Here is a 56,878-nt window from a genome sequence, read left to right on the forward strand (position 1 = left end):
CCGCTGTCATATTCGAAATGGTTGAAGACATAGATCGCCCGGTGGCCGGGATCCTCGACCAGCGCCGGGCCGACCTCATCCGAGTTCAGGAGAAGCCGCAGACCCGCCGCCTCGATCTCGTCCCGCCGCATCTCGGTCCAGCGGCTGACAGGCATCACGAAATCGTCGGAGAAGCCGCGCAGATAGCCGCTTTGCGGGGCAAGGTTGGTGTGGCGGTAGCAGCCGAAAAGCTTGTGGTCGAGAAGGTATTTCTTCACGCCATGGAAATGGTTGATCATCGCCATCCCGCCCCAGCAGACGCCGAAGGTCGAATGCACGTTGGTCTGGGTCCAGTCCATCACCTCGCAAAGTTCGTCCCAATAGGTCACCTCTTCGAACGGCAGGTGTTCGATGGGCGCGCCGGTGATGATGAGGCCGTCGAACTTTTCCTCCTTCACCTCCTGAAAGGGGCGGTAGAAGGCCTCCATATGTTCGGCGGCGGTGTTGCGGGCCTGATGCTCGCTCATGCGGATCAGTTGAAAGTCGATCTGAAGGGGCGTCGCGCCGATCAGCCGGGCGAACTGGTTTTCGGTCTGGATCTTCTTCGGCATCAGGTTCAGAAGGCCGATCCGCAGGGGCCGGATGTCCTGATGGCTGGCGCGGGCGGGCGACATCACCATGACGCCTTCCTTCGACAGCACGTCAAAGGCGGGAAGCGTCTCGGGCAGGGTGATGGGCATCTGATTTCTCCTGTGATGTCCCGGAGATAGAGCGGTCAGCCGCGCGCCTCAAGGGCCTTGGCGATCAGCGCGTCGAACTCCGCCGCACTCTGGATGCGCGCGACCTCGGCCGCCGGAACCGCGACGCCCCAGTTCCGCGCCATCGCCGCATAGGCGGGCTGGCGATGGGCGAGGACCTGGGAATAGCCCCAGCGCAGGAAGGCGTCGGGATCGACCTTGTCTTCGGTCAGGTTGTTTTCGTCCAGGTAGCGCGCCCAGATCGTGTTCAGGAATTCCGGCTGGTAATAGATCGGCTTCGGCGCGCGGTCGAAGCGGCGGATCAGGTCGGCGGTGTTGGCCTCTGTCCCCTCGATCCAGACCAGAAGCAGGTTGTCCGACAGCGCCGTCAGCACCGGGTCGGCCGGATCGTCGGGGTTGACCACCTCACAGATCGAGCCGCCGGAATCGCAGACGAAATTGTCATAGCCGTAAAGCTCCCGCGCGCGGTCGATGAAGCGCGGCGTATCAAGCAGGGCAGAGATTTCGGCCCCGCGATGCTGATCCTGACGGCGCAGGTATTCTGCGAAAGGCACGCCACCCTTCGCCGGATCGCCCGGCTTGCCGAGATAGGTCGAGAGCGGCGCGAGGTTGTTGAAGGTGATGTTGGAAGAGATATGGACGGAATCCGTCAGCAAAAGCTCCCGCAGGAGCGGGACCTTCATCGCCTCGCGCTTGAAGTTGTCCGAGATATATTCGCCCATGTAGCGGGTGCCGATCCGGTAGTCGATCGAGTAGTGGAACCAGTCCCCCGCCGCCCGCAAAAGGTTGGAGACATGGGTCTTGCCCAGCCCCGACATGCCAAAGAGAAGCACCTTCTTGCGCGGCGCGGCGCGCCAGTCGGAAGCGTTTTGATAGATCATCGGTCCCATCCCGGTTGGTCGGCGCCTGACTATAGCATTTCGGGTTTGCAGTGAATCAGAAATCGAACTTATTTTGTTCGAATTCTGATACTTACTTTCTCAATGCAAACCCGAAACGCTTTAGCCGGAACCGGAACGGATTTCACGCGCTTTCTTGTGTCCGGGCGCGGCGTTTCGGCCCGATGCGGCCATCAAGGATCAGCAGGCCCAGCGCCAGGATGCCGAAACCCAGATAGGCCGTCAGCGGCAGCGCCTCGCCATAGACCAGTGCGCCCAGCGCGATGGCAAAGGGCGGGATCAGCAGCGTGACAAGGCTGAGATTGCCCGCGCCCGCGACCTGAAGGACGGCGTAGTACAGCAGATAGGCGAGCGCCGAGGCCATCAGCGCAAGGTAGGCCAGCGCCGCCCATGTCGCGGGGGCGTAGCCGAACGTCGGGACCCCCTCGCGCCAAAGCGCCAGCGGGATCATCACCAGCGCCGCGCCCGTCACCATCCCCGCCGCCGACACCTCGGGCCGCAGGCCCTTCAGCGCCACGCGCCCATAGGCCGCCGCACAGGCGTAAGAGAGGCAGGCCCCGAGGATCGCGATCTGCCCCAGCGACCGGGGATCGAACGCGAAAAGATGGCCCACCCCCATCGCCATCGCCACGCCGGTGAAGCCCAGCGCGACGCCAAGCCCCTTGCGCAGGGTCAGCCTCTCATCCGCGAAGACCAGCGCCGACAGCAGGACCGCGAAGATCGCCGTCGCCGCGTTGAGGATCGCGGCAAGGCCCGATTCCACCTGCGTCTGGCCCCAGACGATCAGCGTGAAGGGGATCACGTTGTTCAAAAGCCCCATGATCAGGAACCGCCCGGCATGGCGCCCGCCCGGAAGCGCCAGCCCGCGCCAGAAGATCCAGCCCCAGAGGACAATCGCCGCGCCCCCGACCCGGAAGGCAACGGTGGTCAGCACGCCGACCTCTTCCAGCGCCGCGCGGTTGGACAGGAACGATCCGCCCCAGATCAGCGCAAGCAGAAGGAGAAGCGCCCAGGCGCGGGGGGAGAGGTTCTGTTGGGGAATATTCCGTGTCATGGCGCGTTGCTACCCGCGCCCGCAGCCCCCCGCCACCCGGAACTTGCGCATAGGCGAAACGGAAACGGCCCCGCGCGATGGCGGGGCCGTCCGTCGGTCGGTGACCGAAAGCTCAGAACGTATAGCCGACGCGGATGCCGACGCCGATGCCGTCATTGCCCTTGAACTGCGAGCCGATGCTGGTCGTCGTCGCATCGCCGATGTCGTAATAGCTGACGGCGCCGGTGATCTCGACATTGTCGACCTTGTAGGTCGCGGCCAGCGCGATGCTCTTGTAGCCATCGGTCGGGGCAAGGTTGCCGACCGGCACGCCTGCCTTCGGTTCATAGCCAAGCACGACCGCGCCGGACCAGTTTTCGTTGAACTTGCGGCCAAGGCCCAGCGTATAGGTCAGCACGTTGCTCTTGCCGTCGGCCAGCGGGTTCGCGGGATATTCCGGCGGCGCGATGTTGAAGCGCGTCCATTCACGCCATTTGACCGAGCCGAACAGAAGCGTGTCCTTGGCGATGCCGGTCTGGAACTCCAGATGCACCGATTGCGGGATCTCCACATCGAAGGGGTTGGCCGAATTGTCGGTGAAGGTATGCGTGATCGCCGAATTGTAGGTCAGCGAGACCCGCAGCGCGATGTCCGGCTTTTCATACGCCACGCCCAGGACATAGCCCAGATCGTTCTGCCGATCGACGCTCAGCGCGTAGGGGCCACCGCCCGAGGGCAGGTTCAGCGAGGCATCGGTCGACTGAAGACGCAGGCCGCCATAGGCGCTGAAATTGCTGGGGAAGCGATAGCGCAGAAGGCCGGTGACGGCCGTGGACTTCACCTCGGCCGTCGCGCCGGTGAACGGATAGCCGGTCCCCGTCGGATAGCTGACATCCGCCCCGATCGGCTGGTCCACGATCACCGCCATGTCAAGCTGATCGCTCAGCGCGCGCTTGTAGGCGAAGGAATAGGTCACATAGTCCCCGGCCATGTCGCCGCTGGAGACCGCGCCCATGAAGACGCCGCTGACCGAGGGCTGAAAGCTCCCGAGGCTGAACTCCATGTAATTCCCGCTTTTGAACAGCGGCGCGACAGACTGGTTTGAACGCTCGATCCCCCCCGCAAGGGCGGAGCCGGCACCAAGCGCGAGGATACTCGCAGTCGTAAGAACACGTCCCATCACACTCATCCCTAACGTGTTGGTTCTTGATTGCGTCAGAGTGACGCGGGCAGAGGCCTGCGTCAATTCGTGACGCTGCGTAGCGGGCTAAACCGTGCGGTCTGTGGCCGGTTTGCCCCGGCTTTCGGCCCGCAGGTTCAGCCAGTTGGCGCCGAAGATCACCGCGCCGCCGACGATGACCCAGCGGTCGAAGGGTTCGGCGTAAAACAGCATCCCGATGATCGCGATCAGCGGCAGGCGCAGGAAGTCGATGGGGGTCACGATGGTGGCGGGCGCCAGTGACAGCGCCTTGGTCAGGCCCAGATGCGCGACGATGCCGGACACGCCCATCACGAGGACCCAGGGTACGACAGGGGCCGAGGGCAGGGCGATGTCACCGTCCCACCCGGCCGAGATCAGCGCGAAAACACTCTGCGTCAGCGTCAGCCAGAAGAGGATGCAGAAGACCGAGACGATCCGCGTCAGCCGTTTCGTCAGGATCGCCGCGCCCGCAAAGCTGACCGCGCAGCCCAAGGCCACCAGAAGTCCGAAGGACAGGCCATCGGCGCCGAAGGGCCGCGCGACGATCAGGATGCCGGAAAACCCGATCAGCGCCGCCACCAGCCGCCGCCGCGTGAGTTGTTCGGACAGGAAAAGCGGCGCCAGCAGCGCCACGATGATGGGCGAGGAAAACTCCACCGCGAAAAGCTGCGCCATCGGGATCAGCATCAGCGCGATCAGCCACAGGACCTGCCCGGCGAAATGGATGCCATGGCGGATGATTTGCAGGTCAAGCCTGCGGGTGGTGATCTCTGCCATCCGCCCCGAGACGACAACGACCGCCAGCACCAGAACGAAGCCGATCAACGAGCGGTAGAGCATCATCTCGAACGGATCGAGGTCCCGCGCGATCTGACGGCCCGAAACCGCCAGCGCGCAGAAGCCGAAGATCGAACAGCTCATCCACAGCGCGGCGGCAAGCGGCCGGTTGTCGGTCTGGTAAGAGGGCGCACCACGAAACATGCGCCCCTGATCGCCGCTTGCCGCGCCATTGTCCAGCGCCCCCGATGCGCGGCCCCTCTGCGTCAGCGCGCAAGTTTTCGGGCCACCGGACAATTTGCCGCTCGTCCGACTCAGCCGTTCCATGCAAGATGAAGAAAAATCGACAAGGGGCAGGCAGATATGGCATTTCACCCACCGGCACCCACGCCGCCCGGTCTGTGGCGGCGCACGCCTCCGGCCATCTTTCCGTCAATCATGGGGCTTTTCGGCCTTGGCATCGCCTGGCGGCGGGGTATCGCGGTTTTTGGCCTGCCCGACGGGCTGAGCGAGGCGATCCTTGGCGCCACGACGCTGCTTTTCCTTTTTGCGGCGATGGCTTACGCCGTGAAGCTGATGCGCCGCCCGACCGTCCTGGCCGAGGATCTGAGGATTCTTCCGGGGCGCGCGGGGGTCGGCACGGCGGTGCTGTGCATCTACCTTCTGGCGATGACCGTCACGCCCTATGACGCGGCCTCGGCGCGCGCGATTCTCATGGCCGGGCTGGCGGTCCACAGCATCTTCGTGCTGGTTCTGATCTATGTCCTTGCCACCGGCCCGGCGCCGCAGCGGCGTGTGACGCCGGTCTGGCATCTGAACTTTGTCGGCTACATCATCGCCGCGCTGGCCGCCGTAGGGCTGGGATACGAGGCGATGGCGCTGATCCTCTTCGGCCTTTCCGCGCTGATGGCGGCCTTCATCTGGGCGGTCAGCATCGAGCAGTTCGTGCGTGAGGATGTGCCTGCGCCGCTGCGCCCGCTTCTGGCCATTCACCTCGCGCCTGTGGCGCTGCTGGGCCTTGTCGCGAAGGGGCTGGGGATGGAGGCCGTCACCATGGGCTGCGCGGGCATCGCCGGGCTGATCGTGCTGTGGATGCTGGCACGGCTGCGCTGGCTGACGGAGTCGGGGTTTTCCGCGCTTTGGGGTGCCTTCACCTTTCCCATCGCCGCGACCGCCTCGCTCTGGCTGGTGCTGGGCGGGGCGTGGCGCTGGCCGGGGCTGGCGCTGCTGACCGTCGCGACCATCGTGATCCCGGCCATCGCCTTCAAGGTGGTGCAGGCCTGGGCCAAGGGGCAGCTTGCCGTCAAGACCAACGCCGCGATTGCCTGAGGGCAGGGGTCAGAGCCGCCTGACCCAGGCCCGCGCGATGGCCAGCCCCGCCGCATCGGCCGCCGCGCCATGGGCGGCCTCTTCGTCCGGGTAGCGGTCGGTCCAGTCGGGCCGCATCCGCGCCACCGCCCCGGCGAACCCCTCGGTCCAGGCGCGCACGACGCTGCGGTTGGCCTCGAAGTGGAACTGCATCCCATAGGCGGCGCGGCCCCAGCGATAGGCCTGCATCGGCACGACCTGACCCGTTGCTAGCCGCTCCGCACCGGGCGGCAGGGTGAAGGTGTCGGAATGCCATTCGAAGCTGCGGAAGGACGGCCCGGCCGCGGACAGTACCGGATCGGCGCGCCCGGCCTCGGTCAGCCCGATTTCCGTCCAGCCGAATTCCGGCGCGGTGCCAAGGCTGTTTTCCCCGCCCAGCCCGCGCGCAAGGACCTGACTGCCAAGGCAGATACCCAGCACCGCGCGCGCCCCTGCGGCCGCCTCGGCCATCAGTGCGGCCAGCGCGGGCAGGTAGGGGTGGCGGTCGTCGTCCAGCGCCGACTGTTCGCCGCCAAGGACCGCCAGCCCGTCGAAACCTTCGGCCAGCGTCGGCAAAACACCGTCGCGATGGGGGTGATATTCGACCACCTCCACGCCCGCCTCCGTCAGCGCGACCCCGACCTGTCCCATATCGGACGGGTCAATGTTGTGAACCACCGCAACGCGCATCCTGTCCCCCCGTTCGCCGCCCCCCACGATCATCATCCTGCGGTCGGGCGCAAGGGCAACCGCAGGATTTTCGGTTTTGCCCTTGCGCTTCGCCCCATCCCGTGAAACAGGGAAGCGCCAAACGAAAACTCCCCCAATGAGGTGCGCCATGGAGATTCGCGAGGCTCTCACATTCGACGATGTTCTTCTGGTTCCCGCGGCATCGAACGTGCTGCCGTCCGATGCCGATACGTCGACCTTCGTCACCCGCTCGATCCGCATGAACATCCCGCTTCTGTCCTCGGCGATGGACACGGTGACCGAGGCGCGCATGGCCATCGCCATGGCCCAGGCGGGCGGGATCGGCGTCATCCACCGCAACCTGGGGGTTGAGGAACAGGCCGCGCAGGTCAGCCGCGTGAAGCGCTTTGAAAGCGGGATCGTCTACAACCCGATCACGCTCACCGCCGACCAGACCGTCGGCGACGCGCGCCAATTGCAGGAACGCTACAACGTCACGGGTTTCCCTGTCGTGGACAAAGTCGGTCGTGTGGTGGGGATTGTCACCAATCGCGACATGCGCTTCGCCTCTGACGACAAGACCCCGGTCAGCGTTGTGATGACTGGTGAGGATCTGGCGCTGCTGCGCGAGCCGGTGGATCTGGATGAGGCGAAAAGCCTGATGAAGGCGCGCCGGATCGAGAAACTGCTGGTCACCGATGGCGCGGGCAAGCTGACCGGCCTTCTGACGCTGAAGGACACCGAAAAGGCGGTGCTGAACCCCCATGCCTGCAAGGACGATCTGGGGCGGCTGCGGGTTGCCGCCGCCTCCACCGTCGGCGATGCGGGCTTTGAACGCAGCCAGGCCCTGATCGAGGCGGGCGTGGACCTTGTCGTCATCGACACCGCGCATGGCCATTCCGAGGGCGTCGCGCGCGCGGTGGAGCGTGTCAAGGCGCTGTCGAACAGCGTGCAGGTGATCGCGGGCAACGTCGCCACGGGTGAGGCGACGCGCGCGCTTCTGGGCGCCGGGGCCGACGCGGTCAAGGTCGGCATCGGGCCGGGGTCGATCTGCACCACGCGGATCGTCGCGGGCGTCGGCGTGCCGCAACTGACCGCGATCATGGAAAGCGCCGCGGCCGCCGGGGACATGCCCGTGATCGCCGATGGCGGCATCAAGTTTTCCGGCGATTTCGCCAAGGCCATCGCGGCGGGGGCATCCTGCGCAATGGTCGGATCGGCGATCGCCGGAACCGATGAAAGCCCCGGAGAAGTCATTCTTTATCAGGGGCGTAGCTTCAAAAGCTATCGTGGCATGGGAAGTCTGGGCGCCATGGCGCGCGGCTCTGCCGACCGCTATTTCCAGAAGGATGCGGCCAGCGACAAACTGGTGCCGGAAGGGATCGAGGGGCAGGTGCCTTACAAAGGCATGGCGGCGGCGGTGCTGCACCAGCTGGTGGGCGGCCTGCGCGCCGCAATGGGCTATACCGGCAACCGCACCGTGGAAGAGATGCGCAAGAACTGCAATTTCGTCCGCATCACCGGGGCGGGTTTGAAGGAAAGCCACGTCCATGACGTGCAGATCACGCGGGAAAGCCCGAACTACCGGATCGGCTGATGCGCGGGCCGTCTGAATGACCCCCGAAGCGCGCATCGCGGCGGCGATCCCCATTCTTGATGCCGTTCTGGGCGGCCAGGCGGCGGAGCAGGCGCTGACCCGCTGGGCGCGCGGCAGCCGTTTCGCGGGATCGCGCGACCGGGCGGCGGTGCGGGACCATGTCTATGACGCGCTGCGCTGCCGCCGGTCTTTCGCGGCCCTTGGCGGGGCGGAGACGGGTCGGGGCCTGATGATCGGCCTGCTGCGCGCGGGCGGCGTGGCGCCGGAAAGCCTGTTCACCGGCGCGGGCTACGGCCCGGAGCCGCTGACGGCGGAGGAGGGGGCGCTGCCCCCGGACCTGACCACGCTGCCGCGCGGGGTGCGCCTTGACTGCCCCGACTGGCTGCTGCCCGACTTCGACGCGGCTTTGGGCGATAGCGCCGATGAGGTCCTTGCCCGGATGCGCCAGCGCGCGCCGGTCTGTCTGCGCGCCAATGCGCGTCAGGGGCGTGAGGCGGCGGCACGGGCGCTGGCGGCGGAGGGGATTGAAACGATCCTCGCAGATGGGGCGAGCTTCGCGCTGGAAGTGGTTGCCAACGCACAGAAAATCAAGACATCAACGGCCTATTCCGAGGGACTGGTGGAGCTTCAGGACCTTTCCCCCCAATGCGCGGTCGAGGCGCTGCCGCTGCAAGACGGGATGCGGGTGCTGGACTATTGCGCGGGCGGCGGCGGCAAGACGCTTGCCATGGCCGCGCGGGCCGATCTGGCCCTGACCGCGCATGACGCGATCCCCGCGCGGATGAAGGACCTGCCCACCCGCGCCGCCCGCGCAGGCATTGCGGTGACGCAGGCCGACACCGGGGCGCTGGCCAAGATGGCGCCCTTCGATCTTGTCCTGACCGACGTTCCTTGTTCCGGCACCGGCACCTGGCGCCGCGGACCCGAGGCGAAGTGGACGCTGACGCCGGATCGTCTGGCTGACCTTCTGACGCTGCAAGCCGACATCCTCGACCGTGCGGCGGCGCATGTCGCCCCTGGCGGCTGGCTGATCTACATGACCTGTTCGCTGCTAAGCCCTGAAAATCGCGGCCAGATCGACCGATTCCTGGCCCGAAACCACGGCTTCGCCCTGCGACATGAGCGCCTTTTCACCCCCCTTGAGGGCGGTGACGGTTTCTATGCCGCACATCTCTCACGCGTCTGACTTAAAATTTGCACAATTTTAGATTGTGAAATGACGACGGTTAAGCCCGGCTTAACCTCTTTCCGCGCGAATGCGAGGGAACCGAAGTCAGAGGAGTTTCGCGGTGTCGCATCCGGCGCTCTATCCCGATCCCGTCTCCCGCGCGGCGCTGAGCGTGGCGCCCCGTGCCGTGATGCTGCTCTTCGCCGCCGCCCTGTGCGCCGGTGCCGCCATCGCCGTCGAGGGGACGCTTGGCGCGGTGGCGCTTTTGTCGGCGGGCGGCGGCCTTGCCGCGCTTGCGCTGTTCACCGGCGTTCTCGGCGCCCGCGCGAAGGTGGAGCGGGGCGGCATCAACACCCATATCGCAAGCTTCATCGAACACGATGCCTCACCCAGTTTCACCACCGACGCGGCGGGCGAGGTGGAGACGCAGAACCGCGCCGCGCTGGACCGGTTCGGCACCCGCAAGGGCCAGACGCTGGCCCGCGCGCTGCGCGAGGTCTTTGCCGATCCGGCGGCGGTGCTTTACCGGCTGCAAAACCGGGCCGAGGCCGCCGGGGCCGCGCGTGAGGATCTGGTGACGCGGCGCGGCCATGTCCGCCTGTCGGTCCACCGGGTCGGAGAGACGGCGTTCCTGTGGCGGCTTGAGGATATGGCCGAACGCGCCATCGGCGGGCGCGGTGCCGAAACGATCAGCATCCCGATGCTGACCGCCTCGCGGACCGGAACGGTGCTGTTCATGAATGAGGCGCTCAGGCGGCTGGTGGGCGAACGGGTCAAGACCGTCGACCGGATCTTTGCCGACCTGCCGGTCCGGCCGGGGGAGGAGCATCAGATCCTTGGCGCCGAAGGCCCGGTACGCGCGCTTGTTTCCGAGGTCGAGGGGCCGGGCGGACGGCGCGAGATCTATCTTTTGCCCGCGACCGGCAGGGACATGCTTCCCGGCGCCGATCCGACCGCGTTCGAGACCTTGCCGGTGGCGCTTTTGCGCCTGACCCCGGACGGCACCATCGCCGAGATCAACCGCGCCGCGCGGGCGCTGATCGGTGACACTGCCGCCGGGCTGCCGCTTGGCACCGTGCTTGAGGGGCTGGGCCGCCCGGTCAGCGAATGGATCGGCGATGCGATGGCCGGGCGCGGCACGGACCGGCCCGAGGTGCTGCACCTGCGCCATGAGGAACGCGAGGTCTTCCTTCAGGTCACGCTGACCCGCACGACCGAGGGCGGGCGCCCCGGCCTGATCGCGACGCTGTCGGACGCGACCCAGTTCAAGACGCTTGAGGCGCAGTTCGTCCAAAGCCAGAAGATGCAGGCGATCGGCCAGCTCGCGGGCGGCGTGGCGCATGACTTCAACAACCTTCTGACCGCTATTTCAGGGCATTGCGACCTTCTCCTCCTGCGCCATGACAAAAGCGACGGGGACTATGCCGACCTGGTGCAGATCAACCAGAACGCCAATCGCGCGGCAAGCCTCGTGGGCCAGCTTCTTGCCTTCTCGCGCAAGCAGACGCTGAAACCGCAGCCCATCGACCTGCGCGACACGCTGGCCGACCTGACCCATCTGCTGAACCGCCTGGTGGGCGAAAAGGTGCGCCTCACCTTTGCCCATGACCCCGACCTTTGCCCGATCCGCGCCGACAAGCGGCAGCTGGAGCAGGTGATCATGAACCTTGTCGTCAATGCCCGCGACGCGATGCGCGAGGGCGGCGAGATCAGGATCGAGACCGAAACCGTGACCCTGCGCGAACCGCTTTGCCGCGACCGCGCGACGGTGGCGCCGGGGCGCTATGTCGTGGTCCGCGTCGTCGATGAGGGGACGGGGATCGCGCCCGACAAGCTGCCGAAGATATTCGAGCCGTTCTTCACCACCAAACGGCAGGGCGAGGGGACCGGGCTTGGCCTCTCGACCGCCTACGGGATCGTCAAGCAGACCGGCGGCTTCATCTTCTGCGACAGCGTCGTGGGGCAGGGGACGACCTTCACGCTCTACTTCCCGGTCCATGAGGTGCAGGACGCGGTCGCGCCCGCCCCGGCCCAGCCGGCGGGCGCGCGGAAATCCGTGCCGGCGGGGGACGGCGTCGTCCTTCTGGTCGAGGATGAGGCCCCCGTCCGCGCCTTCGCCAGCCGCGCGCTGCGGCTGCGCGGCTATACGGTGATCGAGGCCGAAAACGCCGAAGAGGCGCTGCATACGCTGGAAGATGACAGCCTGAATGTCGATGTCTTCGTGACCGATGTCATCATGCCCGGCCTCGACGGCCCGACCTGGGTGAAAGAGGCGTTGAAAACCCGGCCCAACACGCGCGTCGTCTTCGTTTCCGGCTATTCGGAGGAAAGCCTGACCGAGACGCGGGAACGGATCCCGAACTCGGTCTTCCTGCCCAAACCCTTCTCGCTGAGCGAATTGACGGCGACGGTGCAGGGGCAGATCCACTAGGTCGGCCCCGTCGGGTATGCGAGGGGCCAAGCGGTAAATGTCGGCCCCTCGGTGTTCATCGCGGTGACCCCGCCTGGCGCGCGGGGAGACGGGGCGCCGCGAAGCAAGGGGGCGCGACCTGGCGGCCCGGACTGCGCGCGGCCCGCTCAGCCCAGCGAGGCGTGCAGCGCGAAATCCTCGGCCAGCGCGGCACGAAGCCGCGCCTCGGTCGGCGCGCTGAGTTCGGTGGTCCCCTCGGGCGAGACGTTCAGGCGCGGCAGGCTGATCTCGCAGTTCAGCCGGTCCTCGAGGAATTCGACGAAGGTCCCGATCCGCTCATAGGGAAAGATCCGGTCCGCGCCGCGCCCCTCATGCGGTTTGAGGAAGGCGCCCTGACGGCCGACATCGGCGTAGGGCGGACGCTCTTTCGCCAGATAAGCCTGCACGAAATCGTCGAAGCTGATGTCGCGCGTGCTGTTTTGCGGCCGCGCCATCCCGTCGCGCTGGCGATAGCGATACCAGCTTCCCAGCCAGTCCACCGGCTCGCGCATCAGCGCGACCACCATGAACCCCTCACCCGAGGCGCGTTCAAGGAAGGGCGCGAAGCTTTGCCAGTAGCGCCGCACATTGGTGTGCTTGAGGACGGGGGGGCGCTGAATCACCACGCTCGCCAGCGGCTCAAGTGCCGCCTCGATCGCCGTGGACCCGGTCTTGGGCGTCGCCAGATAGACGAGCCTTTCCTTCCAGAACACCAGCATTTCAGGCCTTTCCGCGCGTTTCCGGCACCTTTTCCGCGCGCATTAACTAAAGATTTACCAAAGGAAGAAAAGCTCAATTTTAAGAAAAGACTGTTGAAATGTTCTTCTTTTGATCTCATAAGAGCGGGAACAAGAGGCGAACACAGGCAATGATTGCTGCGCCCTCAGGGGTGTGAAATAAGGAACCGACCCATGGCAGTGACGAACCTTTTTGACATGAACGACAAACGCTCCGCAGAAAAACAAAAGGCCCTCGACAGCGCGCTGGCGCAGATCGAGCGGCAATTCGGCAAGGGCTCCATCATGAAGCTTGGCGCCGACAGCCCGGCGATGGAGATCGAGGCGACCTCCACCGGCTCGCTCGGCCTCGACATCGCGCTCGGGATCGGCGGCCTGCCCAAGGGGCGGATCGTGGAAATTTACGGGCCGGAAAGCTCCGGCAAGACCACGCTGACGCTGCATGTGGTGGCCGAGGAGCAGAAGAAGGGCGGCGTCTGCGCCTTTGTCGATGCCGAACACGCGCTGGACCCGCAATATGCCAAGAAGCTGGGCGTCAACCTGGATGAGCTGCTGATCTCCCAGCCCGACACCGGGGAACAGGCGCTTGAGATTGTCGATACGCTGGTGCGTTCCGGCGCGGTCAGCCTGGTGGTGGTCGACTCGGTCGCCGCGCTGACGCCGAAATCGGAGCTTGAGGGCGACATGGGCGATTCGAGCGTCGGCGTCCACGCAAGGCTGATGAGCCAGGCGATGCGCAAGCTGACCTCTTCCATCGCGCGGTCGAACTGCATGGTGATCTTCATCAACCAGATCCGCATGAAGATCGGCGTCATGTTCGGCTCCCCCGAAACGACGACGGGCGGCAACGCGCTGAAATTCTACGCCTCCGTTCGCCTCGACATCCGCCGCATCGGCGCGATCAAGGACCGCGATGAGGTCGTGGGCAACACCACCCGCGTGAAGGTGGTGAAGAACAAGGTCGCGCCGCCCTTCAAGCAGGTCGAGTTCGACATCATGTATGGCGAGGGGATTTCCAAGACCGGCGAGCTGATCGACCTTGGCGTGAAGGCCGGCGTGGTGGAGAAATCGGGCGCCTGGTATTCCTATGGCGACGAACGCATCGGGCAGGGGCGTGAGAACGCCAAGCAGTTCCTCAAGGACAACCCCGACACCGCCTATGCGATCGAGGACAAGATCCGCGCCAGCCACGGGCTTGAATTCGGCGCCTCGGATGAGGGCGGCAGCGACGATGACGTGATGGAGGCCTGAGCGGCCCCTCATGGTGACCCCGAACGCGGCCCCCGGCGGGCCGCGTTTGCGTTGGGGCGGGCGGCCCCGCGCAGGAATGTGGACATGGGCCAAGACAAGGGCTAACACGCCAAGGCTGATCCACTCCGCCCGAAAAGGCCCGCCCCGATGCCCAGCCTGAACGACATCCGTTCGACCTTTCTGACCTACTTCGAACGCAACGATCACCGCATCGTGCCGTCCTCTCCGCTTGTCCCGCGCAACGATCCGACGCTGATGTTCGCCAATTCCGGCATGGTGCAGTTCAAGAACTGCTTCACCGGGGTGGAAAAGCGCGACTATGTCCGCGCCACGACCGCGCAGAAATGCGTCCGCGCGGGCGGCAAGCACAATGACCTCGACAATGTCGGCTACACCGCGCGCCACCACACGTTCTTCGAGATGCTCGGCAACTTCTCCTTCGGGGACTACTTCAAGCCCGAGGCGATCCCCTTTGCCTATAACCTCATCACCGGCGATTTCGGCATCGACAAGAACCGGCTTTATGCGACGGTCTACCACACCGACGATGAGGCCTTCGAGATCTGGAAGAAGGTCGGCATCCCCGAAAGCCGGATCATCCGCATCGCGACCAGCGACAATTTCTGGCAGATGGGGCCGACCGGCCCCTGCGGCCCCTGCACCGAGATCTTCTATGACCACGGCGACCATATCTGGGGTGGCCCTCCGGGGTCTGCGGAAGAGGATGGCGACCGGTTCATCGAGATCTGGAACATCGTCTTCATGCAGAACGAGCAGTTCGAGGACGGCTCCATGCGCGCGCTCGACATGCAGTCGATCGACACCGGCATGGGGCTGGAACGGATCGGGGCGCTTCTGCAAGGCAAGCACGACAATTACGACACCGACCTGATGCGGGCGCTGATCGAGGCCTCGGCCCATGCGACCTCGTCTGACCCGGACGGGCCGGGCAAGGTGCATCATCGCGTCATCGCCGACCACCTGCGGTCGACCTCTTTCCTGATCGCCGATGGCGTCATGCCATCGAATGAGGGGCGCGGCTATGTGTTGCGCCGGATCATGCGCCGCGCGATGCGGCACGCGCATATGCTGGGCGCGCAGGACCCGGTGATGTATCGGCTTGTCCCCGCGCTGGTGCGCCAGATGGGCGCGGCCTACCCGGAACTGACCCGCGCGCAACCCTTGATCGAGGAAACGCTGAAGCTTGAGGAAACCCGGTTCAAGCAGACGCTCGACCGGGGGTTGCGGCTTCTGGACGATGAGCTTGGCGGGCTGGGCGAGGGGCAGCCCTTGCCGGGTGCTGCGGCCTTCAAGCTTTACGACACCTATGGCTTCCCGCTTGATCTGACGCAGGATGCGCTGCGCGAGAAGGGGCGTGAGGTGGACGTTCAGGGCTTCGACGCCGCCATGGCCGAACAGAAGGCCAAGGCGCGCGCCGCCTGGGCCGGGTCGGGTGAGACGAAGGACGCCCAGATCTGGTTCGATCTGGCCGAAAAGCATGGGCCGTCGGAGTTCCTCGGCTACGATACCGAAACGGCGGAAGGCCAGATCACCGCGCTGGTGCGCGAGGGCGCCGAGATCGGCAGCGCGAAGGAAGGCGAGGCGGTGCAGGTCGTCGTCAACCAGACGCCGTTTTATGCCGAAAGCGGCGGTCAGGTCGGCGATACCGGCCTGATCCGCACCGATACCGGCATGGTCCGCGTCAGCGACACGAAGAAATCCGGCGGCGTCTTCATCCATATCGGCGAGGTGACCGAGGGACAGATCGCGCGCGGCCAGCCCGCGAAGCTTGAGGTCGGCCACAAACGCCGCACGGCGATCCGCGCCAACCATTCGGCCACCCACCTGCTGCATGAGGCGCTGCGCCGCGCGCTTGGCGATCACGTCGCGCAGCGCGGCTCGCTGAACGCCGAGGACCGGCTGCGGTTCGACTTCAGCCATTCCAAGGCCATGGCGGCCGAGGAACTGGCGGTGGTTTCGGCCGAGGTCAACGACTTCATCCGCCAGAACACGCCTGTGGAAACCCGGATCATGACGCCCGACGATGCCCGCGCGCTGGGGGCGCAGGCGCTTTTCGGTGAGAAATACGGCGATGAGGTGCGCGTCGTGTCGATGGGCCTTCTGAACGGTTCCGGCAAGGGCGCCGAGGGCGACACCTATTCGCTGGAGCTTTGCGGCGGCACCCATGTGGCACGCACCGGCGACATCGGCGCCTTTGTGCTCTTGGGCGACAGCGCGTCGTCCGCCGGGGTGCGGCGGATCGAGGCGCTGACCGGGCAGGCGGCGCTGGATCACCTCTCGGGTCAGGCCGCGCGGCTGGCAGAGATCGCGGCGGCGCTCAAGGCGCAACCGGCCGAGGTGGTGGAGCGTGTGAAGGCGCTGATCGACGACCGCAAGGCGCTGTCCAACGAAATCGCGCAGTTGCGGCGTGAGGTCGCCATGGGCGGCGGCGCGGCGGCAGGCCCCGAGGCGAAGGACATCGCGGGCGTGAAATTCATCGCCCAGTCGGTTCAGGGCGTGTCGGGCAAGGACCTGCCCGCGCTCGTCGATGAGTTGAAGGCACGCGTCGGATCGGGCGCGGTGCTGGTCGTCGCGGATACCGGCGGCAAGGCGGCGGTGGCCGCAGGCGTGACGGCCGACCTGACGGGCAGGCTGTCGGCGGTCGAGATCGTGAAGGCGGCGGCGGCAGCCCTTGGCGGCAAGGGCGGCGGCGGCAGGCCCGACATGGCGCAGGCAGGCGGCGCGGATGCGTCGAAGGCGGAGGACGCCATCAAGGCCGCCGAGGCGGTGATCGGAGGAACGGCATGAGCGAGACGAAAACCGCGCTGTGGATCGCGCATGTGAAGGTGACCGACGCCGAGGCCTATGGCAAATATGCGGCCCTCGCGGGACCGGCGATTGCCAAGCATGGTGGGGTCTTCCTGTCGCGCGGTGGGCGCTATCAGCAGCTTGAGGGCAACGACCGCCCCCGCAACGTCGTCGCGCGCTTCCCCTCGCTTGAGGCGGCGGTGGCCTGCTACAACAGCGCGGAATATCAGGCCGCGCTGGCCCATGCCAAGGGCGCGTCAGAACGTGACCTGATGGTGCTGGAAGAGGGCTGAGGCGCAGCCGGCGGCGGGGTCAATGCCCCGTCGCGGCGGGCGGGGTCAGCACGACGATGTCGACATCCAGCCCGACGCAGTGATGGCGAAGCTCCGACCGGACCGCGCCGAGATTGGGCAGCGGCCCGCTCAGCGCCCGCAACTGCCCGGTAAAGCCGCAGCGCAGAAGTTTCGCCCCCACATCGAGAATATCGAAGCGCGGCCCGACCAGCGGCGCGAAGACGACCTGCGGATCGTGGCGCGCGATATAGTCGATATCGACCTCGTCGAACTGCGCCGAAAGCGTCGTGGTTTCGGCCAGATCGGGCAGGGCGGCGGTCATTTCGACGGGCAGGTCGATCAGAAGAACGCTGTCCACCCCCGGACCCGCCCCTGCGGACATCCCGGCATCGCTGCGGCCACGATGGCGCGTTGGCATTGTCGGTCCTTCCGTCCTTTCGGTGGACCCAGCCTTACCCCACGAAGGTATGGGTACTGTCGAACTCTCCCTCCGGTTTAGCGCATCGGGGCGGATCGGAAAAGCAAAAAGCCCGGATTTACTTTTGCCCGGCCTTCGCCCAGCTTTGCGCGCGCGGGCATTGCAAGGGGGTTTTCCATGACGACCGACATTATTTCCGCCTGTCTTGCGGCCGTTCCGATGCCCCTTGTCCATATCGACGCCACCCAGCGCGTGCTGTCCGCCAACGCCGCCGCCGACGCGCTTTTTGGCATGGCGCTGAGCGGGCGCGGCGCGGGGACTTTCCTGCGCCATCCGACCTATCTGGACGGGGTTGAGAGATGTTTGCAGGACGGCGATGCCACAAGCGCGCGCATCACGCTGGTCACGCAATCGGGCGAGACGCATCTGGCCGTGACCATCAACCCCTTCACCGATCCTTCGGGCGGCGGGCCGGGCGCCATCATCGCGTTCGAGGATCAGACAGCGCTGGAACAATCCGCCTCCATCCGCCGCGATTTCGTCGCCAATGTCAGCCATGAGCTGCGCACACCGCTGACCGCGCTCGTCGGCTTCATCGACACGCTGCGCGGCGCCGCGCGCGACGACCCCGCCGCCCGCGACCGTTTCCTTGGCATCATGGAGCGTGAGGCGGGCCGGATGATCCGGCTGGTGAACGATCTCCTCTCTCTCAGCCGTGTCGAATCGGAGGAACGCCGCAGGCCCGAGGCGCGGGTCGATCTGGTGGCCCTGATTCGCGCGACCCTTGTCACCCTGCGCGATCAGGCCCGCGCCGCCGGGGTGGCGGTCGATCTTCAGGCGCCCGACGACGCGATCCAGATCCGGGGCGATGCCGACCAGTTGACGCAGGTCTGCCAGAACCTTCTGGAAAACGCGCTGAAATACGGCGCGGCGGGGCAGGCGGTGACGATCCGGGTGGGCCGGATCGAGCGCGAACCCGTGCTGCGCGGCCCGGCGGTGCAGATCGAATTCATCGACAAGGGCGAGGGAATCGATGCCCTGCACCTGCCGCGCATTACCGAGCGATTCTACCGCGTCGATACCCATCGCAGCCGCGAAAAGGGGGGGACCGGGCTTGGCCTGGCGATCGTGAAACATATCGTCAACCGCCACCGGGGCCGGTTGAAGATTGAAAGCGAACCCGGAAAAGGCAGCAATTTCATCGTTCTGCTGCCTGCCGACTGACCCCGTGCGGGGCAGGGGGCGTGGCCTTGCCCCGGACGCTGTCGTGAAACTGTTACACGCCTGTCACAAAAGCATAGCCGCGGCAGCCTAGACGGCGGGTCATGGTCGCCGGAGGGGTGGCCGCCACTGACTTGCAGGAGAATGCAATGAAATCCGCGAAATTTGCCGTTTCGGTGATCGCGCTGGCCGCTGCCGCCGGTGTTGCCGAAGCGCGTGACCAGATCCAGATCGCCGGGTCCTCGACCGTGCTGCCCTATGCGACCATCGTCGCCGAGGCCTTTGGCGAGAACTTCGATTTCCCGACCCCGGTCGTGGAAGGCGGCGGTTCGGGCGCCGGGCGCAAGAAGCTGTGCGAGGGCGTGGGCGAAAACACCATCGACATCGCCAACTCCTCCAGCCGCATCAAGCAGTCCGACATCGACACCTGCAAAGCGAACGGCGTCGATGAGATCATGGAAGTGCGCATCGGCTATGACGGCATCGTCTTCGCCTCTGACGTGAACGGCGCCGAATTCGCCTTCACGCCTGCCGACTGGTACAACGCGCTGGCCGCGAAAGTCATGGTGGACGGCGCGCTGGTCGACAACCCGAACAAGAGCTGGTCCGACGTGAACGCGGCGCTGCCCGCGCAGGCGATCCAGGCCTATATCCCCGGCACCAAGCACGGCACGCGCGAAGTGTTCGACGTGAAGGTTCTGGAAGCGGGCTGTGAGGCCACCGGCGCCGCCGAGGCGATGAAGGCCGCGGGCGACGAGAAGGCCGAAGGTTGCCTTGCACTGCGCACCGATGGCGCTTCGGTCGATATCGACGGCGACTATACCGAAACGCTCGCCCGTCTCGACGCCAACAAGACCGCCATCGGCGTCTTCGGCCTGTCGTTCTACGAGAACAACACCGACAAGCTGCGCGTCGCCACGATGGACGGCATCGTGCCGTCGACGGACTCGATCGCGACCGGCGAATACCCGGTGTCCCGCCCGCTTTTCTTCTACGTCAAGAAGGCGCATATCGGCGTGATCCCCGGCCTGAAGGAATACGTCGAATTCTTCGTCTCGGATGAGATGGCAGGCCCGGACGGCCCGCTGGCGGCCTATGGCCTCGTCTCCGACCCGGAGCTGGCGGCGACGCAGGCGATGATCGCGAATGAAACGCCGATGGCGCCGCTGAACTGAGCCATGACTCTCCGGGCGGCGGGACCTTTCGCCGCCCGGTTTACTGCCTGGGTGGGACAACATGAGTATCGGACTGATCCTTCTGATCGTTCTGGCGCTGGCGGTGGCGGGATATGCCATCGGCCGGGCGCGCTCGGTCAGGACGGCGGGCGGCGACGCGCGCAAGCTGCATTCGCTGCCCGGTTCTTACGGGCAGATGGCGTTTCTCTTCACCGCTGTCCCCGCGCTTCTGGTGCTGATGGCCTGGCTGCTGATCCAGCCCATCGTGGTGGAAAACCGCGCCGCAAACCTGCTGACCCCGGCCGACATCCCCGATGGCAGCAACACCTCCCTTGTCATGGCCGACGTGCGCCGGATCGCCGACGGGCTGGACCTTGTCATGGCCGATGCCGGGATGGGTGAGGGTGAGCTTGCCGCGATGCGCGCCGATTTCAGCGACATCCGCACCCGCCTGGGCAATGTCGGCGTCGCCATCGGCGCCAACGTGACCCCCGCCGTGTTCGAGGCGGCAAAGACCTACCGCGCGGACAGCAAGACGGGCCGCACCGCCATGGCCGCGCTGGTCCTGCTGATCGCGCTTGGCGGCCTTGGCGTCGCGCTGACCCGCATCCGCCCCGATTTCCGCGCCCGCAATGTCTCGGAATCCTTCGTCGTCGCGCTCTTGATTGGCTCTTCGCTGGTGGCGATCCTGACGACCGTGGGCATCGTCGCCTCGCTTCTGGTCGAAAGCATCCATTTCTTCCGGCTTTATCCGGCGCGGGAGTTCTTCGGCAGCCTGACCTGGAACCCGCAATTCCGGGGCAATTCCGAACTTGGCATCTGGCCGCTGCTTTGGGGCACGCTCTACGTTTCCTTCATCGCGCTGGTCTTCGCGGTGCCGGTGGGCCTTTTGATCGCGATCTACCTCTCTGAATACGCCTCGCGCCGGATGCGGGCGGTGGTCAAACCGGCGGTTGAGATCCTCGCGGGCATCCCGACCATCGTCTACGGTCTTTTCGCCCTGATCACCGTCGGCCCGTTCCTGCGCGACTATTTCGCCCAGCCGATGGGGCTTGGCCAAAGCTCCTCATCCGTGATGACGGCGGGGCTGGTGATGGGCATCATGCTGATCCCCTTCGTGTCGTCCCTGTCGGATGACATCATCAACGCGGTGCCGCAGGCCATGCGCGACGGGTCCTACGGTCTGGGCGCGACGCAGTCCGAAACCGTGAAACAGGTGATCCTGCCCGCCGCGCTGCCCGGCATCGTCGGCGCCATCCTTCTGGCCGCCAGCCGCGCGATTGGTGAAACGATGATCGTCGTCATGGGCGCGGGCGCGGCGGCGAAGCTAAGCCTGAACCCGTTCGAGGCGATGACGACGGTTACCGTCAAGATCGTCGGCCAGTTGACCGGCGACACCGAATTCGCCTCGCCCGAGACGCTGGTGGCCTTCGCGCTTGGCCTTGTCCTGTTCGTCTTCACGCTGGGCCTGAACGTGATCGCCCTCGTCGTGGTGCGCAAATACCGGGAGCAGTACGAATGACCGACGCGACCGCCACCCAGACCCCGCCGCGCCGGGGCGGGCTGCTTGAGCTTGACGCCCGCACGCGCCGTCGCAACGCCGCCGAGGCGCGGTTCCGCCTTTATGGCCTGATCGCCGTCGGGATCGGGATGCTGGCGCTTGTGCTGCTGCTGATCTCGGTCCTCTCAAGCGGGCTTGGCGCGTTCCAACAGACCTCGCTGCGCCTTGACGTCACCTTGACCGAAAAGGCCCTCGACAAGACCGGCAGCCGCGACCCCGAGGTCATGAAGAAGGTGACGACGATCACCTATGGCAAGCTGCTGGAACAGGCGCTGGCCAAGACCATCGAGGACAAGGGCATCGTTATCGACGGGCTGTCCAAGACCGACATCAAGGACATGATCTCCAAGGACGCCGCCGCACGGGTGCGCGACCGGGTGCTGGCCCATCCCGACCTGATCGGCGAGACGGTCCCCTTCACGGTGCTGGCGAATGGCCGGATCGACGGCTACCTCAAGGGGCGCGTCACGATGGACAGCGCCCAGCGCGACAGCAACGTGTCGCCGAACCAGCTTCTGCTGGCCGATGCGCTGCGGGCGGACGGGACGCTTTACAAGGCGTTCAACTGGGCCTTCATCACCGCCCCCGATGCCTCGGAACTGCGGCCCGAGGCGGCCGGGCTTGGCGTCGCGATCCTTGGCTCTGCCTATATGATGATCGTGGTCCTGTGCCTGTCGCTGCCGCTGGGCGTCGCGACCTCGATCTATCTTGAGGAATTCGCGCCGAAGAACCGCATCACCGACCTGATCGAGGTGAATATCTCGAACCTCGCCGCCGTGCCGTCGATCGTCTTCGGCATCCTCGGCCTGGCGATCTTCATCAACTTCGCGGGCCTGCCGCAATCGGCGCCCATCGTTGGCGGGCTTGTCCTGACGCTGATGACGCTGCCGACGATCATCATCTCCACCCGCGCGGCGCTGAAGGCGGTGCCGCCCTCGATCCGCGACGCGGCGCTGGGGATTGGTGCGTCGAAGATGCAGTCGATCTTTCACCACGTCCTGCCGCTGGCCATGCCCGGCATCCTGACCGGCACCATCATCGGGCTGGCGCAGGCGCTTGGCGAAACCGCGCCGCTTCTGCTGATCGGGATGGTGGCCTTTGTCCGCGAATATCCCGACGCGCCGCCGGAAGGGTTCTTCGATCCCGCCTCGGCGCTGCCGGTGCAGGTCTATAACTGGACCCAGCGCGCCGATCCGGCCTTTGTGGAACGCGCATCCGGTGCGATCATCGTGCTGCTGGTGTTCCTGCTGGCCATGAACGCCGTCGCGATCCTGCTGCGGCGCCGTTTCGAAAGGCGCTGGTAATATGTCGATGGAGGCTTCGACGATGAACGACATGACACGGGTCGATCCCAGGACCGAGGTCGCCGACGTCAAGATCTCTGCCCGCAAGGCGCAGGTCTATTACGGCGACAACCACGCCATCCGGGACGTCGATGTGGACATCAACGCGCGCATGGTCACCGCCTTCATCGGCCCGTCGGGCTGCGGCAAGTCGACCTTCCTGCGCTCGCTGAACCGGATGAACGACACCATCCCCGGCTGCCGGGTGGAAGGGACGATCCTTCTGGATGGCGAGAATATCTATGACCGGCGCGTCGATCCGGTGCAGTTGCGCGCCAAGGTCGGCATGGTGTTTCAAAAGCCGAACCCCTTCCCGAAGTCGATCTATGACAACGTCGCCTACGGCCCGCGTATCCATGGCCTGACCCGCACCAAGGCGGAACTGGACGAGGTCGTCGAAACCTCGCTCCGCCGCGCCGCACTTTGGGCCGAGGTCAAGGACCGGCTGCACGCGCCCGGCACCGGCCTGTCGGGCGGCCAGCAGCAGCGGCTTTGCATCGCGCGCGCGGTCGCGACCTCGCCCGAGGTGCTGTTGATGGACGAACCCTGTTCCGCGCTTGACCCCATCGCCACCGCGCAGGTGGAGGAGTTGATCGACGAGCTTCGGGCGCAATTCTCGGTCGTGATCGTGACCCATTCCATGCAGCAGGCCGCGCGGGTCAGCCAGCGCACCGCCTTCTTCCACCTCGGCAATCTTGTGGAATTCGGCGCTACCGACCAGATCTTCACCAATCCCGGCGATCCCAGGACGGAAAGCTACATCACCGGCCGCATCGGTTGACCCTTGGGGGACAGAATGAACGAAAAGCACATCGTCAAATCCTTCGACCGCGATCTGGAAGCCATTCAGGCGATGGTCATGAAGATGGGCGGCATGGTCGAAACCGCGATCCTCGACGCCGCCCAGGCGCTTGAGACGCGCGATGAGGATCTGGCCGAAAAGGTCCGTCAGGGCGACAAGGCCATCGACGCAATGGAAGAGCGCGTGCATGAAGAGGCAGCCCGGCTGCTGGCGCTGCGCGCGCCCGCCGCGTCCGACCTGCGCACGGTGCTGAGCGTGATGCGCATCGCGGCCAGCCTTGAACGGGTCGGCGACTATGCCAAGAACATGGCCAAACGCGCCCATGTCCTTGGCCAGATGAGCGCCATCGCCGGTGCCGGCGGGTCGCTGCGCCGCATGTCGAAGGCGGTGGTCGAGATGCTGGGCCACGCGCTTGACGCCTATATCCACCGCGATGTGGCGCTGGCCGAGGATGTGCGCAACCGCGACCGTGAGGTCGACCAGATGTACAATGCGCTGTTTCGCGAGTTCCTGACCCATATGATGGAGGACCCGCGCAACATCACCGCCTGCATGCATCTGCATTTCATCGCCAAGAACATCGAACGCATGGGCGATCACGCGACCGGCATCGCCGAACAGGTGATCTACCTCGTCACCGGCGAAATGCCGGATGAGGCGCGGCCCAAGGCCGAAAGCGTGACCACGGTCGGGGTCGGGGGCCATTAGGGATGCAGACACCCTCTGTTCTGGTGGTCGAGGACGAACCCGCGCAACGCGAGATCCTGGCCTACAACCTTGAGGCCGAGGGCTTTCGCGTCCAGCAGGCCGACAATGGCGAAGAGGCGCTTTTGATCGTGGCGGAGGAAACGCCCGACCTGATCGTGCTGGACTGGATGCTGCCGAATGTCTCGGGCATCGAGGTCTGCCGCCGCCTGAAATCGCGGGCAGAGACCAAGGCGGTGCCGATCATCATGCTGTCGGCCCGGTCGGAGGAAACCGATCTGGTCCGCGGGCTGGAAACCGGCGCCGACGATTACATGGTCAAACCCTATTCGGTGGCCGAGTTGATGGCGCGGGTCCGCACCCAGTTGCGCCGCTCGCGCCCCGCGACCGTGGGCGAGGCGCTGGAATACGAGGACATCACCCTTGATCCCGAAACCCACCGCGTCCACCGCGACGGCAACCTGCTGAAGCTCGGGCCGACCGAGTTCCGCCTGCTGACGACCTTCATGGAAAAGCCCGGCCGGGTCTGGAGCCGCGAGCAGTTGCTGGACCGGGTCTGGGGGCGTGACATCTATGTCGATACGCGCACCGTGGACGTTCATGTCGGACGGCTGCGCAAGGCGCTTTGCGCCCATGGCGGCGACGATCCGGTCAGGACGGTGCGCGGCGCGGGTTACGCGCTGGGGTAGGGCGCGGGCCTATTCGCCGTCGCCATAGCGCGCGTCGTCATCGGATTCGTCCTCCCCCTCGGGCAGGTATTTGCCCGACAGGCGGATCGACTGGTCGTCATGGCGCGGGTCCATCACCACGTCCGAGGGCAGTTCCCCGGTCAGCCAGTCGCGAATTTCGTCGCGGGCATCCGCAGGCTCCTGCTCCGTCAGTTCCGCGATATAGGTGATGAAGGCGCGCTGGTCGCCGTCGATCTCATCCAGCTCCGCCTCATCGGCATCGGGCCAGCGGTCGATGATCGCCTCATAGAAGGCCGCCCAGTTGTCCTGCACATGATGCCACTTCATCGCCACGGCTCCCCGGAAATGATCGTCTTGTCCAATCTGCACCCGATCGACCCGCCGGAAAAGCCACCCGGCGGTAAAATAGGCGCGCGTGGACGGGGTCAGAACCAGTTCTGGACCGTGCGCGCGCCCGAGGAGACATCATCGCCGACCCCGGCGATGGTGTTGCAGGCGGCCAGGGTGCCAAGAAGCACGATCAGCGCGATTTTCTTCATCTGCTCAGTCCTCATACCACCAGACTTCCGGCTGAAAGCCCGGCCAGTCGCCATATAGCGGAATACGTTCGGGATAGTGAAGATTTGCCGAATGCGCAATCTTGCTGGTCTTTGAAAACCAGAGTGGGATGACCGTGCGCCCCGCCGTCAGCACCCGGTCCAGCGCCTGCGTCGCGGCGATGAAATCGTCGGTATTGGCGGAATTCAGCATCGCGCCGATCAGGCTGTCCACGGCGGGTGACTTGATCCCGGCCCAGTTCCGCGCGCCGGGCAGGTCGGCCACCTCGGACCCCCAGTAAAGGTACTGCTCATTGCCGGGGCTAAGGGACAGCGCGCGCCAGATATAGGTCATGTCGAAGGCGTAGCGGTCGGTCCGTTCTTTGAATTGCGCGGTGTCGGCGACGGTGACGGTCGGGCTGATGCCAAGGCGTTTAAGCGCCTCGACATAGATGTCGATGATCGACTGCGCCTCGGTCGATCCGGCGGCGAGGAGAATCTCGAAGGCGAAGGGTTCCCCGGCCGCGTTCTTCAACACCCCGTCCTGCACCGTCCATCCGGCATCTGCCAGAAGGCCCACCGCCGTCTTCAGGTTCTTGCGGTCGAGCGAACGTTCCGCAGAACCCACGGGCAGGGAATAACCCTCGATCGTGCCGGGCGGCAGGTCGGCGGCAAAGGGCGCCAGAAGATCGGCCACCCGACCCGTGGCGGGCCCGTGATCCATGCCAAGGACGGAGTTGGAGAAATACGACGTGATGCGCGGTTCGGTCCCGCCGTTCAGCGTCATGTTGACGAATTCGAAGTTGAAGGCGTCGATCAGCGCCTCGCGCACGCGCCAGTCGTCGAAGATCGGGTTGCGCAGGTTCATCACGAAACCGATCATCCCCGAAGGGCGCGAATGCGGGATTTCGGACTTCACCACCGCGCCCGAGGCGATGGCGGGAATGTCAAAGCCGTTCTGCCAGCGCGCCGCGTTCGGTTCGCGGTAGCTGTTGGTCAGGCCCGCCGTAAAGGCCTGAAAAAGCCCGTTCTCATCGGCGAAATAGTCATAGCGGATTTCATCGAAGTTGAAGCGCCCCCGGTTGATGGCCAGATCCTTGCCCCAGTAATCGGGATCGCGGCGAAAGCTGATATAGCGCCCCGGTTCGACCTTGCCGACGGTGTAGGGGCCAGAGCCGATATGCAGATCAAGGCTGCTTTTCTCGAAATCCTTCCCCGCCCAGTCCGCCTTTTTCAGGATCGGCCGCATCCCCATCAAAAGCGCCAGTTCCCGATCCGGTTCGGTAAAGGTGAAGCGGATCGAACGCGGGCCGGTCTGCTCCATCTTCGCCACCCGCGACCAGGCGCCCCGGTAGCGCGGATGGCCCTTGGTCCCCAATGTCTCATAGCTCCACATCACGTCTTCGACCGTGACCGGGCTGCCATCGGAGAATTTCGCCTGCGGACGCAGGGTATATTCGACCCAGGTATGGCTTTCGTCCGTATCGACCGATTCGGCCAGAAGCCCGTAGAGAGAGAAGGGTTCGTCGATGGATCGGGCCATCAAGGTCTCGAACGTGTAAAGCGACAGCCCCTCAACCGGGGTGCCGGTCACGATATAGGGGTTGAGCGAATTGAAGCTGCCACCCACCCCCATGACGATCCGCCCGCCCTTGGGCGCATCGGGATTGACATATGGCAATGACACAAAATCGGGTGGGAGAGCGGGCTTGCCATACATAGCTATGCCATGCTGCGGGGCCGCCCGAAGCGGCAGCGCCGCAAGCGTCAGGATCATCGCCGTCGCGACAATCCGCGACAGCCCGAGGGGGATGGTTTTCATTCTGGCGACACTGCTCATGTCCATTGTCTTTGTCCAAAGGCTAGCCGGGCTTCCTTGGCTTTTCAAACTTTTAGCTTGGACAGCGGCGAAGGACCGCGTATAAAGGGGCTACTGCTCGATAGGTTTCTTGCCTGTATGAAACCTGCCTCAATAACTTAACGCCCGCCTCGTGCGGGCGTTTTTTTATTCGGTCGGAGGTAGTCCCGGGCCGGGCACCCGCAACCCAGACCCGTCGCCGCGAATCGCATCTTCGCAACTTTTCCTCCCACCGCGGCACAAGCGCGTGAAGACAGTGGCATTCGCTAACGCAGCGTCTATGTTCGCTGCATTGCAACATGTATCGAGGAGGCGACAATGTCCCTATCCGGCAAGACGGCCATCGTGACGGGATCGAATTCCGGCATCGGTCTGGGATGCGCCCGGGAACTGGCGCGGGCGGGCGCGGATGTGGTGCTGAATTCTTTCACCGACCGGGATGAGGATCACAAGCTGGCCGAAGACATGGCGAAGGAATTCGGCGTCAAGGTCCGCTACATCAAGGCCGACATGTCGAAGGGCGACGAATGCCGGGCGCTGGTCGAGAAGGCCGGTGGCTGCGACATCCTGGTCAACAATGCCGGGATCCAGTTCGTGTCCCCGATCGAGGAGTTCCCGGTCGAGAAGTGGAACGCCATCATCGCGATCAACCTGACCTCGTCTTTCCACACCATCGCGGCGGCGCTGCCGGGGATGCGCGAAAAGGGCTGGGGCCGGATCGTCAACATCGCCTCGGCCCACGGGCTGACGGCATCGCCCTTCAAATCGGCCTATATCGCGGCCAAGCACGGGATCGTCGGGCTGACCAAGACCGTGGCGCTTGAGGCGGCGGGCAAGGGCGTGACCTGCAACGCGATCTGCCCCGGCTATGTGCTGACCCCGCTGGTCGAGGCGCAGATCCCCGAGCAGATGAAGGTTCACAACATGGACCGAGAGACGGTGATCCGCGAGGTGATGCTGGACCGCCAGCCCTCGCGCCAGTTCGCGACGGTGGAAGAGATCGGCGGGACGGCGGTGTTCCTGTGTTCCGATGCGGCAGCGCAGATCACCGGGACGACGATTTCCGTCGATGGCGGCTGGACCGCGATGTGAGGTGGCGTGTCGCCCGCACAAGCGGGCGACACGGGCGGGGGGCCAGCCCCCCGCGAGCCCCCCGGAGTATTTTGACAACGAAGAAGTGAGGGGCCGTATGACTGTTCGGCGGATCAATGTCGCGCTTCAGGGCGGCGGCGCGCATGGCGCCTTTACCTGGGGCGTTCTCGACCGGCTGCTTGAGGATGAGACGGTGGAGATCGCCGGTATCTCCGGCACCTCGGCGGGGGCGCTGAACGGGGCCGCGCTGAAGGCGGGGCTGGTGACCGGGGGGCGGGATGCTGCGCGCGCGAACCTCGACTGGCTTTGGGAACAACTGGGCGCGGTGGGCGACATGCGGCTGGCGCATTGGTTCCGGGCCTTCCTGCCGATGGCGGGGATCTGGAACGACCTGACCGAGCGGCTGGCGCCGTTTTCGCCCATGGCCACCTGGCAGCGCGTCGTCAGCCCCTATGACTACGGCTGGTTCTATGCCAATCCGCTGGAACCCGTCGTGGCCGAGTTTCATTCCGACGCGGTCTGTCACACCGATGGCCCGTTCTTCTGCGTCGCCGCCACCAATGTGCGCAGCGGCAAGATCCGCGTGTTCACCGGCAATGAGATCACCACCGAGGCGATCCTCGCCTCTGCCTGCCTGCCGACGGTGTTTCAGGCGGTGGAGATCGCCGATCCCGCGACCGGGCGGATGGAGGCCTATTGGGATGGCGGCTATACCGGCAACCCGGCGCTGTTCCCGCTGTTCGATCCGGCGCTGCCACGCGACATCGTCGTGGTCAGCATCAACCCCTTCGTGCGCGATGCGGTGCCGAAAACCGTGATCGAGGTGCAGGACCGGATCAACGAGATCAGCTTCAACACCTCGCTCCTGCGCGAATTCCGGGCAATCAATTTCGTCAACAAGCTGATTGCCGGAAAGGCGGTGGCCGAGGGCGTGATGAAGGACGTTCTGGTCCATATCGTCTCGGACGACGATCTGATGGACGCGCTGACGGCGTCGAGCAAGATGACCCCTTGGCCGGGCTTGCTGCTGGCGCTGAAAGAGGCGGGACGCGCCGCCGCCGACCGCTTCCTGGCCGAGGATGGCGCCAACCTGAACGTCAAAAGCTCGGTCGAGCTGCCCTCGCTATTCGGCTGAGATCGCTTCGCGCGGGGTGTCGGCCGGGCCGTCTTCGGCGGCGTCTTTCGCGGGCGGGTAGACAAGGCCGGCGGAAATCACCAGCTTTGCCGCATCCTCGACCGTCATCGACAGGAACTTCACGTCGCGTTTGGGGACGTAAAGCAGGAAACCCGAGGTCGGGTTGGGTGTCGTCGGCAGGAAGACCGTCATCACCTCATCCTCGGGCAGCTTGGCCAGCACCTCGCCCTTGGCGACGGTCGAGACAAAGCCGATGGCCCAGATGCCGGGGCGGGGGTATTCGATCAGGCAGGCCTTGTCGAACTTCGCCTCGGTCTGGTTGAAGACCGTTTCCGCGACCTGCTTGACGCCGTTATAGACCGACCGGACCACCGGCATCCGGTCGACCAGGCTTTCGCCCCAGGCCAGAAGCGACCGCCCCATGATGCCCTTGGCGATCCAGCCGACGACGACGGTGAAGATCAGGAAGACGACGACGCCGATCCCGCGCAGGTGGATCGCGTCGGGCTGGCAGTAGAAGGGCAGGCCGGTGGGGTCGGAAAGGTCGCAGAAATAGGTGCGGATCAGCGCGTCGGGGCGGTAGCCCGAGGGGATGAAGGGCCAGACCCAGCTGTCGATCCAGCCGGTCACGGTCCAGATCAGCCAAAGCGTCAACCCGATCGGGGCGATCACCACGACGCCGGTCAGGAAATTCGCCCGAAGCCGCGCCAGAAGCCCGCGGCGGCGGGGCGGCGCGGGATGAAGGATGTCATGCGTCTCGCGGTCGTCGGTCATTGCGCCCCAGCCCCGTTCTTCGCGCTGAATGTAGGGGGCGGCAGGCGGCGCGGCAATGGGGCGCGCGCGGGTTCGGGGCCTGGCTTAGCGCATCTCGATCAGCGCGCGGGCAATCCCGGCCGCAAGGCGGGCATTGTTGAGGACAAGCGCGATATTGGCGTCAAGCGAGTGGCCCCCGGTCAGTTCGAAAATGCGTTGCAGCAGGAAGGGGGTGACGGCTTTGGCGGCGATGCCCCTTGCGTCTGCCTCGGCCAGCGCGGCCTCGATATGGGGCAGGATCACCGCGCGCGGCAGTTCGTCGGCCTCAAGGATCGGGTTGGCGACAAGCTGACCGCCCTTCAGGCCAAGGCGCGCCTTCAGCGCATGGGCGGCGGCGATCTCGGCCGCGCTGTCCATCCTGAGCGGCGCTGGCAGGCCGGAGGAGCGCGACCAGAAGGCGGGAAACTCGTCCTGACCATAGGCGATGACGGGAACGCCGAGGGTTTCCAGCACCTCAAGCGTTTTCGGCAGGTCAAGGATCGCCTTGGCCCCGGCGGCGACGACCGTGACCGGGGTTTGCGCCAGTTCGTGCAGGTCGGCGGAGATGTCGAAGCTGTCCTCCGCGCCCCGGTGGACGCCGCCGATACCGCCGGTGGCGAAGACCTCGATCCCCGCCAGATGGGCGCAGATCATCGTCGCGGCGACGGTCGTGGCGCCGGTCCGGCCCGCGGCGAGGCAGGCGGCGAGATCGGCGCGAGAGAGCTTCAGCGCGTCGGGCGTGCGGGCAAGCGTCTCCAGCGTCGCGGCGTCAAGGCCCGCATGGATCGCGCCGCCCATGACCGCCATGGTCGCAGGCACGGCGCCTGCGGCGCGGACCGTGTCCTCCACCCGCCGCGCTGTTTCCAAGTTCTGCGGGAATGGCATTCCGTGCGTGATGATCGTCGATTCAAGCGCAACAATTGGCGCCCCGGCGGCGCTGGCCTCGGCCACTTCGGGGGAGAAGGTCAGGGGCAGGGGGGTGGTCATGTTCCGATATCTCCCGAGACATATTGGGCGGCCGCGCGCAGGGCCGATTGCAGGGCGGTCGGCCGATCTTCGCCGCGCCGTTCGGCGACGATATGGGCGGCCATGAAGGTGTCGCCCGCGCCGGTGATGCGGGTGACGAGGACCGGGGGCGGGGCGGCAGCGATCACGTCGGCACCGGCACCGTCCGCCGTCGCCTCACCGCCATTCGTGACAAGCACCCGGCGCGCGCCACGATCCAGCAGCGCGCGGGCCGCTTCTGGTGCGCCCGCGAAACGGCGCTGGCACAGCAGCCCCGCCTCTTCAAGATTGACGTAAAGCGTGGCGTTTTCCAGCGGCAGAAGCGGCAGCAACCGTTCCGCCTTGCCGGGGCTGGCGGGCGCGACACGCAGGTCGGCGGCGGCAAAAAGCGGGGAGCGCGCGATATCCGACAAAAGCGCCAGCGTCAGGTTGCCGTCAAGCGCGATCAACCCGGTCCAGGGGGCCTCTGCCGTCCCCAGCCGCCCGTCGGCCAAGGGCCGCAGGATCTTGTCCCCCGCGCCCTCCAGCGAATGCGCATCGGCGATGGCGGCGATCAGGCCGTTGCCGCCCTCGATCGCCATATAGCGGTCGGTTGGCAGGTCGTCCGAGCGATAGGCATGATCGGTCACAAGACCCAGCCGGGCGGCGGCGCGGGTCAGCTCCTCCCCCTCCGCATCGCGGCCGATGGCGGTCAGAAGCGCGGGCCGCAGCCCGAAGCGCGCGAAGGTCATGGCAAGGTTCATCGCCACCCCGCCGGGCAGCCGCGCGATGCGGCCCGGCACATCCGCCCCGGCCTCCATATGCGCGGGCGTGCGGCCGATGATGTCCCACAGGACCGAGCCGATGCAGAGAATGTCGACGGGGCTGTTCATCCCCCCGTCTTGCCGCCTTTCACGCGGGGCGGCAAGTGTCAGCGCAGGGGATAGCGGTCGGGTTCCTCGAACACGTCCACGACCACGGTCCCGGCCGGGACCTTCACCGCATGAACCGCGCCCGAGGGGATCGAATAGCTGTCCCCCGGCCGATAGGTGCGGGTGGTGCCGTCGATGGTCAGCGCGATCTGGCCTTCGATCACCGTCCCCCATTGCGCCTTGTGGGCATGGGCGGGCAGATCGAGGTCCTTGTGGAAGGTGAAGAAGACCACCAGCCCCGCCTCGGACCGCACCGCATTGGCGCTGACCACATCGTCGGGAAAGGGAATGTCGAGCGTGGGCATCGCGCGGATGAAGTCGGGCAAGGGCATGGTTTGGTCCTTTCGGCTCTTGGCGCTATAGTGCCTCCAGCAGCCCCATCAGACAAGGAAGGAGGCGCGACCATGTCGCGGTTTGCCGGTTTCCCGCCCGAGACCTTCGAATTTCTCACCGAACTGTCGCAGCATAACCGCCGCAGCTGGTTCGAGGCCAATCGCGACCGCTATGAGCGGGACTGGAAGGACCCCGCGCTTGCCTTCATCGCGGCGCTGGGGCCGGGAATGGCGGCGATGGACCCGGCCATGAAGGCCGAGGCGAAGCTGAACGCCTCGCTCCGCCGGATCAACCGCGACACGCGCTTTTCGGCCGACAAGGCGCCCTATGAGCCGTGGCTGCACCTGATCTTCTGGCCGGGGGAGCGGGCGAACAAGGGCGCGGGCTTTCACTTCGTCCTGCGCGGCGACGGGATCGGCTATGGCGCCGGGCGCTATGCCTTCGACGGGCCGTCGCTGACCCGCTACCGCGAAAAGGTGCAGGACCCGAAGGCGCGCCAGCAGTTGCTGGACGCGATCGAGGACGCCCGCGCGCTGGGTTGCTATCTGGATGAGCCGCATCTGAAGACCCTGCCGAAGGGCATCAAGGCAGACCCGGAATGGGATTTCCTCCTGCGCTACAAGGGCCTTGTCCTGCGCACGATGGACAGCCAGTTCATGCCCGCCTGGATCGCGGGGCCAGAGGCGGTGGAGGAAGTGCTGGAACGCTGCCGCAAGCTGATGCCGCTGGTCGCCTGGCTGCACGACCTGTAAGGCGCCCGGCCCAAGGGGCTTGCGCCGCCGCCAATTCCGTCCTATACGCGCGCCACTTCACAGGCGAGGCTTGGGCTTTCGCGGGGAGACATCCCGCAAGGTCCGCCGGTTGCCCCTTTCGGGGGGTGAGGGCTTCGCCGAGGCGCAAACCGGAAAGGAAATGGACATGGCGCTTCCCGATTTCTCCATGCGTCAGCTCTTGGAAGCTGGCGTTCACTACGGTCACCAGACGCAGCGCTGGAACCCGCGGATGGCCGAATACATCTACGGCGACCGCAACGGCATTCACATCATCGACCTGACGCAGACCGTCCCGATGCTGGACGCCGCGCTGAACGTGATCCGCGAAACGGTGGCCAAGGGCGGCCGCATCCTTTTCGTCGGCACCAAGCGGCAGGCGCAAAAGCCGGTGGCCGAGGCCGCCGAGAAATGCGCGCAATACTACATGAACCACCGCTGGCTTGGCGGCACGCTGACCAACTGGAAGACCGTGTCCCAGTCGATCGCGCGTCTCAAGCAGATCGACGAGGTCATGGCATCCGGCGCGGAAGGCCTGACCAAGAAAGAGCGTCTGGGCATGGAGCGTGAGCAGGCGAAACTTCAGGCCTCGCTTGGCGGTATCCGCGAGATGGGCGGCCTGCCGGACCTTCTGTTCATCATCGACGTGAACAAGGAAGACCTCGCCATCCTCGAAGCGCAGAAGCTGGGCATCCCGGTCGTGGCCGTGGTCGACACCAACTGCTCGCCCAAGGGTGTGGATTACATCATCCCCGGCAACGACGACGCCGCCCGCGCCATCGCGCTTTACTGCGACCTCGTCAGCCGTGCCGCGCTTGACGGCATGTCCGCCCAGATGGGCGCGGCCGGCATCGACCTTGGCGCGCTGGAAGCGGCACCCGAGGAAGAGACCGTCGCCGAGGGCGCCGAGGCCTGATCGGGGCAGGGGGCCGCACAGGCCCCTGTCACGCGACAGTCATCAGGCGGGGATATGCCCCGCCTGACCCATTTCGAAGTTGAAGGAGAGCCAGACATGGCGATCACCGCACAGATGGTGAAGGAACTGCGCGAAGCGACCGGCGCAGGCATGATGGATGCGAAAAAAGCGCTGACCGAGGTCGATGGCGACATGGAAGCCGCCGTTGACTGGCTGCGCACCAAGGGCCTTGCCAAGGCCGCCAAGAAGGCCGACCGCGTCGCGGCCGAGGGCCTGATCGGCGTTGCCGTCAATGACGGCCGTGGCGTCGCGATCGAGATCAACTCGGAAACCGACTTCGTCGCCAAGAACGCCGATTTCCAGGACATGGTCCGCGACATCACCAATGTCGCCCTTCAGACGGGCGAGGATCTTGAGGTCCTGAAAGCCACGCATCTGAACGGCAAGCCGGTGGAACAGGTTCTGACCGACGCCATCGCGCGCATCGGCGAAAACATGACCCTGCGCCGGATGCACGTTCTGGAAGGCGACACGGTCGTGTCCTATGTCCACTCCGCCGCGGCCGAAGGCATGGGCAAGATCGGCGTTCTCGTCGCCGTGAAGGGTCCGAAGGACAAAGCGCAAGAGATCGGCAAGCAGTTCGCGATGCACATCGCCGCGACCTCGCCGCTGGCGCTGTCGGAGGCGCAGCTTGACCCGGCCGTGTTGGAGCGTGAGCTTCAGGTCCAGACCCAGAAGGCGCTGGAAGAAAACGCCACCTCGGCCAAGCCGAAGCCGGATCAGGTGATCCACAACAACATCATCCCCGGCCGGATGAAGAAATTCCTGTCCGAGAACACGCTTCTTGGCCAGCAATTCGTCATCAACCCGGACCTGACCGTCGAACAGGCGGCCAAGGACGCGGGCGTCGAGATCACCGGCTATGCCCGCGTGATGGTCGGCGAAGGCATCGAGAAGAAGGAAGAGGATTTCGCCGCCGAGGTCGCCAAGACCCGCGGCGCTTAAGCCCTTCGGACATGCAGGAAACGGCCGGGCCAACGCGCCCGGCCGTTTTCATTTCAGAACAGCTGCAAATCCTTCTTGCCGCTCTGGATTTCGGCGAAGTTGGGCATGTTCTGAACCACTACGGGCGCCATCGCGGCCCCCGGCATCGCCACCGTCGGCTTCGCCGCCAGCGCCATGCCGAAGGCCGGTCGATCAAGCTCCCCCCGGATATCACGGAGCAGCGTCTTGTGATCCGGCATCGCCTTGAGGATCTGCGCAAGGTCGGCCTTCGCGTTCTTGCAGAACTGAAACCAGATCGGCTTCTTCAGCGGCCGGATCCGGTCGCGGATACCGGCGCCAAAGCCTGTATCGTAAACCTGCTTGCCCAGAAGAACCGCCTGATAGACGCGATGGCTGAAGAGCGTAGCGGACTCGATGTCGCGTTCGACCGGCAGCCGGTGCTGCCAAAGCTCAAGGTTCTCGGCCAGGCGATCGGGGATCTTCATCTCTGTCCGCGCGTCGATCCAGTACGGGTCGTCGGTGCGGTTGTTCAGGCGATAATGCAGGCAGATGAAATCCAGCACCTCATTGTAAAGCCGGTCCATCTCGCGATTGTATCTTGTCCGCAGCGACGGCTCGATCGCGCGCGTCGGCAGGTTCTCGGCCAGCCAGCGCACCGAATAGTCGATCATGTGGATCGCGGTGCTTTCCAGCGGCTCGATGAACCCGCCAGAGAGACCGATCGCCACACAGTTCTTGACCCAGCCGTTGCGCATCCGCCCGATCCGCATCGGAATGATACGCGGCGTCGCGCCCTTGCCGCTGTCGCCCAGCCAGTCGAGATATTCCGCCGCCGCCTGATCGTCCGTCCGGTGGGCAGAGGAATAGACATAGCCGGTGCCAACCCGGTTATAGAGCGGCACCCGCCACGTCCAGCCCGCGCCAAGCGCGGTGGAACGCGTCAGGCTTTCGATCCTGTCCGGGTCGGGATGTTCGATCTGCAAGGCCATGGCCCGGTCGTTGGGCAGATAGGCCGAATAATCCAGAAACGGCTCGCCAAGCGCCTGATTGATGATAAGCCCGCGAAACCCGGTGCAATCCACGACCATCTCGACGTCATGGCGCCCCGCGCGTTCAAGCATCAGGTGGCCGACATTGCCCTCTTCATCCAGCTCGACCGATTGCACCTCATCGCGGATATGTTCCACCCCGCGCTTGGTGCAGAACTTCGCAAGCATGCCCGCGAATTTCACCGCGTCCAGATGGTAGGCATAGCCGAAGCGCTGCTGAAACTCCGGCTCCCCCAGCGGCCGCGCGCCCTTGCAGTGACGGGCCAGATCGTCATGCGGGGTGATGGACTGGGTGAAATCCATGTCGCCATTGCCGAAGCGCAGGAAATACTCGGCCGCATCCACCCCTTCCAGCATCTGGCCATAGGCAAAGGGGTTCACATAGTCGATGCGATTGCCCTGCGCATCCGTGTTCCAGTTGCAGAACTTCACCCCGAGCTTGAATGAGGCGTTGGTCTCACGGAAGAAATCCCGCTCGGAAATCCCGGCAAGGCGCAGCCTGCGCGGCATTTCCGGCACCGTCGCCTCGCCCACGCCCACGGTGGCGATATTCGGGCTTTCGATCAGGCAGATACGCGGGCGATCCTTGGGCGACGAGGTGTGCGAAAACTCGGTTTCAAGGATCAAGGCGGTCATCCAACCCGCCGTCCCACCACCAACGATGGTGATCTTACGCAAACGATTATTCATGTGCTTCCGTCCCTGGTTTTTGCTTTTTTTTGGTTTTTTGGGGCGCGGTATAGCAGCTTTGCGCCCTTCGCATAAGGGATATGATGCAAAAGCATGGCTGGGCGCCCGCGCCGGGCGCCAACCGGATCGCCGGTCCTGGGCGCGTCGCAGGGGGCAAACGACGGAAAGCGGCGTGCGCCGACCAAAGCACACACCGCTCCCGTAATGCGCGCCGCACCTGTTGGGGATGAGGACAGGGCGCGTCTGGTGCCGCGCCTGCCAGGTGTGAAATGCACCCGACAGGCCCGGCGTCCGGTTTCCCGGAGCTTCCCGTTCCCCCGCAAATTGCGGGCTGGTCCGGGTCGCTTGTTCCTGGCCAATGCCACCACTCACGGAACAGGGGTGAGAGTGCCTGTTTACCCAGCGTAAGGGAAGTACGAGAATCCTTACCTCGACAGGCCGAATCTACCCTCGCGGGAGCCCGGCCGCTTCACGGCGCGACTCAGTTCGCCTCGATAAAGATCTGATTCTGATAGGAAGCCTTCAGGACCGCCTGCGCCGTCGTGTCCACGTCCAGCGCCTCGCGCGCAAGGCGCAGATGCTTTTCCACCGTCGCCGGGGTCAGCCCCATGATCGTGGCGATGTCCTGCATGGTCTTGCCGTCGCCCACCCATTCCAGCGCCTCGCGCTGACGCGGCGTCAGCGCCCGGCGGGATGAGGCGAAGGGCATCGAGGTCAGCTTCAGATGGACAAGGTTGTTGGCCACCGTGATCTCCCGCCCGTGTTCGGCCCAGACCTCCTCTACCGCGTCCTGGGTCACATCGCGGCGGGCGCAAAGGCCGATCGCCCCCTTGGCACGCACCGACATATCACGAAAACTGATCGAATAGCCGGCCGTCACGCCGAATTTCTGGTTCAATTCCACGACCTTACGCTCCGTCTGCGTCAGGTCGCCCATTGCCACCACCTGTTGAAGCAACCGCCATGAGGCCGGCCCTTCATTCTCCAACGCCCAACGGACCATCGGCGCGTGGTTGTAAAGGCCCGACCGGACGAAGGCGTCGATATAGGCCTCATCATGGTTCGACAGCATCAAGAGGTCTTCGGCGCTGCCGAACTGCGTCTGGGCGGTGCGGAACCGGGTGAAGCCGTAAAGCAGCCGGTCGAACCCGTATTCTGCCATCTTGGCCAGATGAAGCGCCCAGATCTCCTGGATCGTCTTCGCCTCAAGGACACGTTCCATATGTGGAATGAGCGGGCTGATTTCCGTCATAGAAGCCGCCTTCAATCAATACTTGCCTGAGGGGTACCAGAACACCACCCGTCGCCGCACCGACACGGGCTCATCAGCCGAAAAAAACTGTGCCGGATGGCAAAGTTGACATCGCGCATCATAAAGAATCCCCATAGTTATTTGCCACGCCCAGACTCATCTGTCGAGAGAGTGGGGCGTTCGCAGGCGGAAGGGGGCCGGAATGGCAAGCTGGGACGTGGTGATAATCGGCGGCGCGGTGACCGGCGCTTCGGCGGCGTGGTGGCTGATGGGGGCGGTGCCGGGACTGCGGGTTCTGGTGGTGGAAAAGGACCCGACCTATGCCCGCGCGGCAACCGCGCTGTCGGTCGCCTCGGTCCGGCAGCAGTTTTCAAACCCCGTGAACGTGGAAATCTCACGCTTCGGCATCGACGTCATCCGCAACTTCGGCGACTTCATCGGGCCAGAGGGCGGCGTGCCGTCGCTGGGCCTGAAGGAGAATGGCTATCTCTTCCTGACCGGGACGGAGGCGGGCAGGGCGGTGATGGAGGAGATCGCCGCCATGCAGCGCGGCCTTGGCGCCGCGACCGAGGTTCTCGACCGCGACGCGCTTGCCCGGCGCTTCCCCTGGATGACCCTCGACGATGTCGTCGCGGGCAGCTTCGGCCCCCGCGATGAGGGCTGGTTCGACAATATGGGCCTTCTGAACGGCTTTCGCGCCGCCGCCATCGCCCGTGGGGCGGTCTTTACCGCCGATGAGGTGGTGGGCCTGGACCGCGAAGGTGACCGGATCACCGGCGTCACGCTCGCCTCCGGCGCGACCCATGCGGCGGGGCAGGTGCTTTGCACCGCCGGGACCGGCAGCACCCGCATCGCCGCCATGGCGGGCATCGACCTGCCGGTCGAGACGCGTAAGCGCACCGTCTTCCTGATCGACAGCCCGAACGCCCGCCACCCCGACGCGCCGCTGATCGTCGATCATTCAGGCATCTACCTCAGGCCCGAACATCACGGCTGGATCACCGCCACGGTCCCCGATGAGGACGGCCCCTGCGACCCCGACGACTGGGAACCCGACCACGCCCAGTTCGAGGAGCTGATCTGGGAACGGCTCTACAACCGCGCCGAGGGCTTCGATGCCGTCAAGGTGCAGCGCTTCTGGACCGGGCATTACGATTACAACCGGCTTGACCAGAACGCGATCATCGGGCTGTGGCCGGGCTACGCGAATTTCTTCGTCGCCGCCGGGTTTTCCGGCCACGGGCTGCAACAGGCCCCGGCGGTCGGGCGCGGGCTGTCGGAACTTATGCTGAGCGGGGGATACAGCACCATCGACCTTTCGCCCCTGTCCCCCGACCGGGTGCTGAGCGGGACGCCGTTTCTGGAACGCGCGGTGGTCTGACGCGGCACGCCCTCAAAGCCCGTTCACCGGCACCTTCAGATAGGTCTTGCCCTGATCGTCCTTGGGCGGCATCTGGCCCGCGCGCATGTTGACCTGAAGCGAGGGGATAATCAGCTTCGGCATCCCCAGCGTCTTGTCGCGCGCCTCGCGCATCGTCACGAACTCCGCAGCACTCCGCCCGCCGCCGATATGGACGTTCTTCGCCCGTTCCTCGGCCACGGTGGTTTCCCAGACGAACGTGTCGCGCCCCTCGGGCTTGTAGTCATGGCCAACGAAGATCCGCGTCGCGTCCGGCAGCGACAGGATCTTCTGGATCGAGGCATATAGCATCTCCGCCGACCCGCCGGGAAAGTCGCAGCGCGCGGTGCCGAAATCGGGCATGAAAAGCGTATCGCCGACGAAAGCCGCGTCCCCGATGACATAGGTCAGGCAGGCGGGTGTGTGGCCCGGCGTGTGCAGGACCCGGCCACTGAGCGCACCAATCTCGAACGTATCCCCCTCGCGGAACAGGCGGTCGAACTGGCTGCCGTCGCGCTGAAACTCCGTCCCCTCGTTGAAGATCTTGCCGAACGTGTCCTGCACCACGGTGATCTTCTCGCCAATGCCGATCTTGCCGCCGATACGCGCCTGTATATAGGGCGCGGCGGACAGGTGATCGGCATGGACATGGGTTTCAAGGATCCAGACCGGGTCAAGCCCCTCGGCCCGCACATGGTCGATCACCCGGTCGGCGGAACGGGTATCGGTCCGGCCCGAGGCATAGTCGAAATCCAGCACGGAATCGATGATCGCGCAGGCCCGGCTTTCCGGGTCGCGGACGACATAGGTGACGGTGTTCGTCGCCTCGTCGAAGATCCCGTGGACCAGCGGTTTGACATCTGACGGCATGGCGTTTCTCCCCGATCGTCCTTTGCGAGAATATGGGGGCAGGGGGACGCATATCAATGCGTGAATGTGACCGCCCCGACCTTTCGCCTCAGGCCGCCTTCCACTTGATCGAACAGCCCATGGAAGCGACCTGATCCCGCGGCCCCCGGCCGGTCTCCGCGACCTGCTTCATGCCCTCGTAAAGCTCCCGCCGCACGTCGGGTGCCGCGGCCTGACGGCCCGACGCATCAAGCCGCCCGCGATACTGCAAGCCGCCCGCGGCGTTGAAGCCGAAGAAATCCGGTGTGCAGGCGGCGCCATAGGCCTGTGCGACCGCCTGGGTTTCGTCATAGAGGTAGGGGAAGCTGAACCCGTGCTTCGCCGCCTCAAGCTTCATGTTGTCGAAACTGTCGGCGGGGTATTCGGCGGCATCATTGGCCGAAATCGCCGCGACCCCGATGCCGAGGTCCTGCAACGCCTTCGCATCGCGCACCATCCGGTCCATCACCGCCTGAACGTAGGGGCAGTGGTTGCAGATGAACATGACAAGCGTGCCGTTCGGCCCGGCGATGTCCTTCAGCGACCAGTCGCGCCCGTCAGTCCCCGGCAGGGTGAAATCCGGCGCGGGCCAGTCGAAATCGCAGACGGGGGGAGAGACAGCCATGGAAAGTCCTTTGAAATCCTAGAGTTCGGCGGTGAACCTGTAGGCGCCATCGGCCCTCTCGACCCGGCCCGCACCGCCATCCGGCAGATGATAGCCGATCATCGGCATCTGCGAAACCGCAAGCCTGTCGAGAAGCGCCTGCCGCGTGGCGATGCCCGTCTCAGGATCCTGATCGGCGCCCGCAATCAGACCGGGCGCGGCGAAGGCAACATGGCCGTTGCCGATGGCATCGCCAACGATCATGCAGGCGGCATTGCCCTGACGAATCTCAAAGGCCATGTGGCCGGGCGTGTGGCCAAAGCTTGCATGGGCGTGGATGCCGGGAAGGATTTCCGTTTCGGCGCTGAAGGTTAGAAGCCTGTCCTCAAGCACCTGAAGCCGCCGCAGCGCCCCGGCGGCAAAGACCTTGCGGCCCTCGTCCAGCGTCTCGGCGGCGGCAGGGTCGATCCAGAAATCGAACTCCGCCTTGCCCATCATGTGCTGCGCATTGGCGAAAAGCGGCTCATCGAAATCATCCAGAACCCCCCAAAGATGGTCCGGGTGGGCATGGGTGAAGACGACATGGGTGATGTCCTCGGGCGTCACGCCAAGCGCATCGAGCGCGGCGGACAGCTTGCCCGCCGTCGGCATGAAATCCGGTCCCGCGCCAACGTCGAACAGCACCGTATGGGTCCCGTCGCGCAAGAGCGTGACGTTGCACGGCGCCTCAACCTGCGGTGTGGTGATACCGAAACCCGTCAGGATTTCAGTGGCTTGCGGATCGGGACTGACGAACGACGCGGGCAGGACAAGATGCCCGTCCGACAGCGTGTCGATCTCTGCGGCGCCAAGCGTCATCGTGGTCGCCGCGAAGGACATGCGGGGCAGGGCGGCCATGGCCCCCGTGGCGGCGGCCGCGCCCAGAAGGCGGCGTCTGGTGATCTTCATGGTCCCTCCCCGGATCAGATATTCGCGATACCGAATATGTATCCGTATCGCCGCCGGGGCAAGCCTTCGTTAGAGCGCCGCCTCCGCAGCCGCCCGAAGCGCCGCGATATTGGCGCCGTAGACCTCGGGTTTTTGCACCGAACCGCCGGAAAAGACCGCCGACCCAGCCACCAGGACATCCGCACCAGCCGCCGCGACCAGCGGTGCGGTTTCGGTCGTGACGCCGCCATCGACCTGGATATGGATCGGCCGATCGCCAATCATCTTGCGCAAGGAACGGACTTTATCCACTTGATTATGAATGAATTTCTGCCCGCCAAAGCCCGGATTGACCGACATCACCAGCACCATGTCGAGCATGTCCAGCAGATACTCGACCGCCGATAGCGGCGTGCCGGGATTCAGCGAGACACCGGCTTTCTTGCCCGTCGCCTTGATCGCCTGCACGGTGCGGTGAATATGCGGGCCGGCCTCGACATGCGCGGTGATGATATCGGCGCCAGCCTCGGCAAAGGCCTCGATATAGGGATCGACCGGCGCGATCATCAGATGCACGTCCATGACGGTTTTCACATGCGGCCGAAAGGCTTTGACCGCAGGGGCGCCGAAGGTCAGGTTCGGCACGAAATGGCCGTCCATGACGTCGATATGAACCCAGTCGGCGCCTTGCGCCTCGATCGCGCGAATCTCCTCGCCGAAATTGGCGAAGTCGGCGGAAAGGATCGACGGCGCGATCTTGATGCGGCGATCGAAGGACATGGGCGCAGCTCCGGTCAGAGGGGGTTGGCGCTCCATAGCGCTTTTCGTGCCGGGGGGTCCAGAAGCGATCTGTCCGGGGGGCTTTCGGGGGTTCCGGCAAGCGGATGTATTACATAATTCTGCTTATCGGATAAACGCGCACCCGACGACCAACCACCCTCACGTCAGGCTCGTCACCCACAGGATCGTCGCATCCTCGGCGCTGACGGAGATCACATTATGCCCCATCGTCGCGTCGTAATAGGCGCTGTCGCCGCGCTTTAGGTCCACCGGCTCGTAGAACTCGGTATAAAGGCGGACCACGCCGGTCAGCACCATCAGGAATTCCTCGCCGTCATGGCGCACCCAGCCGCCGAATTCCTCAAGGCTGCGGGCGCGGATGCGGGCCGTGTAAGGCAGCATCTTCTTCGCGGACAGCGCACCGGCCAGAAGCCGGTGTTCGTAGGTCGCGGTCGCCTGCGCCTGCCCCTCATCCGCCATCGTCACCGCCATCCGGCCCGAGGCCTGGGCGCGCGCGGGCGGCGTGAAAAGCTGCGGGACAGAGATCTTCAGCCCCTCGGCCAGCTTCTTCAGCGCCTCATAGGTCGGCGACATCTGGCCATTCTCGATCTTCGAAAGCGTCGAACGCGCCAGCCCCGCCTGCACCGCCGCCTGTTCCAGCGTCCAGCCGCGCGCCTTGCGCAGGCCGCGCACCCGCTGGCCAAGGTCGATGGGTTCGACACGCTCGGTCGCGCCGCCCTCACGGGCGATGCGGATCAGTCCGGCAGGGTCGATATCGCTCATCTGTTCATTCCCGATGGGGTCGTTGTGCAATAGCGCCAAAGCGTCATGGCTTGCAACGCCCCGGCGGGGCGCGTAGCCAAGACGCATGCTTTCCGTCATCGACACCGGCGCGCCCGCGCCCTGCCCCGCGCCCTTCAACCTTGCCGCCTATGTGCTGGCTGCAGGTCAGGCGACGCCCGAACGCATCGCGCTTCAGATCCTGCGCCCCGGCGGCGCGGAACGGTGGAGCTATGGGCGCCTGACCGAGGCGGTTCTGGGTGTTGCGGGCGGTCTGCTGGACCGGGGTCTGAAGCCCGGCGACCGGCTGATGCTGCGCCTTGGCAACGGGGTCAGCTTTCCGCTGGCCTTTCTGGGCGCCATCGCCGCCGGGATCGTCCCGGTGCCGACGCCCGCGGGCCTGACGGCGGCCGAGGTCGCGCGCGTCGCCGCCGTGATCCGCCCGGCGATGATCGTCGCGGGGCCGGGCATCGCCATCCCCGACCCCGCGCCCTGCCCCGTGCTGACCGAGGCGGAGCTGCGCGGCTTCGAAGGCGGCCCCGCCCCCGACTGGGCCATGGGCGATCCCGACCGGCTGGCCTATGTCGTCATGACCTCTGGCACCTCTGGCACGCCGCGTGCCGTCGCCCATGCCCATCGCGCGGTCTGGGCGCGGCGGATGATGCATGACGGGTGGGAAGGTCTGGGTCCAACGGATCGCCTGTTCCATGCGGGCGCGCTGAACTGGACCTATACGCTGGGGACCGGGCTTCTGGACCCGTGGTCGGTCGGCGCCACCGCGATGGTGATGCAGGACGGCACCGACATTGCCCAGATCCCGCTTCTGTTGAAGCGCTTCGATGTGACGATTTTCGCCGCCGTTCCGGGCGTTTATCGCAAAGTCCTCAGCGATCACGCGAAGATTTCCCTGCCCCATCTGCGCCATGCCCTTTCAGCCGGGGAGAAACTGCCCCCCGCGCTGCGTGCCGCCTGGCGCGCCGCGACCGGGACCGACATGCACGAGGCGCTTGGCATGTCGGAATGTTCCACCTTCATCTCCTCCGCGCCTGCCCGCCCTGCCGCCGATGGCGCCACCGGCTATGCCCAGCCCGGCCGCCATGTCGCGGTTCTGGATGAGGGCGCAAGCCCCGTCCCGCGCGGTGAAACCGGGGTGCTGTCGATCCGCACCGACGATCCGGGCCTGTTCCTCGGCTATCTCGACGGCGAAACGATCGACGCGCCGCAGGGCGATTGGTTCCGTACTGGCGACATTGTGATGATGGATGAGGATGGCGCGCTGCACAGCCTTGGCCGCAGCGACGACATGATCAATGCGGGCGGTTTCCGCGTTTCCCCGGCCGAGATCGAGGCCGCGATGAACGCCCATCCCGACGTCACCGCCTGCGCCGCCATCGCGCTGCCGGTCAGGCAGGACGTGGAGGTCATCGCGCTTGCCTATACCGGCGGCGCGACGGAGGGGGCGCTTCAGGCCCATGCCGAAACCCGCCTTGCACCCTACAAACGCCCGCGCCTCTACCTGCACCGAGACGCCCTGCCGACCACCGCGAACGGCAAGATCAACCGCCGCGCTCTGCGTGAGGAATGGAAGGCAAGCCAATGATAAAGATTGATATAATCTCCGACGTCGTCTGCCCCTGGTGCTATGTCGGCAAGGCTTATCTCGACCGCGCGCTTGAGGCGCGGCCAGATCATCCCTTCGCCATCGAATGGCACCCGTTTCAGCTGAACCCGGACATGCCCGCGGGTGGCATGGCCCGGCAGGACTACCTTGAACTGAAATTCGGCGGCCGCGAGGGGGCGGTGCGCGCCTATGCGCCGCTGGTCGATCACGCCGCGGCGGCAGGCGTGGCGCTGAACCACGACCTGATCCGCACCACGCCAAATTCGCTCGACGCGCATCGCCTGATCCACTGGGCGGGGCTCGAGGGGCGGCAGACCCCTGTCGTCTCCGCCCTTTTCCGCGCCTACTGGAGCGAAGGCCGCGACATCGGCGACACGGACGTTCTGGCCGACATCGCCGGTCAGGCCGGGCTTGACCGCGCGATGACCCTGCGCCTCCTGTCTAGCGACGCCGACCGTGAGGATATTCGCGCCCGCGACGCCCATGCCCGCGCGCGCGGCGTCAGCGGTGTGCCGACCTTCATCATCGCCGAACGTCACGCCGTCCAGGGGGCGCAGCCGGTCGAAACGTGGTTGAAGATCATCGGCGAACTCATTGAAAAAGCAAAAGACATCGACGATGAATAGCCCTTCGTCGCCCGCCCGCCTGTCGCCGGTGGAGTTCACGGGCATGCTCGCGCTTCTCTTCGCGACGCTGGCCTTTTCCATCGACGCGATGCTGCCCGCACTGCCGGAAATCGGGGCGGAGCTGTCGCCCGACGCCCTGAACCGCGCGCAGCTGGTCTTGTCGGCCTTCGTGCTGGGCATGGGCGTTGGCACCTTCTTCGTCGGCCCGATTTCCGACGCCATCGGGCGCAAGGTTACCATCGCGGGTGGCTTCGCGCTTTACATCGCGGCCTCCGTCACCGCGCATTACGCGGGCAGCCTTGAACTGCTGCTGGCCGCGCGGGTCATCCAGGGCATCGGCGCCTCTGCCCCCCGTGTCGCGGGCGTTGCCATGCTGCGCGACCTTTATGCGGGGCGCGAGATGGCGCGGATCATGTCCTTCGTGATGATGATCTTCATGGTCGTCCCGGCGCTGGCGCCGCTGGTCGGGCAGACCATCATCCTCTTCTTCGACTGGCGCGCGATCTTTCTTGTCTATATCGGCTTTGCGCTGATCGCCTTTGGCTGGCTCTGGCTGCGCCAGCCCGAGACTCTGACCCCGGACCGCCGCCGCGCGCTGACCCCAGCGAACCTCATCAGCGCCTTCCGCGAGGTTGTCGGGAACCGTGAGGTCAAACTATATACCGCAGCAATGACATTGGGTTACGGGCAGATGTTCGCACTTCTGTCCTCGATCCAGCAGGTCTTTGACCAGACCTATGACCGGGCGCAAAGCTTCCCCCTGTGGTTCGCGGGCATCGCCGCGATTTCCGCCACCGGGTCCTTCATCAACTCCGCCTTCGTGATGCGCCTGGGGATGCGGCGGATCGTGATCCTAGCCTATATCGGCGCCTCTGCACTGTCGCTTGTCGCGCTCGCGCTCAGCCTGGCCGGTGTCCTCGGGTTTCCGGCCTTCTTTGTCTGGGCGACCTCGGTCTTCTTCATCGCGGGGCTGACTTTCGGCAACCTGAACGCGCTCGCGGTGCAGAAGATGGGCCATATCGCGGGGATGGCGACCTCGATCGTCACGGCGATCTCCACCATGCTGGCAACGCTGATCGCGGGGCCGGTGGGGCTTCTCTTCGACGGCACGGCGGGGCCCGCGATCCTGACGGCGGTGATCTGTTCGATCCTTGCGCTGGTCCTTATGACGCGGTCGGAAAGGTTCTGACGCCTCAGCCTGCCTTTGCGGGTTTCTTCGGCCCCTCGACCTTTTCCGCCAGATCCTTGGCGATGGCGAAGGCACCCTTGATCTTGTCGCTGTCCTTGACCCAGTCACGGCGCACGATGATCTTGTTGTCCTTGATCTTCGCAAGCCCGTTCTGCGCCTGAAGAAACTCCACCAACCCTTTGGGATTGGGGAATTTGTCCTGATGGAACTGCACCGTCGCGCCCTTCGGCCCGGCATCCAGCCGGGCGATATGCGCGCGCCGGCACATGGCCTTGATCCGCATCACGAGGAGGAGCGTGTTGACCTCTTTCGGGACCGGGCCGAAACGGTCGATCAACTCGGCGGCGAAGCCCTCAAGCTCTACCTTCGTGGTCAGCGACGACAAGCGCCGGTAAAGTCCCAGCCGCACGTCGAGGTCGGGGATATAGCCTTCGGGGATCATCACCGGCACGCCAAGGTTGATCTGCGGCGACCATTGCCCATCATCGGCGCCGGGGCTGTCCAGCTCGCCCGACTTGATGCGGGAAATCGTCTCTTCCAGCATCTGTTGATAAAGTTCGTAGCCTACCTCATTGATATGGCCCGATTGTTCTTCACCCAGGATATTGCCCGCGCCGCGCAGATCGAGATCCTGAGAGGCCAGCGAAAAGCCCGCGCCGAGGCTGTCGAGGCTGCCTAGAAGCCTGAGCCGCTTCTGCGCATTCGGCGTCAGCGGCGCGCGGGGTTTGGTGGTCAGGTAGCAATAGGCGCGGACCTTCGACCGCCCGACCCTGCCCCGGATCTGGTAAAGCTGGCTGAGGCCGAACATATCCGCACGGTGGACAATCATGGTGTTCGCGGCGGGAATATCCAGTCCACTTTCAACAATCGTCGTGGCAAGCAGCACGTCATACTTGCCGTCATAGAAGGCGTTCATCCGCTCATCCAGCTCCCCCGCCGCCATCTGGCCGTGGGCCACGACATAGGAAACCTCGGGGACATGGGTCTTCAGGAACTCCTCGATCTCCGGCAGGTCCTTGATGCGCGGGACGACGTAAAAGCTTTGCCCGCCCCGGTAGCGTTCGCGCAGAAGCGCCTCGCGCAAGGTGACGGTGTCGAATTCCGAAACATAGGTGCGGATCGCCAGCCGGTCGACCGGGGGCGTGCCGATGATCGACAGGTCGCGGACCCCGGTCAGCGACAGTTGCAGCGTGCGCGGGATCGGCGTCGCGGTCAGGGTCAGGACGTGGATCTCTGACCGCATCTCCTTCAGCCGCTCTTTGTGCTGAACGCCGAAATGTTGTTCTTCATCAATGACTAACAGGCCGAGGTTGCGAAACTTCACCGACTTTGCCAGCACCGCATGGGTACCGATGACGATGTCCACCGTCCCCTCGGCCAGCCCCTCGCGCGTGACACCCGCGTCCTTGGCGGTCACGAAGCGCGACAGCGGCCGCACGGTGATGGCGGTGCCGCGGAAACGGTCGGCGAAGGTGCGGAAATGCTGCCGCGCCAGCAGCGTTGTGGGCGCGATGACGGCGACCTGGACGCCCGACATCGCGGCGATGAAGGCCGCGCGCATCGCGACTTCGGTCTTGCCAAAGCCGACATCGCCGACGATCAGCCGGTCCATCGGGCGCCCGGCACCAAGATCGTCGCCGACCTCGTCGATGGCGGAGAGCTGGTCATCCGTCTCCTGATAGGGAAACTTCGCGGCGAAGGCGTCATATTCGTGATGCGGCGCCTCAAGGATCGGCGCCTTGCGCAGATGGCGTTCGGCGGCGATGCGGATCAGCCGTTCGGCGATCTGGCGGATACGCTCCTTCAGCCGCGCCTTCTTGGCCTGCCAGGCGCCGCCGCCCAGCTTGTCGAGCAGCCCCTCCTCATGCCCGTAGCGGCTGAGGAGTTCGATGTTCTCGACCGGAAGATAAAGCCGGTCGCCGCCGGCATATTCCAGCGCCACGCAATCATGCGGCGCGCCAAGCGCGGTGATCGTCTCAAGCCCCGTGTAGCGGCCGACCCCGTGATCGACGTGGACGACCAGGTCGCCCGGAGAAAGCGATTGAGCTTCGGTCAGGAAGTTCTCGGCTTTCCTGCGTTTTTTTGCGCCACGGATCAGCCGTTCGCCGAGCACGTCCTGTTCGGAGATCACCGTAAGGCCCTGCGCCGCGAACCCGTGTTCCAGCGCCCAGACGGTCAGGAAAAGGCCGCCCTTGCCGTCCGGCACGTCGCGCATGTCGCGGATCAGCCTGGCCCCATGGACCTCTTCATCCTCCAGAAGCCCCTTCAACCGTTCCCGCGCGCCGTCAGAGTAGGAGGCGACAACCACCTGTCCCTCTGCCTGGCGCGCGTGAATATGATCGGCCAGCGCGCTGAAAAGGTTGACGTTCTCCAATTGACGCTCGGCCGAGAAATTGCGCCCGATGCGCCCGCCCGCGTCCAGCACCCCCGGCCCCGTGGCTTGTGGCAGGGCGACAAGCTGCACCACGCGATGCCCCGCGATCGCCCCTTCCCACCCGTCGTCGTCCAGATAAAGCAGCCCCGGCGCCGAAGGTTTATAGACCGAATCCAGCCGGTCCTTGCGCTTCATCGCCTCCAATCGCGTGTCGTATTGATCCGCGATCCCCTCCCAGCGCGACAGCCGGGCTGGCGTCAACTGATCGTCCAGCATCACCGAGGCGTCGGGGAGATAGTCGAACAGCGTCTCAAGCCGGTCGTGGAAGAAGGGCAGCCAGTGTTCCATCCCGGCATGTTTGCGCCCCGCGCTGACCGCCTCATAAAGCGGGTCGTCGGTTCCGGCGGCGCCGAATTCGATGCGGTAGTTCTGCCGGAACCGGGTGATGGAGGCATCGTCGAGGATCACCTCGGACACCGGGGCAAGCTCCACCGCCGTCAGCTTTTCCGTGGTGCGCTGGGTGGCCGGATCAAAGCGCCGCGCGCCGTCCAGAACGTCGCCGAAAAGGTCAAGGCGGACCGGCCCGCCCTCACCCGGCGGGTAGATGTCGATGATGCCGCCGCGCACGGCGTAGTCGCCGGGTTCGGTCACCGTGGGCGATTGTGAAAAGCCCATGCGGACGAGGAAATCGCGCAACCCCGCCTCATTCACCCGATGGCCGACACGGGCGGTGAAGGAGGACGCCTGCAACACCTCGCGCGCGGGCAGCTTCTGGGTCGCGGCGTTCAGCGTCGTCAGCAGGATCACCGGCGCGGGCAAGCCCTGCGCCAGCGCCGCCAGCGTCGCCATCCGGGTCGCGGAGACATCGGCATTGGGTGAGACGCGGTCGTAAGGCAGGCAGTCCCAGGCCGGGAAGGTCAGGACCAGCGCGTCGGGCGCGAAGAAGGCCAGCGCGGCGCGCATCGCCTCCATCCGCCGGTCATCGCGCGCGACATGCAGGACCGAGGCGCCGCGCGACAATTCGCGCGCGACGAGGCGCGCGTCAAACCCCTCGGGCGCGCCCGAAAGCGTGATGTGGTCGGCTGCGGTCATGCGCGTCACCTATAGCATTTCGGGTTTACACTGAATCAGAATTTGAACTTATTTCGTTCGAATTCTGATACTTGCTTTCTCGACGTAAACCCGAAACGCTTTATCCCGCCCGGCGGCGGTGTCAACCGAAGATGGCGATGTTGAAGTTCTGGAGCATCCCCCAGAAGGCGGTCACGAAGATGGAGATCATGCCGATCACCTGCACCGTGAGGCGATGCACCGCCAGCCGCTTGTGCAACGCCTCTGCGGCATCGCCATCGGTGCGGATGCGGCGCGCGGTGCGGATGCTGAGGAACATCACCAGCGACATCGGCAGCAGGATCAGCGACAGCGCCTGGCAGAACTCCACATGGTAGACGAAGCCGAGCAGGAGGAGCGTGCTCATCCCGAAGGCCCAGAAGGCCATCAGGATCAGCCCCGCCTCATCGGCGATGTAAAGCAGGCGCGAGACATTGACGCGGGTGATGTCGGCAAGGTCCGTTTCCGCCTGCCCGCCGACGCGCCGCGCCCGAAGGACCATGTCATAGGGAATACCAAGCACCCAATGCGAGGCCGAGGACCAGGTCACCGCAAGTGCAATCCAGTACCAGAGGTTCGAGAATGACCGAAAGTCGATCAGCTCGAAGATCAAACGTGTTGGCTCCAATGCCTGCCCCCGGGAAGTCGATGCCTTATACGGCGTTTGGCGCGATGCTATCCGCCGGCTTCGGCGGTTTCCACCCTTGTGATAGGATAAAAACCGTGGCAGGCGAAAGGCCTATCCGAACGGAGAGAGCGCCCATGACACCGTTTCACACCCCCTTCCCCGCCCTGCGCTTCCGTCGCTTGCGCCAATCCGCCGCACTGCGCGATCTGGTCGCCGAGGAACGGCTGAGCGTGAAGGACCTGATCTGGCCGGTTTTCGTGACCGACGTGCCGGGCGCGGATGTCGAGGTGCCTTCCATGCCCGGCGTGGTGCGGCGCACGGTCGAGGGCGTGGTGCGCGCGGCCGAAGAGGCGGCGGGCCTGGGCATTCCGGCGATCTGCCTGTTTCCCTACACCGACCCGGCCCTGAAGACCGAGACCTGCGAAGAGGCGTGGAGCCCCGACAACCTGTCGAACCGCGCCGTGCGCGCGATCAAGGCCGCGGTGCCGGAGATCGCGGTGATGACGGACATCGCGCTCGACCCCTATAACGCCAACGGGCATGACGGGATCGTGCGCGACGGGATCATCCTGAACGACGAAACGGTCGAGGCGCTGGTGAAGATGGCGCTCGCGCAGGCCGAGGCCGGGGCGGATATCCTTGGCCCCTCGGACATGATGGACGGGCGGATCGGTGCGATGCGGGCGGCGCTTGAGGCGGCGGGGCATAAGGACGTGACGATCCTCTCTTACGCCGCGAAATATGCCAGCGCCTTTTATGGCCCGTTCCGCGATGCGGTGGGCGCGGCGGGCGCGCTGAAGGGCGACAAGAAGACCTATCAGATGAACCCCGCCAATGCCGATGAGGCGCTGCGCCTGGTCGCCCGCGATCTGGCCGAGGGCGCGGATATGGTGATGGTCAAGCCCGGCATGCCCTATCTCGATATCTGCCGCGCGGTGAAGGACAGCTTCGGCGTGCCGACCTTCGCCTATCAGGTGTCGGGTGAATACGCGATGCTGAAGGGCGCGATCCTGAATGGCTGGGTCAAGGATGAGGTGATTCTCGAAAGCCTGATGTGTTTCCGTCGGGCGGGCTGCGACGGGGTGCTGACCTATTTCGCACCCGAGGTCGCGCGGCGCCTGAAGGGCTAAAGCGTTTCGGGTTTACGTTGAGAAAGTAAGTATCAGAATTCGAACGAAATAAGTTCAAATTCCGATTCAGTGTAAACCCGAAATGCTATAGGCGCAGGACTCCGGGCCGGTTCACCCGATCCGGGCCGCCCTTGCGGACCGGCGCCCCCGATGCCGTCGCTTGGGGTTTTTAACGAACTCTTTGGATCTACCGCCATAGAAAACAGGAACGGTTTTGTCCGTTCCCGCATGGAGGGCGACGGATTGACCCAGTTCAATCGTAAGTTGGGGCGTTGCCACGATGGGGTCAAAAAGCTCTTATACCGAACTCAACCAGTTCGAACCTTCTTCATGTAACGAGTGTGCCCATGGCCTATACTGACGTCATCAACGACTATACCAACGGCGCCACCGGAACCATCACGACCAGCAATGGCGGCACCGTCGGGTACACCGTTACAGGAACCGCCACGAACCGGGACATCGGCACCAATGTAGGCGGTGCGGGCGTCACGCTAAATGGCGAGGATTATTTCGACGTTCACTTCAACAACGAGGTCTCGGACGCGGTCCTGTTCATGACGGGAAGCGAGAACTACGAAGAATATTTTGTCCGCATCGACGGGGTCGTCGTCGATCTGAACACACTTATCGCGAATGGCGACCTGACGATCACCAGCATTGGAACGCCGCCGATCATCACCGCCAGCGGTGGCATCGCAGGCGGCACCTCCGTTTACGACGGGTCCAGTTATGAACTGGTGTTTCACTTCCCGATCACCAGCATCGGGGTTTTCGGCTCCGGGGGCGGGACGAGCAACTGGGACTATTTCGAGGTTGGCATCAACTCCACCACCACCGTCATCTGCTTCGCGCAAGGGACAGCGATTGAAACCGACCATGGACCTGTCGCCATCGAGACGCTCGGCGTGGGGGATCTGGTCATGACATGGGGCGGGGACGTCGCCCCCATCCGCTGGATCAGCAAGCGTGAGATCACCGCGCGCGGCCTGCATCACAATCCGGCCCTTTGTCCGATCAGGCTGTCGGCCGGAAGTCTGGGGACCGGCATTCCGAAGCGCGATCTTATGGTCTCGCCGCAGCACCGGATTCTGGCGTCCTCGGCCGTCGCGCGGCGGATGTTCGGGCAGCCAGAGGTCCTTGTCGCGGCGCACAGGCTTGTCGGGCTGCCGGGCATCTTCGTCGCGGATGAGGTGGAGGCCGTATCCTATTACCACATCCTGCTCGACAGGCATGAGATTCTGGTGGCAGAGGGCTGCCCGGCGGAAAGCCTTTATCCGGGTCCCGAGGCGATGAAGTCGATCCCTTCCACGGTAAGGAAAATACTGTCTGCCGGGGTCCCAGCCCTTGCCGGGGACAACGGCCCGCAGCCGCCAGCCAGGATGATCCCGAAGGGCCACTGCCAAAGGCAGCTTGCCCGCCGCCTGCTGAAAAACACCAGACCCGTCCTTGAAACGGCCGACCTGCCGATGGGCTGAGGCCGCGCCTGCCGCGCCAATTGTTGCCGGTGCTGACACAACAGGTAATGACAGGGCGTGACGACTGACCTATAGATAGTGGTGAACCGGCCGCAAAAGGCCGGGCGAGGTCAGAGCGGAGGCTTTCAGATGAACACGATTTCGCGCAGGGGTATGGTCCTTTCGGGCGGCGCCTTGCTGGGGCTTGCCGCCTGCGGCAACGGGATCGGCAGCCAGGGCGCGGCGAAGCTTGACGCCCGTGTCGATGCGACGCGCGATTACCTGCGCAGCCGCTATCCGGGCGTGGCCGAGCTGATGGGCAAGGCCAATGGGGTCCTCTACATCCCGCTGGTGACCGAGGCCGGGTTCATCTTCGGCGGCGCCTATGGCCAGGGCGCGCTGCGGATCAACGATGTGACGGTGGATTACTATTCCGCGACGCAGGCAAGCTGGGGCCTTCAGGTCGGCGCCCAGCAATATGCCCATGCGCTGTTCTTCATGACGCCCGACGCGCTGGCCGATTTCCGCCGCGCCGAGGGTTGGGAAGCGGGCGCGGACGTCGTCTACGCCCTGCCCGATCGCGGCGGCGCGGCCGGGGTGGATACCACGACCTCACTGGCGCCGGTGATCGGCTTCGTCTTCGGCCAGTCCGGGTTCATCGCCGGGGCGACGGTCAAGGGGACGAAATACACCCGTATCATTCCGTGAAGCGGGCGGGGGCCAGCCCGTCGTCCATTGGGCTTGAACCAATGGCGCACCAATGGACGACCCCCGGAGTATTTCGGCAACGAAGAAGCGCGATCAGTCGGGCTTGCGCAGCCGTGCGATAAGGCTTGACGTATCCCAGCGGTTGCCGCCCATCGCCTGCACGTCCTTGTAGAACTGGTCGACCAGCGCGGTGACCGGCAGGCTTGCCCCGATCTCATCGGCGGTTTTCAGGCAGATCCCCAGATCCTTGCGCATCCAGTCGACGGCGAAACCGTGGTCGAACTTGTCCTCGGCCATGGTCTTGTGGCGGTTGGCCATCTGCCAGGAGCCGGCGGCACCCTGGCTGATGACCTCGACCAGCGCCTCGATGTCGAGGCCCGCGCGGGTGGCGAAGTTCAGCCCTTCGGAGAGCGCCTGGACAAGGCCCGCGATGCAGATCTGGTTGACCATCTTCGCCATCTGCCCCGCGCCCGAGGGGCCAAGCAGGCGGCAGATGCGGGCATAGGCGGCGATCACGGGTTCGGCGCGGTCATAATCGGCCTCGGCGCCGCCGCACATGACGGAGAGGACGCCATTTTCCGCCCCGGCCTGACCGCCCGAGACGGGGGCGTCGACGAAGCCGATGCCGCTGTCGCGGGCCACGCCCTCAAGTTCGCGCGTAACGGCGGCGGAGACGGTGGTGTGATCGGTGAAGACGGTGCCGGGGTCCATGCCCGCGAAGGCACCGTCATCCCCCAGGCAGACCGCGCTGAGGTCGTCATCATTGCCGACGCAGGCCATGACGAACTCCGCGCCCTTCGCCGCCTCGGCGGGCGTCGGGGCGGCGCGGCCGGGATGGGTCTCCACCCAGCGGCGGGCCTTGTCGGGCGAGCGGTTATAGACCGTCACCTCATGCCCCTTGGCCGCCAGATGCCCCGCCATCGGAAAGCCCATCACGCCCAAGCCAAGAAATGCCACCTTCACCATCGCCAACCCCCTTGCGCATTGCGTCCATTCGCTAACTGTCCTAGTTAACCGCCCTGACCCGGCCGTCAACCGCCCGTCGCGGCGCTTCAGCGGCCTTTCGCAGCCTCACGGGGATCTGGCGCTTCGACCATGCTGACCGCTTTTCGCTGGCTTTTGCGCATCTTCGTGGCGATGGCGGTCCTGACCGTCGCGGCCCTAGTGCTGGTCTATTACTTCGCCTCGCGATCCCTGCCCGAATATACCGGCGATTACGAGGTGGAGGGGATTTCCGCCCCGCTTGAGATCGTGCGCGATACGGCGGACGTGCCGCATGTCTTCGGTGCGACGGATGAGGATGTCTATTACGCGCTGGGCTTTGCCCATGCCGAGGACCGGCTTTGGCAGATGACGATCCTGCGCCGGACCGTGCAGGGGCGGCTCTCGGAGGTGTTCGGGGTCGAGACGGTCAGGACCGATGAGCTGATGCGGCGGCTTGACCTTTACGGGCTGGCGACAAAATCGGTGGCGGCGCAGGACCCCGACGTGCAGCGCGCTTTGGAGGCCTATGCAAAGGGCGTGAACGCCTGGATCGGGATCGTGAACAGCCAGGCCAAGGGGCGCGGCGCGCCGGAGTTCTTCCTGTTCAACAACGAGATTTCCTATTGGCAGCCGGCCGACAGCCTCGCCATCCTGAAGCTGATGGCCTTCAAGGCCTCGACGCAGATTTCCACCGAGGTCCTGCGGGCGCGGTTGTCGCTTCTCGATACCGGCTGGGCCGAAGACCTGATGCCGGAGATCAGCGGGCCGGGGACCGCCGCCCTGCCCCCTTACGCGAGCCTCGTCCCCGACGTGCCGCGTAGTTTCGCGGCGCTGGGGGGGGAGAATCTGCCCTTCCTGCCGCGCATCGCGGCACCCTTTGGCGGCGCTTCGAACGCCTGGGCGGCGGCGCCGTCGCGGTCGGCCGCCGGGGGCGCGCTTTTGGCCAACGACCCGCATGTCGATCTTTCGGCGCCCTCGCTGTGGTATCTGGCGCGGCTGGAACTGACCTCGGGCGGGGTGATCGGGGCGACGATACCGGGGGTTCCGGCGGTGCTGGCCGGGCGGAATGCCGATCTTGGCTGGGGCATCACGACCGCCTGGGCCGACGATCAGGACATCAAGCTTGAGGAGCTGAACCCCGCCGATGCGACCCGCTACCGCTCCCCCGAGGGTTGGAAGCCGTTCGTGACCCGCAAGTCGATCATCACCGTCAGGGACGCGCAGCCGATCACCGTGACGCTGCGCTGGACCGATAATGGCCCGGTCCTGCCGGGGACGCATTTCGACCTTGCCCCCATCACGCCGCCGAACCATGTCGCGGCGCTAAGCTGGACGGCACTTGACGGGGCGGACCGTTCGATGACCTCGGCGATCAGACTGATGCGGGCGAAGACGCGGGACGAAGGGATCGCTGCGGGTGAGGATTTC

General features: G+C 65.3%; 52 protein-coding genes (2 of these 52 running past the window's edge). 27 read left to right on the top strand and 25 right to left on the bottom strand.

Translation table 11 applies throughout. The annotated features are described in order from the left end of the window. The 5 genes from metA to LX70_RS01385 form a co-directional block, all read right to left on the bottom strand. A protein-coding gene (gene metA, locus LX70_RS01365; protein WP_105512740.1) for a homoserine O-acetyltransferase MetA crosses the window boundary here: on the bottom strand, nt 1–719 show its 5' portion. The gene continues 217 nt to the left of window position 1, outside the view; the window shows 719 of its 936 coding nt (coding positions 1–719); the start codon lies at nt 717–719; its stop codon lies off the left edge, out of view. A gap of 35 nt (nt 720–754) precedes the next feature. Beyond that, nucleotides 755–1,618 carry an ATPase gene (locus tag LX70_RS01370; protein ID WP_105512741.1) on the bottom strand — a complete coding sequence of 288 codons (864 nt, stop codon included), beginning with the start codon at nt 1,616–1,618 and terminating at the stop codon, nt 755–757. A 142-nt stretch (nt 1,619–1,760) separates the two neighbouring features. Continuing rightward, on the bottom strand, nt 1,761–2,690 hold the full coding sequence (locus LX70_RS01375) for a DMT family transporter (RefSeq protein WP_105512742.1): 930 nt from the start codon (nt 2,688–2,690) through the stop codon (nt 1,761–1,763). A 112-nt stretch (nt 2,691–2,802) separates the two neighbouring features. After that, nucleotides 2,803–3,849 carry a hypothetical protein gene (locus LX70_RS01380; protein ID WP_105512743.1) on the bottom strand — a complete coding sequence of 349 codons (1,047 nt, stop codon included), beginning with the start codon at nt 3,847–3,849 and terminating at the stop codon, nt 2,803–2,805. Between the two features lie 87 nt (nt 3,850–3,936). After that, nucleotides 3,937–4,851, bottom strand: a complete 915-nt coding sequence (locus LX70_RS01385; protein ID WP_245884892.1) for a DMT family transporter — start codon at nt 4,849–4,851, stop codon at nt 3,937–3,939. 159 nt (nt 4,852–5,010) lie between these two features. On the opposite strand from LX70_RS01385, the gene LX70_RS01390 reads away from it, so the two are divergent. Continuing rightward, entirely contained in the window at nt 5,011–5,976 is a 966-nt protein-coding gene (locus tag LX70_RS01390; RefSeq protein WP_105512744.1) for a TDT family transporter, read from the top strand. A 9-nt stretch (nt 5,977–5,985) separates the two neighbouring features. On the opposite strand, the gene LX70_RS01395 is transcribed toward LX70_RS01390, so the two are convergent. After that, entirely contained in the window at nt 5,986–6,684 is a 699-nt protein-coding gene (locus LX70_RS01395; RefSeq protein WP_105513543.1) for a type 1 glutamine amidotransferase, read from the bottom strand. 148 nt (nt 6,685–6,832) lie between these two features. Here LX70_RS01395 and guaB point away from each other — a divergent pair, with 148 nt between their 5' ends. The 3 genes from guaB (at nt 6,833) to LX70_RS01410 (ending at nt 11,880) form a co-directional block, all read left to right on the top strand. Then, complete coding sequence (gene guaB / locus LX70_RS01400; protein ID WP_105512745.1) at nt 6,833–8,281, top strand: IMP dehydrogenase; 1,449 nt, start codon at nt 6,833–6,835, stop codon at nt 8,279–8,281. Nucleotides 8,282–8,297: 16 nt separating this feature from the next. Further along, on the top strand, nt 8,298–9,467 hold the full coding sequence (locus LX70_RS01405) for an RsmB/NOP family class I SAM-dependent RNA methyltransferase (protein WP_105512746.1): 1,170 nt from the start codon (nt 8,298–8,300) through the stop codon (nt 9,465–9,467). Between the two features lie 70 nt (nt 9,468–9,537). Further along, nucleotides 9,538–11,880: an ATP-binding response regulator gene (locus LX70_RS01410; RefSeq protein ID WP_105512747.1), complete on the top strand. Its 2,343-nt coding sequence runs from the start codon at nt 9,538–9,540 to the stop codon at nt 11,878–11,880. 146 nt (nt 11,881–12,026) lie between these two features. Here the strand turns inward: LX70_RS01410 and LX70_RS01415 are convergent, their stop codons facing one another. Next, complete coding sequence (locus LX70_RS01415; protein WP_105512748.1) at nt 12,027–12,617, bottom strand: hypothetical protein; 591 nt, start codon at nt 12,615–12,617, stop codon at nt 12,027–12,029. A gap of 192 nt (nt 12,618–12,809) precedes the next feature. Between LX70_RS01415 and recA the strand changes: the two genes are divergently transcribed. The 3 genes from recA (at nt 12,810) to LX70_RS01430 (ending at nt 16,987) form a co-directional block, all read left to right on the top strand. Then, nucleotides 12,810–13,886: a recombinase RecA gene (gene recA, locus LX70_RS01420; RefSeq protein WP_105512749.1), complete on the top strand. Its 1,077-nt coding sequence runs from the start codon at nt 12,810–12,812 to the stop codon at nt 13,884–13,886. 147 nt (nt 13,887–14,033) lie between these two features. Next, a complete protein-coding gene (gene alaS, locus LX70_RS01425; RefSeq protein ID WP_105512750.1) occupies nt 14,034–16,694 on the top strand; it encodes an alanine--tRNA ligase in 2,661 nt (886 codons plus the stop codon). Further along, nucleotides 16,691–16,987, top strand: a complete 297-nt coding sequence (locus tag LX70_RS01430) for a DUF1330 domain-containing protein (RefSeq protein ID WP_105512751.1) — start codon at nt 16,691–16,693, stop codon at nt 16,985–16,987. The genes alaS and LX70_RS01430 overlap by 4 nt, the downstream gene beginning before the upstream one ends. A gap of 19 nt (nt 16,988–17,006) precedes the next feature. Here the strand turns inward: LX70_RS01430 and LX70_RS01435 are convergent, their stop codons facing one another. Continuing rightward, nucleotides 17,007–17,405: a hypothetical protein gene (locus LX70_RS01435; protein ID WP_146111526.1), complete on the bottom strand. Its 399-nt coding sequence runs from the start codon at nt 17,403–17,405 to the stop codon at nt 17,007–17,009. 177 nt (nt 17,406–17,582) lie between these two features. Here LX70_RS01435 and LX70_RS01440 point away from each other — a divergent pair, with 177 nt between their 5' ends. The 7 genes from LX70_RS01440 (at nt 17,583) to phoB (ending at nt 24,901) form a co-directional block, all read left to right on the top strand. Next, entirely contained in the window at nt 17,583–18,629 is a 1,047-nt protein-coding gene (locus LX70_RS01440) for an ATP-binding protein (protein WP_105512753.1), read from the top strand. A 146-nt stretch (nt 18,630–18,775) separates the two neighbouring features. Then, nucleotides 18,776–19,801: a substrate-binding domain-containing protein gene (locus LX70_RS01445; RefSeq protein WP_105512754.1), complete on the top strand. Its 1,026-nt coding sequence runs from the start codon at nt 18,776–18,778 to the stop codon at nt 19,799–19,801. A 61-nt stretch (nt 19,802–19,862) separates the two neighbouring features. Then, the gene (pstC, locus tag LX70_RS01450; protein ID WP_105512755.1) at nt 19,863–21,323 is read left to right on the top strand and encodes a phosphate ABC transporter permease subunit PstC; all 1,461 of its coding nucleotides are present in this window, start codon (nt 19,863–19,865) and stop codon (nt 21,321–21,323) included. Beyond that, nucleotides 21,320–22,666 carry a phosphate ABC transporter permease PstA gene (gene pstA, locus LX70_RS01455; RefSeq protein ID WP_105512756.1) on the top strand — a complete coding sequence of 449 codons (1,347 nt, stop codon included), beginning with the start codon at nt 21,320–21,322 and terminating at the stop codon, nt 22,664–22,666. Before pstC ends, pstA begins: the two co-directional genes overlap by 4 nt. 22 nt (nt 22,667–22,688) lie before the next feature. After that, nucleotides 22,689–23,486 (top strand): phosphate ABC transporter ATP-binding protein PstB, encoded by a 798-nt coding sequence (gene pstB / locus LX70_RS01460; protein ID WP_105513544.1) that lies wholly within the window; start codon nt 22,689–22,691, stop codon nt 23,484–23,486. A 15-nt stretch (nt 23,487–23,501) separates the two neighbouring features. Continuing rightward, entirely contained in the window at nt 23,502–24,215 is a 714-nt protein-coding gene (gene phoU / locus LX70_RS01465; RefSeq protein ID WP_105512757.1) for a phosphate signaling complex protein PhoU, read from the top strand. 2 nt (nt 24,216–24,217) lie between these two features. Next, nucleotides 24,218–24,901: a phosphate regulon transcriptional regulator PhoB gene (gene phoB / locus LX70_RS01470; RefSeq protein ID WP_105512758.1), complete on the top strand. Its 684-nt coding sequence runs from the start codon at nt 24,218–24,220 to the stop codon at nt 24,899–24,901. Nucleotides 24,902–24,910: 9 nt separating this feature from the next. Here the strand turns inward: phoB and LX70_RS01475 are convergent, their stop codons facing one another. The 3 genes from LX70_RS01475 to LX70_RS01485 form a co-directional block, all read right to left on the bottom strand. After that, complete coding sequence (locus LX70_RS01475; RefSeq protein WP_105512759.1) at nt 24,911–25,228, bottom strand: hypothetical protein; 318 nt, start codon at nt 25,226–25,228, stop codon at nt 24,911–24,913. 98 nt (nt 25,229–25,326) lie between these two features. Further along, a complete protein-coding gene (locus LX70_RS01480; protein WP_105512760.1) occupies nt 25,327–25,440 on the bottom strand; it encodes an entericidin EcnA/B family protein in 114 nt (37 codons plus the stop codon). A 4-nt stretch (nt 25,441–25,444) separates the two neighbouring features. Continuing rightward, the gene (locus LX70_RS01485) at nt 25,445–27,259 is read right to left on the bottom strand and encodes an extracellular solute-binding protein (protein WP_105512761.1); all 1,815 of its coding nucleotides are present in this window, start codon (nt 27,257–27,259) and stop codon (nt 25,445–25,447) included. A 354-nt stretch (nt 27,260–27,613) separates the two neighbouring features. Between LX70_RS01485 and LX70_RS01490 the strand changes: the two genes are divergently transcribed. Together LX70_RS01490 and LX70_RS01495 are read left to right on the top strand one after the other, a co-directional pair. Beyond that, nucleotides 27,614–28,387, top strand: coding sequence for a 3-hydroxybutyrate dehydrogenase (locus LX70_RS01490; RefSeq protein ID WP_105512762.1), 774 nt, complete (start codon nt 27,614–27,616; stop codon nt 28,385–28,387). 97 nt (nt 28,388–28,484) lie between these two features. Next, a complete protein-coding gene (locus tag LX70_RS01495; protein WP_105512763.1) occupies nt 28,485–29,522 on the top strand; it encodes a patatin-like phospholipase family protein in 1,038 nt (345 codons plus the stop codon). Here the strand turns inward: LX70_RS01495 and LX70_RS01500 are convergent. From LX70_RS01500 to LX70_RS01515, 4 genes are all read right to left on the bottom strand, one after another. Beyond that, nucleotides 29,511–30,296, bottom strand: a complete 786-nt coding sequence (locus tag LX70_RS01500) for a DUF502 domain-containing protein (protein WP_105512764.1) — start codon at nt 30,294–30,296, stop codon at nt 29,511–29,513. The genes LX70_RS01495 and LX70_RS01500 overlap by 12 nt on opposite strands. A gap of 84 nt (nt 30,297–30,380) precedes the next feature. Next, nucleotides 30,381–31,301 (bottom strand): pseudouridine-5'-phosphate glycosidase, encoded by a 921-nt coding sequence (locus tag LX70_RS01505; protein WP_105512765.1) that lies wholly within the window; start codon nt 31,299–31,301, stop codon nt 30,381–30,383. Next, nucleotides 31,298–32,191, bottom strand: a complete 894-nt coding sequence (locus LX70_RS01510; RefSeq protein WP_105512766.1) for a PfkB family carbohydrate kinase — start codon at nt 32,189–32,191, stop codon at nt 31,298–31,300. Before LX70_RS01510 ends, LX70_RS01505 begins: the two co-directional genes overlap by 4 nt. Before the next feature lie 38 nt (nt 32,192–32,229). Beyond that, nucleotides 32,230–32,562 (bottom strand): cupin domain-containing protein, encoded by a 333-nt coding sequence (locus tag LX70_RS01515; RefSeq protein ID WP_105512767.1) that lies wholly within the window; start codon nt 32,560–32,562, stop codon nt 32,230–32,232. A 72-nt stretch (nt 32,563–32,634) separates the two neighbouring features. Here LX70_RS01515 and LX70_RS01520 point away from each other — a divergent pair, with 72 nt between their 5' ends. From LX70_RS01520 to tsf, 3 genes are all read left to right on the top strand, one after another. After that, on the top strand, nt 32,635–33,315 hold the full coding sequence (locus LX70_RS01520) for a DUF2461 domain-containing protein (RefSeq protein ID WP_105512768.1): 681 nt from the start codon (nt 32,635–32,637) through the stop codon (nt 33,313–33,315). A 160-nt stretch (nt 33,316–33,475) separates the two neighbouring features. Beyond that, nucleotides 33,476–34,249 (top strand): 30S ribosomal protein S2, encoded by a 774-nt coding sequence (gene rpsB / locus LX70_RS01525; protein WP_105513545.1) that lies wholly within the window; start codon nt 33,476–33,478, stop codon nt 34,247–34,249. A 96-nt stretch (nt 34,250–34,345) separates the two neighbouring features. Further along, nucleotides 34,346–35,254 (top strand): translation elongation factor Ts, encoded by a 909-nt coding sequence (gene tsf / locus LX70_RS01530; protein WP_105512769.1) that lies wholly within the window; start codon nt 34,346–34,348, stop codon nt 35,252–35,254. Nucleotides 35,255–35,307: 53 nt separating this feature from the next. Here tsf and LX70_RS01535 read toward each other — a convergent pair whose 3' ends face one another. Both LX70_RS01535 and LX70_RS01540 read right to left on the bottom strand, forming a co-directional pair. Beyond that, the gene (locus tag LX70_RS01535) at nt 35,308–36,993 is read right to left on the bottom strand and encodes a tryptophan halogenase family protein (protein ID WP_105512770.1); all 1,686 of its coding nucleotides are present in this window, start codon (nt 36,991–36,993) and stop codon (nt 35,308–35,310) included. Nucleotides 36,994–37,474: 481 nt separating this feature from the next. Next, nucleotides 37,475–38,245 carry a helix-turn-helix transcriptional regulator gene (locus tag LX70_RS01540; protein WP_105512771.1) on the bottom strand — a complete coding sequence of 257 codons (771 nt, stop codon included), beginning with the start codon at nt 38,243–38,245 and terminating at the stop codon, nt 37,475–37,477. Between the two features lie 202 nt (nt 38,246–38,447). Here LX70_RS01540 and LX70_RS01545 point away from each other — a divergent pair, with 202 nt between their 5' ends. Then, on the top strand, nt 38,448–39,626 hold the full coding sequence (locus tag LX70_RS01545; protein WP_105512772.1) for an NAD(P)/FAD-dependent oxidoreductase: 1,179 nt from the start codon (nt 38,448–38,450) through the stop codon (nt 39,624–39,626). Between the two features lie 12 nt (nt 39,627–39,638). Here the strand turns inward: LX70_RS01545 and LX70_RS01550 are convergent, their stop codons facing one another. From LX70_RS01550 to LX70_RS01570, 5 genes are all read right to left on the bottom strand, one after another. Beyond that, nucleotides 39,639–40,514, bottom strand: a complete 876-nt coding sequence (locus LX70_RS01550; protein WP_105512773.1) for an MBL fold metallo-hydrolase — start codon at nt 40,512–40,514, stop codon at nt 39,639–39,641. An 88-nt stretch (nt 40,515–40,602) separates the two neighbouring features. Next, nucleotides 40,603–41,157: a thioredoxin family protein gene (locus LX70_RS01555; RefSeq protein ID WP_105512774.1), complete on the bottom strand. Its 555-nt coding sequence runs from the start codon at nt 41,155–41,157 to the stop codon at nt 40,603–40,605. A gap of 18 nt (nt 41,158–41,175) precedes the next feature. Further along, nucleotides 41,176–42,084 carry an MBL fold metallo-hydrolase gene (locus LX70_RS01560; RefSeq protein WP_105512775.1) on the bottom strand — a complete coding sequence of 303 codons (909 nt, stop codon included), beginning with the start codon at nt 42,082–42,084 and terminating at the stop codon, nt 41,176–41,178. A 69-nt stretch (nt 42,085–42,153) separates the two neighbouring features. Then, the gene (gene rpe / locus LX70_RS01565) at nt 42,154–42,843 is read right to left on the bottom strand and encodes a ribulose-phosphate 3-epimerase (protein WP_105512776.1); all 690 of its coding nucleotides are present in this window, start codon (nt 42,841–42,843) and stop codon (nt 42,154–42,156) included. A gap of 159 nt (nt 42,844–43,002) precedes the next feature. After that, nucleotides 43,003–43,626 (bottom strand): helix-turn-helix domain-containing protein, encoded by a 624-nt coding sequence (locus tag LX70_RS01570; RefSeq protein ID WP_105513546.1) that lies wholly within the window; start codon nt 43,624–43,626, stop codon nt 43,003–43,005. 85 nt (nt 43,627–43,711) lie between these two features. On the opposite strand from LX70_RS01570, the gene LX70_RS01575 reads away from it, so the two are divergent. From LX70_RS01575 to LX70_RS01585, 3 genes are read left to right on the top strand one after another with little or no spacing between them, the layout of a single operon-like run. Further along, nucleotides 43,712–45,223, top strand: coding sequence for a class I adenylate-forming enzyme family protein (locus tag LX70_RS01575; protein WP_105512777.1), 1,512 nt, complete (start codon nt 43,712–43,714; stop codon nt 45,221–45,223). Next, nucleotides 45,220–45,870 (top strand): DsbA family oxidoreductase, encoded by a 651-nt coding sequence (locus tag LX70_RS01580; RefSeq protein WP_105512778.1) that lies wholly within the window; start codon nt 45,220–45,222, stop codon nt 45,868–45,870. Before LX70_RS01575 ends, LX70_RS01580 begins: the two co-directional genes overlap by 4 nt. Further along, the gene (locus LX70_RS01585) at nt 45,863–47,059 is read left to right on the top strand and encodes a multidrug effflux MFS transporter (protein WP_170076092.1); all 1,197 of its coding nucleotides are present in this window, start codon (nt 45,863–45,865) and stop codon (nt 47,057–47,059) included. The genes LX70_RS01580 and LX70_RS01585 overlap by 8 nt, the downstream gene beginning before the upstream one ends. 4 nt (nt 47,060–47,063) lie before the next feature. Here LX70_RS01585 and mfd read toward each other — a convergent pair whose 3' ends face one another. After that, nucleotides 47,064–50,525, bottom strand: coding sequence for a transcription-repair coupling factor (gene mfd / locus LX70_RS01590; RefSeq protein WP_105512779.1), 3,462 nt, complete (start codon nt 50,523–50,525; stop codon nt 47,064–47,066). 121 nt (nt 50,526–50,646) lie between these two features. Next, nucleotides 50,647–51,171, bottom strand: a complete 525-nt coding sequence (locus tag LX70_RS01595) for a component of SufBCD complex (protein ID WP_105512780.1) — start codon at nt 51,169–51,171, stop codon at nt 50,647–50,649. A 134-nt stretch (nt 51,172–51,305) separates the two neighbouring features. Between LX70_RS01595 and hemB the strand changes: the two genes are divergently transcribed. The 3 genes from hemB to LX70_RS01610 all read left to right on the top strand — a co-directional run bounded on the left by hemB (nt 51,306) and on the right by LX70_RS01610 (nt 54,466). Then, entirely contained in the window at nt 51,306–52,301 is a 996-nt protein-coding gene (gene hemB / locus LX70_RS01600) for a porphobilinogen synthase (protein ID WP_105512781.1), read from the top strand. 347 nt (nt 52,302–52,648) lie between these two features. After that, nucleotides 52,649–53,779: a Hint domain-containing protein gene (locus tag LX70_RS01605; RefSeq protein ID WP_105512782.1), complete on the top strand. Its 1,131-nt coding sequence runs from the start codon at nt 52,649–52,651 to the stop codon at nt 53,777–53,779. 129 nt (nt 53,780–53,908) lie between these two features. After that, nucleotides 53,909–54,466 (top strand): lipid-binding SYLF domain-containing protein, encoded by a 558-nt coding sequence (locus LX70_RS01610; RefSeq protein ID WP_105512783.1) that lies wholly within the window; start codon nt 53,909–53,911, stop codon nt 54,464–54,466. A 93-nt stretch (nt 54,467–54,559) separates the two neighbouring features. Here the strand turns inward: LX70_RS01610 and LX70_RS01615 are convergent, their stop codons facing one another. After that, a complete protein-coding gene (locus tag LX70_RS01615; protein WP_105512784.1) occupies nt 54,560–55,432 on the bottom strand; it encodes an NAD(P)-dependent oxidoreductase in 873 nt (290 codons plus the stop codon). Nucleotides 55,433–55,561: 129 nt separating this feature from the next. On the opposite strand from LX70_RS01615, the gene LX70_RS01620 reads away from it, so the two are divergent. Further along, a protein-coding gene (locus LX70_RS01620) for a penicillin acylase family protein (RefSeq protein ID WP_105512785.1) crosses the window boundary here: on the top strand, nt 55,562–56,878 show its 5' portion. Its footprint extends 1,161 nt past the window's final position; 1,317 of the gene's 2,478 nt are visible here — the first part of the coding sequence; the start codon lies at nt 55,562–55,564; its stop codon lies off the right edge, out of view.

The organism is Albidovulum denitrificans, from assembly GCF_002973535.1.
Taxonomy (GTDB): domain Bacteria; phylum Pseudomonadota; class Alphaproteobacteria; order Rhodobacterales; family Rhodobacteraceae; genus Albidovulum; species Albidovulum denitrificans.

Coding starts and splice junctions, on each gene's coding strand:
- LX70_RS01370 (WP_105512741.1), bottom strand. CDS start 1,618: ATGATCTATCAAAACGCTTCCGACTGGCGCGCCGCGCCGCGCAAGAAG.
- LX70_RS01375 (WP_105512742.1), bottom strand. CDS start 2,690: ATGACACGGAATATTCCCCAACAGAACCTCTCCCCCCGCGCCTGGGCG.
- LX70_RS01380 (WP_105512743.1), bottom strand. CDS start 3,849: ATGGGACGTGTTCTTACGACTGCGAGTATCCTCGCGCTTGGTGCCGGC.
- LX70_RS01385 (WP_245884892.1), bottom strand. CDS start 4,851: ATGTTTCGTGGTGCGCCCTCTTACCAGACCGACAACCGGCCGCTTGCC.
- LX70_RS01390 (WP_105512744.1), top strand. CDS start 5,011: ATGGCATTTCACCCACCGGCACCCACGCCGCCCGGTCTGTGGCGGCGC.
- LX70_RS01395 (WP_105513543.1), bottom strand. CDS start 6,684: ATGCGCGTTGCGGTGGTTCACAACATTGACCCGTCCGATATGGGACAG.
- guaB (WP_105512745.1), top strand. CDS start 6,833: ATGGAGATTCGCGAGGCTCTCACATTCGACGATGTTCTTCTGGTTCCC.
- LX70_RS01405 (WP_105512746.1), top strand. CDS start 8,298: ATGACCCCCGAAGCGCGCATCGCGGCGGCGATCCCCATTCTTGATGCC.
- LX70_RS01410 (WP_105512747.1), top strand. CDS start 9,538: ATGCGAGGGAACCGAAGTCAGAGGAGTTTCGCGGTGTCGCATCCGGCG.
- LX70_RS01415 (WP_105512748.1), bottom strand. CDS start 12,617: ATGCTGGTGTTCTGGAAGGAAAGGCTCGTCTATCTGGCGACGCCCAAG.
- recA (WP_105512749.1), top strand. CDS start 12,810: ATGGCAGTGACGAACCTTTTTGACATGAACGACAAACGCTCCGCAGAA.
- alaS (WP_105512750.1), top strand. CDS start 14,034: ATGCCCAGCCTGAACGACATCCGTTCGACCTTTCTGACCTACTTCGAA.
- LX70_RS01430 (WP_105512751.1), top strand. CDS start 16,691: ATGAGCGAGACGAAAACCGCGCTGTGGATCGCGCATGTGAAGGTGACC.
- LX70_RS01435 (WP_146111526.1), bottom strand. CDS start 17,405: ATGCCAACGCGCCATCGTGGCCGCAGCGATGCCGGGATGTCCGCAGGG.
- LX70_RS01440 (WP_105512753.1), top strand. CDS start 17,583: ATGACGACCGACATTATTTCCGCCTGTCTTGCGGCCGTTCCGATGCCC.
- LX70_RS01445 (WP_105512754.1), top strand. CDS start 18,776: ATGAAATCCGCGAAATTTGCCGTTTCGGTGATCGCGCTGGCCGCTGCC.
- pstC (WP_105512755.1), top strand. CDS start 19,863: ATGAGTATCGGACTGATCCTTCTGATCGTTCTGGCGCTGGCGGTGGCG.
- pstA (WP_105512756.1), top strand. CDS start 21,320: ATGACCGACGCGACCGCCACCCAGACCCCGCCGCGCCGGGGCGGGCTG.
- pstB (WP_105513544.1), top strand. CDS start 22,689: ATGAACGACATGACACGGGTCGATCCCAGGACCGAGGTCGCCGACGTC.
- phoU (WP_105512757.1), top strand. CDS start 23,502: ATGAACGAAAAGCACATCGTCAAATCCTTCGACCGCGATCTGGAAGCC.
- phoB (WP_105512758.1), top strand. CDS start 24,218: ATGCAGACACCCTCTGTTCTGGTGGTCGAGGACGAACCCGCGCAACGC.
- LX70_RS01475 (WP_105512759.1), bottom strand. CDS start 25,228: ATGAAGTGGCATCATGTGCAGGACAACTGGGCGGCCTTCTATGAGGCG.
- LX70_RS01480 (WP_105512760.1), bottom strand. CDS start 25,440: ATGAAGAAAATCGCGCTGATCGTGCTTCTTGGCACCCTGGCCGCCTGC.
- LX70_RS01485 (WP_105512761.1), bottom strand. CDS start 27,259: ATGAAAACCATCCCCCTCGGGCTGTCGCGGATTGTCGCGACGGCGATG.
- LX70_RS01490 (WP_105512762.1), top strand. CDS start 27,614: ATGTCCCTATCCGGCAAGACGGCCATCGTGACGGGATCGAATTCCGGC.
- LX70_RS01495 (WP_105512763.1), top strand. CDS start 28,485: ATGACTGTTCGGCGGATCAATGTCGCGCTTCAGGGCGGCGGCGCGCAT.
- LX70_RS01500 (WP_105512764.1), bottom strand. CDS start 30,296: ATGACCGACGACCGCGAGACGCATGACATCCTTCATCCCGCGCCGCCC.
- LX70_RS01505 (WP_105512765.1), bottom strand. CDS start 31,301: ATGACCACCCCCCTGCCCCTGACCTTCTCCCCCGAAGTGGCCGAGGCC.
- LX70_RS01510 (WP_105512766.1), bottom strand. CDS start 32,191: ATGAACAGCCCCGTCGACATTCTCTGCATCGGCTCGGTCCTGTGGGAC.
- LX70_RS01515 (WP_105512767.1), bottom strand. CDS start 32,562: ATGCCCTTGCCCGACTTCATCCGCGCGATGCCCACGCTCGACATTCCC.
- LX70_RS01520 (WP_105512768.1), top strand. CDS start 32,635: ATGTCGCGGTTTGCCGGTTTCCCGCCCGAGACCTTCGAATTTCTCACC.
- rpsB (WP_105513545.1), top strand. CDS start 33,476: ATGGACATGGCGCTTCCCGATTTCTCCATGCGTCAGCTCTTGGAAGCT.
- tsf (WP_105512769.1), top strand. CDS start 34,346: ATGGCGATCACCGCACAGATGGTGAAGGAACTGCGCGAAGCGACCGGC.
- LX70_RS01535 (WP_105512770.1), bottom strand. CDS start 36,993: ATGAATAATCGTTTGCGTAAGATCACCATCGTTGGTGGTGGGACGGCG.
- LX70_RS01540 (WP_105512771.1), bottom strand. CDS start 38,245: ATGACGGAAATCAGCCCGCTCATTCCACATATGGAACGTGTCCTTGAG.
- LX70_RS01545 (WP_105512772.1), top strand. CDS start 38,448: ATGGCAAGCTGGGACGTGGTGATAATCGGCGGCGCGGTGACCGGCGCT.
- LX70_RS01550 (WP_105512773.1), bottom strand. CDS start 40,514: ATGCCGTCAGATGTCAAACCGCTGGTCCACGGGATCTTCGACGAGGCG.
- LX70_RS01555 (WP_105512774.1), bottom strand. CDS start 41,157: ATGGCTGTCTCTCCCCCCGTCTGCGATTTCGACTGGCCCGCGCCGGAT.
- LX70_RS01560 (WP_105512775.1), bottom strand. CDS start 42,084: ATGAAGATCACCAGACGCCGCCTTCTGGGCGCGGCCGCCGCCACGGGG.
- rpe (WP_105512776.1), bottom strand. CDS start 42,843: ATGTCCTTCGATCGCCGCATCAAGATCGCGCCGTCGATCCTTTCCGCC.
- LX70_RS01570 (WP_105513546.1), bottom strand. CDS start 43,626: ATGAGCGATATCGACCCTGCCGGACTGATCCGCATCGCCCGTGAGGGC.
- LX70_RS01575 (WP_105512777.1), top strand. CDS start 43,712: ATGCTTTCCGTCATCGACACCGGCGCGCCCGCGCCCTGCCCCGCGCCC.
- LX70_RS01580 (WP_105512778.1), top strand. CDS start 45,220: ATGATAAAGATTGATATAATCTCCGACGTCGTCTGCCCCTGGTGCTAT.
- LX70_RS01585 (WP_170076092.1), top strand. CDS start 45,863: ATGAATAGCCCTTCGTCGCCCGCCCGCCTGTCGCCGGTGGAGTTCACG.
- mfd (WP_105512779.1), bottom strand. CDS start 50,525: ATGACCGCAGCCGACCACATCACGCTTTCGGGCGCGCCCGAGGGGTTT.
- hemB (WP_105512781.1), top strand. CDS start 51,306: ATGACACCGTTTCACACCCCCTTCCCCGCCCTGCGCTTCCGTCGCTTG.
- LX70_RS01605 (WP_105512782.1), top strand. CDS start 52,649: ATGGCCTATACTGACGTCATCAACGACTATACCAACGGCGCCACCGGA.
- LX70_RS01610 (WP_105512783.1), top strand. CDS start 53,909: ATGAACACGATTTCGCGCAGGGGTATGGTCCTTTCGGGCGGCGCCTTG.
- LX70_RS01615 (WP_105512784.1), bottom strand. CDS start 55,432: ATGGTGAAGGTGGCATTTCTTGGCTTGGGCGTGATGGGCTTTCCGATG.